The following is a 57,671-nucleotide window of genomic DNA, read 5'->3' on the forward strand; positions in this document are numbered from 1 at the left end:
ACCTTTTAGTGTGAAAAATAGCTCAGGAACTTTGATTGTTGTTAATGATGGAACTACAGTAACAAATGAAAGGGTAACTAAATGATTACGGAAGGAATTGTAATCAGTTTAATTGCTGGATATTATGATGTAATGACGCCAAACGGTCTAGTGCGAACTAGGGCGCGTGGCGTTTTTCGCAAAAGACAAGAAAAGCCACAAGTTGGCGATTTGGTAAAAGTCCAACTTGATGAACATGGGACCAATTACTTGATTGAGGTTTTTGAAAGGAAAAATCGAATTGGTCGGCCGGCTGTTTCTAACGTAAGTCATGTTTTGCTTGTTATTTCCGCAGTTGAACCAGATTTTAGTGTAAATCTTTTAGATAGATTTTTAACTTTTTTTGAATGGCAAAAAGTACCAGTGACAATTTACCTTTCAAAATCTGATTTAGCTACTAAAGAGCAACTTGAAGCTATAAAAAGTGCTTTATCTTATTATGAAGAAATCGGCTACAGTGTCTTTAGTAATAAGAAAAAATTAGAAAAAGCATTGTTATCCTTGATTAAGGACAACGAGATTTGGACTTTAGCAGGGCAATCAGGGGCTGGAAAATCAACTTTGCTAAACTTCTTGAAAGAAGATGCAGGCCAAGATACGGGAGAGATTTCTAAGAGCTTGAATCGAGGTAAACATACAACACGAAGTGTACAATTATTTACTTATTCTGGAGGATTTATTGCTGATACTCCCGGATTTTCAGCAATTGATTTAGGCCCAATTAAAATTAAAGAACTACAAAATTATTTTGTTGAGTTGAATAAGGCAAGTAAGTTTTGTAAATTTAGAGGGTGTCAACATATTCATGAACCCAAATGTGAGGTAAAAGAGTTACTCTCTAAAAATAAGATTGCCCAATTTAGATATGATGATTATTTAGCACTTCGAACAGAAATTGAGGAGCAAAGGCTACCAGAATATCTAAAATAAGAAGTTAAAAATATAGAAAATGAAGGAAAAAATATGATTATTGCACCATCAATTTTAAATGCAGATAATTTAAATCTTGGAAGAGATATTAAAAAAGCTACACAAGCTGGAATTACAAGATTCCACATTGATATTATGGATGGACACTTTGTTCCTAATTTGTCATATGGTCCACAGCTTGTACAAGATTTTAAGCGTGAATTTCCTTTAGTTGAAGCTGAAATTCATTTAATGAGTGATAATTTAGAAACAATGATTCCTGCTTTTACACAAGCTGGAGCTGACTTGCTAGAATTTCATTTTGAGGCAAGTAAAAAAGTAGAGTATTGGTTAGATTATTTGGCAAGTAACGGTGTAAAAACTGGGCTTGTTTTAAACCCAGAAACAGATGTAAATGTTTTAAAACCTTACTTAAAGGAGTTAAAACAAGTATTACTAATGAGCGTACATCCTGGCTTTGGAGGGCAAAAATATATTCCAGAAACTGCTGATAAAATTGCCCAACTTAAACAATTAATGAAGGATGCTAATGTAAATATTCCAATTGAAGTTGACGGCGGAATTAACGATAAAACTGCGCCATTAGCTGAAAAAGCTGGGGCAAACGTCTTGGTTTGCGGCTCTTACATTTTTAAAAATGGAGATATTGCTGGGCAAATTAGAAAATTAGAAGGAATTTTAAATGAAGGGCATTAGTTTATTGGGAGGACCTCTTGAGCTAATACCTGAGGGCTTTTTTGAAGAACAAAAAAATAACAATCAACTTTTGTTAGGTGTTGATCGTGGAAGTTTATTTCTAGTTGAAAAAGGTCTTATTCCAGATTTGGCAATTGGCGACTTTGATTCTTTAAAAAAAGAAGAACTTGTAAAAATTGAAAAAGTAGTCAAAGACATCCGCTATTCTAATCCTGTAAAAGATTTAACTGATTCAGAATTAATGATAAAAAGTGCTTTTGAAAATTATCATCTGACTAGTCTAGAAGTTTATGGAGCTACAGGTGGAAGATTAGATCATTTCTTGGTAAATTTATTTACTTTTTTAAAGCCCGAATTCCAAGTATATGCTCCTAAAGTGACCTTAATCGATCGGCAAAATATAATTAAATTCTTTTTACCTGGTAAGCACTATATTAAGCCTGTAGAAGGTTATAAATATTTGGGGATAGTTAATTTAACAGATGTTGAAAATCTTTCAATACAAGGCGCTAAATATCCTTTAAAAGACTATAATTCTACTTATCCGATATCGTTTGCATCTAATGAGTTTGTTGCTGGCAAAACAGTAGAAATTTATTTTGAAAAAGGAACGGTTGCCGTGATTTATAGTAAAGATCTTGACCGTTTTGCAAATATATAGTCATAAAACAAAAAAGACCAAGGAATTCCTTGGTCTTTTTCGCATAATTAAGCTTAATTATCAAAATTATTAAACGCGAGTAACTTTACCAGACTTCAAAGCCTTAGTTGATACCCAAACGCGCTTTGGCTTACCGTCAACAAGAATGCGCACTTTTTGAAGGTTTGGCTTCCAAGCTCTACGGGTAGAGTTCAAAGCTTTAGAACGCTTGTTGCCGAAAGTAGTCTTTTTGCCAGTAACAAAATCTTTTGCCATTTGCTAAACCTCCTTTACTTGTTATAAGTAACACTTTAATAATATAGCAAAGCTGGGCTATAATTGCAATAGGAAATCAATTTTTTCTATTTTTATAATCTGTACTAATTTGATTATTGTATTTACTATGATAAAATACATTCGTATTACCCAATTTGAGAACGGAGGAAAATAATATGGCAGTTAAAATTAAGACCAAGCATGGCCTAATTGATGTTACTAATGGTGTAATTGCAACCGTTGTTGGCTCTGCTGCAACTGCTAATTATGGTGTCGTCGGAATGGCTTCTAAAAATGCTATTCGTGATGGAGTTAATGAAATTTTGAATCGTGCCAACTATAAGCGTGGCGTCGTTGTCAAATCGGTTGATAATCGAATTACTGTCGATGTCTATATAATTGTCGGTTATGGCCTCAAAATTTCAGAGGTAAGCCGTAATGTACAAGACAGTGTTAAATATAATTTGGAACAACAACTTGGCATTCAAACCAAATCTGTAAACGTGATTGTCCAAGGCGTCAAGGTTCTTGATGAATAAACGCTTACCGGAGGAGTTAAATTGGTATTAACTGTAATCGAAAGTAAACAATTTAGAGATATGGTGAGAGTTGCTACTCACCGTATGGGTAAAAATAAAGAATACGTCAACAACTTAAATGTTTTCCCAGTCCCTGATGGCGATACTGGTACTAACATGAATTTGACAATGGAGAGTGGTGCTCGCGCTGTTAGTGAATGTCAAAGTACAAGTGTTGGTGAATTAGTTGAAGCTTTAGCTAAAGGAATGTTGATGGGAGCCCGTGGAAATAGTGGAGTTATTACTTCTCAATTATTCCGTGGTATGTACAAAGCTACTGTTGGCAAAGAAGCCTTAAATGCTCAAGAATTAGCTGATGCTTTTTCTAATGGTGTTGCTACAGCTTATAAGGCAGTTATGAAACCTGTTGAAGGAACTATTTTAACTGTTGCTCGTGTTGCTGCTGAGGATGGTAAGAATGCAGCTAATGATAGTGATGATGTTGAAGTAGTTATGAAGGCGATTGTTGAAGGAGCCAAACGCGCTTTAAAGACTACCCCAGATTTATTACCTGTTTTAAAAGAAGTAGGAGTTGTAGATTCTGGTGGACAAGGGTTGCTCTTTATTTACGAAGGCTTTTTAGAAGGTTTACTTGGGGAAAACTTCTCTGATGTATACACTCCAGATATTGATGAAATGGATCAAATGATGAGTGCAACTCATGAACAATCACAAAGTAAACTTTCTACTAAGGACATTAAAAATGGCTATTGTACTGAAATAATGGTTGATTTAACTAAAGATGTTCCAGGAAAGAAGCCATTTAATTTAGAAGAATTTAGAAAGCACCTCTCAACTTTAGGTGATTCACTTTTAGCTGTTTCTGATGATACAATCGCTAAAGTCCATGTTCATACTGAACATCCAGGCGAGGTATTTACTTATGGACAACAATTTGGTGAGCTGGGCAAAATTAAGATTGATAATATGAGAATTCAACATGAAACGATTGTTGATGAAGCTGCAAAAGAAGAGGAAAAAGTTGATTTTGCTGTAATTGCAGTTTGTTCAGGTAACGGAGTGCGTCAATTATTTGAAAGTGGTGGTGTAAACCGAATTATCTCCGGTGGACAGACTATGAACCCTTCTACTCAAGACATTATTGATACAATTAAGAAGTCTGGAGCAAGCAAGGCAATTATTTTGCCAAATAATGGAAATATTATTATGGCAGCTAAACAAGCAGCAGAAGTGTGCGATATTCCTGTGGGTATTGTTCAAACCAAGACTATCTCTCAAGGATTAACAGCTATGTTGGCCTTCAACCCTGATGCTAGTGTTGAAGAAAATGTCGAAGCAATGAATGAAGAAGCAAGTATGGTTGTTTCTGGTGAAGTAACACGCGCTATTCGTGATACTAATATTAATAATGTTGAAATCCATAAAGATGACTTCATGGGGATTATTGATGGTAATATCGAAATTGATAAGCCAGATTTAATTGAAGCAACTTGCGCAATGATTGAAAAGATGCTCGATGAAGATAGTGAAATCGTAACAATTATTTACGGACGTGATAGTAATAAAAAGCAAGCTGAGCAAGTTCAAGCTAAACTTGAAGAAGACCACGATGATTTGGAATTTGAAATTCATGATGGTGGTCAACCAGTTTACTCATTCTTAGTTTCAGTAGAATAGAAAGATGTTAAATAACTTATTTGAACCAGTCACTAAACTAAAAGGGGTCGGGCCAAAAACGGCCGCAGCGTTAGAAAGTTTGTCAATTTATAGTGTTTATGACTTACTTTTCTATTTTCCATATCGTTATGACGATTTAGAGATGATTCCACTAGATCAATTAAATGATGGTCAAAAGGTACTTTTGAAAGGAATAGTCGCCACTGAGCCCTTTGTTAGCCGATTTGGTTACAAAAAAAGTCGTTTAAGCTTTAAACTCAGAATTGACCATGATATTATCATGGTCAATTTTTTTAACCAACCTTGGTTAAAAAATCAGTTAGAAGTTGGAAAAGAAGTGGCAGTTTATGGTAAATATAATCTCGCCAAGCAAAGCTTATCTGGCTTTAAATTTGTAGCTGCAAAGAATGAAGAATCAAGTCTTAGTCCCGTTTATCCGGTTAATCGGCACATTAAGCAAAAGAAATTAGTTGAATTAATTAAATTAGCATTGGCTCAAAAGAATGAATTAATGGATATTGTTCCGGAAAATATTCGGCAGAAGTATCGCTTAATGAATGATCAAGAACTAGTTGAAAAAATGCATGAGCCAAAGAGTCCTAATGAGGCAAAATTAGCCAAAAGAAGTGCTATTTTTAGAGAATTTTTTATTTTTCAAATTCAATTAGCTCTTTTAACAATGAGACCACAGGGGCGATTAGGAACAGCGAAAAAATATGATTTAAATGAAATAAAGAAATTGACCGCTACACTGCCTTTTGAGTTGAGTGATGACCAAAAGAAGGTTGTTAATGAAATTTTTGCTGATTTACATCGGGAAAAACAAATGCGAAGACTCTTGCAGGGGGATGTTGGTAGTGGAAAAACTGTAGTAGCTGTTTTCGCTATTTATGCAGCAATAACAGCTGGTTATCAAGCAGCGTTAATGGTGCCAACTGAAATTTTAGCAAACCAGCATTTTGGAAAAATTGCCGAATTATTGCGGCCATTTGGAGTGAGGATAGCTTTGTTAACCTCAAGCACAAAAGCGATGGAAAAACGTGAAATTTATCGTGAGTTAGCGGATGGAACTTTAAACGTCGTAATTGGAACTCACGCTTTAATTCAGCCAAGTTTAAAATTTAAAAATCTTGGTTTGGTTATTATTGACGAACAACATCGCTTTGGTGTTAACCAGCGTCAAAAATTAATGATTAAAGGTGAAAATCCTGACTTATTGGCAATGACGGCGACACCAATTCCACGAACACTCGCTTTAACAGCTTATGGAGAAATGGATGTATCTGAAATTCGCCACTTACCAGCTGGAAGAAAACCAATTGTTTCAGAATGGGTTACTAGTACACATCTTGACCAAGTGTTAGCGAAAATAAAAGAACAATTGAGTCAAGGATTTCAAATTTATGTAGTGACGCCCTTAATTGAAGAATCTGAAAATATTGATTTAAAAAATGCCAAAGAGCTTTGTTTAAAGTTACAGTCTTACTTCAATCATGAAAAAGTTGTTTTACTTCATGGTCAAATGAGTGGTGAAGATAAAGACCAAATTATGACAGATTTTTCAGAAGGAAATATAGATATCTTAGTGGCAACCAGTGTTATTGAGGTCGGAGTAGATGTCCCTAATGCAAATATGATGGTGATTTTTGATGCAGATCGTTTTGGCTTAAGTCAATTGCATCAGTTACGTGGTCGAATTGGACGTGGGCGGACTGAAAGTTTTTGTTATTTTGTAGCTGATCCAAAAACAGACATCGGAAAGAAAAGAATGGAAATAATTTCGTCGACAAGTAATGGATTTAAGCTATCAGAAGAAGATTTAAAGCTACGTGGACAGGGCGATTTATTTGGAAAAGCGCAATCCGGAATTCCTGAATTTAGGTTAGGAGATTTAGTAAATGACTATAATACAATGGTTGTTGCCCAAAATGTGGCAAGGCAACTTGTAAAGGCTGATCCAGATTTAATGGAAAATTCAGCTTTAAAAGAAGTAGTAGATTATAGCCAAAAGGTTAAAGAAATAGATTAGGTGATATTATGAGAAGAATTGCAATTGATGCGATGGGTGGAGAACATGCACCTGAGGCAATTATTGAAGCTGTTTTACAAGCAAAGTCTCAACTACCAAATACCCAATTCCTTTTATTTGGTGATGAAGATAAAATCAAAAAGTTGTTGTCAGATAATTCAAATGATAAGCAAATTGAAGTTATTGCGACAAGTGAAGTTATTCAAGATGAAGATGAACCGGTTAGAGCTATTAGGCGAAAAAAAGATTCATCTCTAGTTGTAGCAGCAAGATATGTTAAAGAAGGTAAAGCTGATGGATTAGTGTCATTGGGTAATACTGGTGCTTTACTAGCTGCTGGAATTTTTATTGTTGGTCGTATTAAAGGCGTGGAACGACCTGGTTTGATGCCAACTTTGCCGGTTAAAAATTCTGATCTAGGATTTAATATGATTGATGTTGGTGCAAATGCTCAAGCTAAACCAGAATATATTCTTAAGTGGGCTGAAATGGCAAACTTTTATGCTGAGAAGGTGCGTGGCATTAAGAACCCTAAGATTGCGCTTTTAAACAATGGTGCAGAATATGATAAGGGTGATGATATTCATAAAGAAGCTTATCAATTGCTTAAGGAAAGTGATTTGAACTTTATTGGTAATATCGAAGGCAATGAATTATTAGACGGAAAAGCAGATATTGTTGCAACTGATGGATTTACAGGTAATGCTGTTCTTAAAAATATCGAAGGAACTTCAAGTGTAATTATTCACCTTATTAAAGATGCCTTGGTAAGTGGAAGTTTAATGACTAAGCTTGGCGCTTTGCTAATAAAAGGCGCTTTAAAAGGTGTAGCTAAAAAATTTGATACTGCTAAGTATGGTGGGGCCGTTTTATTGGGATTAAATGCTCCAGTAGTAAAGACTCACGGTAGAAGCGATAAAAGAGCAATTTATTACACCTTGTTACAGATTGATAAAATGATTGAGGAAGACTTAATTAAGCTTTTTGTAGAAGACTTCTCAAAGCAAGATTAATAGACTTTTATTTAAGCTTGGCTTAAACTGTTTATAAAAATATGTTGGAGGTATCTTATGAACGAAACTGAAATTTTTAACAAAGTTGCTGAATTACTAGCAGAACATTTTGATATTGAAGCAGATAAAGTGACAAATGAATTAAACTTTAAAAAGGACTTAGATGGAGATTCAATTAACTTCTTAGAATTTGTTATGGATCTTGAAGACGCTTTTGGTGCAGAAATTTCTGATGAAGATGCTGCAAAGTTAGAAACAGTTGGACAAGCTGTTGACTATATTAAGAGTCATCAATAAGAAAATAACTAGAGAACCTTGCAAGATTTTAAGATTTTGTTTATAATTAGAAAACAAATTAAGAAAACTAATCGGCTTTTAATTTTTTAGTCGAGCTAGATGGAGGGATGACCTTTGGAGAAGCAAAGCGATCTGCTATTAGACGTACAACACTTGCATACTGCCTATCGTTTGCAAGGTAAGTTCTATGATGCAGCTGATGATGTTAGCTTTACTTTAAAGCGTAATGAGATTTTAGCCGTAGTAGGTGAATCTGGTTGCGGTAAAAGTACTATTGCTTCAAGCATTATTGGTTTGTACGACCATAAGAATACTAAGGTTACTGGAGATATTTTATATAACGAACTTAACTTAGTAGGTTTAAATGAATCACTTTTCAATAAGATTCGTGGTAATAATATTGGTATGATTTTCCAGGATCCGTTGGCAAGTTTAAACCCTTTAATGCGTGTTGGTGACCAAGTTGCAGAAACTTTGTACTATCATACTGATATGGATGAAAGTGCAAGAAAAAAGCGCGTTATTGAATTGTTTAACCAAGTTGGGATGCCACGTCCTGAAGAAATGTATCGGATGTATCCACATGAATTATCAGGTGGTTTGCGTCAACGTGTAGTTATTGCTATGGCTATCGCATGTAAACCTGAAGTAATTATTGCTGATGAACCTACTACAGCATTAGATGTAACTATTCAAGCTCAAATCTTAGACTTACTTGAAGATATCCAAAAAGAATCTCAATCAGGTATTATTTTGATTACGCACGATTTAGGGGTAGTTGCTGAAACTGCTGATGAAGTAGCAGTTATGTATGCTGGCCAAATTGTAGAAAAAGCAGACGTAAAAACTATTTTTGAAAATCCAAAGCATCCATATACAAGATCATTACTTCACTCTATGCCGCAAAGTGATGACCAAGACGAAGATTTGCATGTTATTCAAGGCACTGTGCCTTCACTTAAGAACATGCCAAGAACTGGTGACCGTTTTGCTTCAAGAATTCCTTGGATTCCAGAAAGTGAACATGAAGAAAATCCAGTATTACATGAAGTGGAACCTGGCCATTGGGTTAGATGTACTTGTTGGAAGAATTTCCACTTCCAAGATGACCAAGAAGCAAGAGGGGAATAAGATATGGGAAAAGAAATTATTCAAATCAAAGATCTTAAAGTCCATTATCCAATTCGTTCTGGCTTTTGGAACAGAATTACAGACTATGTAAAAGCGGTCGATGGAGTTAACTTTTCAATTAATGAAGGCGAAACTTACGGATTAATTGGCGAATCAGGATCTGGTAAGTCAACTACTGGTAAGTCAATTGTCGGAGTTGAAAAAGTTACAAGTGGTGAAATTTTATATAAAGGCGTTGATGTTACTAAGCCAGCCAACCGTAAAAAGCTTAATTATAACAAAGATGTCCAAATGATTTTCCAAGATTCAATGTCTAGTTTGAATCCAAGAAAACGAATTGAAGATATTATTGCTGAACCAATTAGAAACTTTGAAAATTTAACTACTGACGAAGAAAGAAAAAGAGTTCAAGAACTTCTTGATATCGTTGGTATGCCAAGTGATGCTATTTATAAGTATCCTCATGAATTTTCAGGTGGTCAAAGACAAAGAATTGGTGTTGCACGTGCTGTAGCAACCAATCCTAAGCTTATTGTTGCCGATGAACCAACTAGTGCACTTGATTTATCAGTTCAAGCACAAGTTTTAAACTTCATGAAGAATATTCAACAACAATATAACATTGCTTACTTGTTTATTTCTCATGACCTAGGTGTGGTTAAGCACATGTCAGAGAATTTGGCAATTATGCACCGTGGTCGGTTGGTAGAATTAGGTTCTCGTGAAGAAATTTATAAGAACCCAATGCATATTTATACTCGTCGTTTATTATCAGCAATTCCGCAAGTTGATGTTGAACATCGTGCAGAAAATAAAAAACACCGTCAGGCTGTTGAAAAGGAATTCCAAGAAGATCAAGCTAGATGGTATGACAAAGATGGTAGAGTATTTCCATTGCGTGAAGTGAGTCGAAATCACTTTGTAGCTTTACCAGAAGAAGAAATTCATAAGATTGAAAGGGAGGGTGAATAAGATGTGGAAGACAATTTTACGTAGATTTCTTATCATGATTCCCCAAATTTTCTTACTTAGTGTGTTGGTCTTCTTCTTAGCAAAGATGATGCCTGGGGATCCATTTACAGGTGCCATTAACCCTAATACAGACCCTAAAGAAATTGCTCGTTTGAAGCAACAACTTGGTCTTAATGATGCTCCATGGGTTCAATATACTCGATGGGTTGGGAACTTATTCCATGGTGATTTAGGAACAAGTTACATCCAACACGTTCCAGTTGCATCACTTATTTGGGATCGGGCAATTAATACTTTTTGGCTATCCTTGTTTACTGTAATTTTAACTTATTTGATTGCTATTCCTTTAGGGATTAGTGCAGGACGTAACCAAGATAAGTGGCAAGACCAAAGTATTCAAATCTTTAACTACTTTACTTTTGCAATACCGGGCTTTGTGTTCTACTTGCTTGGATTGTATCTATTTGGTTTCGTTTTAAATTGGTTCCCAATTAGTGGATCAGTTGGATCAGATGCAAATGGTGCTTTCGGAGTCTTTTTGAGTCGAATTTATCACTTGATTCTACCAGGTACTTTAGTTGCCTTGATCAGTACTACAAGTATTGTTCAATACCTTAGAACGGGTATTGTTGACAATAAAGTTGAAGATTATGTAAGAACAGCTCGTTCAAAGGGTGTCCCTGAAAAAGTTGTTTTCAACAAGCATATTTTACGGAACTCACTTTTGCCGATTGCTGCATTCTTTGGTAATACAATTACTAGTTTGCTTAGTGGATCAATTATTTTGGAAACAGTGTTCTCATATCCTGGTATGGGTAAGTTGTTCCTTGATTCAATTAGTCAACGTGATTACACGACATTGACAGCTCTAATTTTGCTCTATGGTATCTTGACCCTAGTTGGGAATTTGCTTTCTGACATTATTATGAGTATTGTTGATCCAAGAATTAGAATTCAATAGGAGGGAGTAGAAATATGGCTAAAGATAAATCAACAAAGAAAGAAAAAACTGCAGCTAAAGTTTCTTTACCTCCTTCAGGATTTAAAGTTGTTTGGCGTGAAATAAAGAAAGATAAAGTGGCAATGGGTGCTTTGATTATTATCATTGCAGTCTTGTTATTTACTTTCGTAGGATCACTATTTTTAAATAAATCACAAGTTACAGAAGTTAATATTGCTGATGCATATTATAGCTGGGGTGAAGCAGGTCACATCTTTGGTACTGATGATGGTGGGAGAGATATCCTGCAATTATTGATGATGGGTGGCCGTAATTCAATTATGATAGGGCTATCTGTTACCCTTATTATTGAAGTGGTTGGATTAGTTATTGGTTTAATTTCAGGTTATTTTGGTGGTACTATTGATAATATCATTATGAGAATAGTTGACTTTATCCAAATTTTGCCACAGATGCCAATCTTGATTGTTTTTGCAGCAACTATTCCAAACTATAATGCTGTTACATTGGTTTTAATGATTTCATTATTTGGTTGGACTTCATCAACTAGATACTATAGATCATTTGTTTTATCTCAAAGAGATCGTGAATACGTTCTTGCTTCAAAAACATCGGGTTCTTCGAATTTACAAATCATGTTCCGTGAAGTATTGCCAAATATCAGTTCAATGATTATTATTGATGTTATTTTAATGGTTGCCGGTAATATTGGGATTGAAACAGGACTTTCATTCATTGGTTACGGATTACCAACTACCACTCCTTCTTTAGGTACATTAATTGGGTATGCAAATGATCCAGTTAATGTAACAACTAGACCTTGGTTATGGGTGCCAGCTACAATTTTGCTTTTAATTATTTCTTTGAGCATTAACTATGTTGGTCGTGCTTTACAAAGAGCCGGGGATGCTCGTCAGCGTGAAAATTAAGTTAATTTTATTAAAAAGGAATCGTAAGATTCCTTTTTATTTTGTAATAAAAAATCATAATTGCGAATTTAACTTTAATTTTTATCTTGCTTTTCATAAAATAAGTTGCGATTTTTAAGGCTTAATGCAAATTAATAGTAAAAAAATATAATTTTTGTTAGAATTTTAGTAAGTGGTTACATTGCTGATATTAAAGAATGTAATAGGTGAATATTTGCTTTATAAATTAAACATTAAAAATAAAATGAGATAAAAATGTTGCAATATTAAAATAACCATGCTAATATTAAAAACATCAAATCGGATATGAACCGACAAACAAATGGAGGGAATGTCATATGAGCAAAGTAAAGGTGTTAAGCTCAATCGGATTACTTACAGGGGTTGCTCTTACTTTAACCGCATGTGGTAGTAATTCAAATTCAAGTTCTAATTCTGCAAATTCAGTTTCTAAGTTTAAAAACGAAGTTCCAACTAAAACAGCTAAGAGTGGTGGTACTTTAAATTACGCAATCGAAACTGATTCCCCATTTACAGGAATTTTTAGTAATGAATTATCTACTAGTGCAATTGATAGTGAAGTAATGCAATATGGTGGAGAGAGTTTATTTGCAACTGATGATGAATATCGCTATACAAATGATGGTGCTGCAAGTATAAAAATTGATCAAAATGCTAAAACAGCTACAATTAAATTAAAAAATAATGTTAAATGGTCTGATGGCCAACCAGTTGTTGCAAAGGATATTGAATTTGCATATGAGATGCTTGCAAATAAGGATGCACAATCTCAAAATTATACTTCAAGCTTAGAAGATATTGTTGGGATGAAGGATTATCATGAAGGCAAAGCATCAACTATTTCAGGTATTGAAATGCCTGATGGTGAAAATGGTAAGACAGTAGTTATTCATTTTAATGAAATGAAACCTGGTATGACTCAATCCGGCAATGGCTATATTTGGGAAAACGCTGAACCTTATCACTATTTGAAAGATGTAAGTTTCAAGAAGTTGACTTCATCGGATAAAATTAGAAAGAAGCCATTATTCTTCGGTCCTTACAAATTAGCTAAAATTGTTCGTGGACAATCAGTTACTTGGGTTCCTAACAAGTATTACTGGCGTGGTACTCCAAAATTAAGTCAAATTACAGCTTCAGTTGTTTCACCAAATTCTGTTTCTCAATCTATTAAATCAAATAAGTTTGATGTAACTCAAGTAATTAATTCTCAATGGCAAAATATTAATTCAACTAAAAATGTTAACTTCATTGCTAAAGTTCCACTTCAATATACTTATCTTGGATTTAAAGTTGGTAAATACAATTCAACTCTTGGCAAGAATGTAATAGATAAAAACGCTAAGTTGAACAATAAGGCTTTGCGTCAAGCAATTGCTTATGGCATGAACGTTAACCAAGTTTATAAGCGTTATTCATCTGGATTAACTTTTAGAATTCCAACTTTGATTCCAAAACAATTTGGAGATTATTTTGATAAAGACGCTAAGGGCTATTCATTCAACCTTAAAAAGGGTGAAGAATTACTTGATAAGGCTGGATACAAAAAGCATGGTACTTATCGAGTTCAACCAAATGGTAAACCTTTAACTATTCGCTTAGCAGCAATGAGTGGTTCTTCTATTCAAGATGCAGTTATTCAAAATTACATTCAGCAATGGAAGAAGATGGGCTTACATGTTGTTTTAACTGGTGGACGCTTAATTGAATTTAATTCATTCTACGATAAGTTAAAAAATGATGCTCCTAATGTTGATATGTTTATCGGAGCTTGGAGTTTATCAAGTGAACCTTCACCAAATGATTTATACAGTGAAACAGCCCAATTTAACTACAGCAGATTTGTAACTAAGAAAAATAATGAATTGCTTAGTGAAATGGACTCACAAAAAGCCTTCAATCATAAATATCGTGTGAAGAAATTCCATGAGTGGCAACAATATATGAATGATCAAGCTTATGTAGTACCACTTACTAATTCATATTCAATTATGGCGATTAATGATAAATTAACTGGTTATAGCTTACAGCCATCTAAGAGTAATGGTAATGGCTTCCCTAACTGGTACTATGTTGCATATAAAAAATAAATTTAATATTTAAAAAAGGACCATCTCGGTCCTTTTTTGCGTACTGAAAAATAGGTATAATAAACCTTTAGAAAGGATTTTGAAATGGTAAGTACAAAATTTAAAAATTACTTATTTGAAGAATATGGAATTAAGTTTAAAAATGAAACACTTCTTGAGGAAGCTTTTACACATTCTTCATATGTAAATGAACATCCTAAAGAGTCAGTAGGTAATTATGAAAAATTAGAATTTTTAGGAGATGCTGTCCTTGAACTAGCAGTATCTGATTATCTTTACCGGCATTTTCCTAGTTTGAATGAGGGGCAACTAACGCGTTTACGTTCTAATATTGTTCGGACAGAAGGCTTTTCAGGTTTTGCGATTGAATGTGGATTTCCAGCCGAGATAAATTTAGGTCATGGTGAAGAAAAAACAGGTGCTAGAGAGCGAAAGACATTACTAGAAGACGTTTTTGAAGCCTTTAATGGTGCATTATTTTTGGATCAGGGAATGGATGCCGTTCAAAAATTCTTAAAATTAACTGTTTATCCATTGATTGATAGCGGTGAATTTACTGATTCAAGAGATTATAAGACAGATTTGCAAGAACTTTTACAAGTCAATGGTGCAATTAAGATTGAGTATCAAGTTCTTGAAGAATCAAAACTACCTTCTAATTTTAAAGTGGCATTACTTGTTGAAGGAAAGAAAATTTCTGAAGGTAGTGGCCACAATAAAAAGGCTGCTGAACAAGTTGCAGCTAAACTAGCATTAATAAAATATCAAGAGAAATAAGGTGAAAAGGTGCCATTAACTGAACTTACCCTAACAGGGTTTAAATCTTTTGCAGAAAAAACAAAAATCAAATTTGGCGATGGCATCACTGGCATCGTTGGTCCAAACGGTAGTGGGAAGAGTAACATTACTGAAGCAATTCGCTGGGTAATGGGTGAGTCAAGCGCTAAGTCTTTGCGTGGTAGTAACATGAAAGACGTAATTTTTGCGGGTAGCCAGTATAGGACGCCAATGAATCATGCTGAAGTCGAGCTTGTATTTGATAATAAGAATCGTGCTCTTAACTTTGATGCAGATCGTGTAACGGTTGCCCGGAGAATCTTACGTAATGGTGATAGCGAATACTTAATTAATAACCAAACTGTTCGCTTAAAAGATGTTCATGCTTTGTTTATGGACTCTGGAATTTCTCAAGATTCATTAGCAATTATTTCCCAAGGAAAAGTTGATGAAATTTTAAATTCTAGACCAGAAAATCGTCGAGCTATCTTTGAAGAAGCTGCTGGAGTTTTACGTTTTAAAGAGCAAAAGCAAGCAGCAACTAATCAACTAGCCAAAACTACAGATAATTTAATTAGAATTAATGACTTAGTTAATGAACTTGAAGGGCGAGTAGAACCTTTACACAAGCAAAGTAGTCTAGCTAAAGAATATAAATTTCAAAAATCTGGGTTAGATAAAGACTTAAAGACGCTGCTTGCTTTTGAATTACAAGATTTAGAGCTTAAGCGAACTGAATTGGCTAAAAAAGCTGAAAAGAGTCAAATTCTGCTTAATAAGCTTGATGAAGAAGTTAGTCAATCGCAAAATGATTTGGCTCAGAAGAAAAATCAATTAGCCAAAACAACCAAAGAAAAAGAAGCATTACAAGAGAGATTGCTTTCTTTAACTCAGGAGATTTCTAATTTAAATACTGATTTACAAGTTGCAGAACAATCAGATCAATATAATAATGCGACCAAGCATGAATATGAGAATCAGTTAAATGAACTAAAGAAGAATCTTGCGGTTTTAAGCGAAAAAGAAGTTGGTTTGCAAAAGGAAGTAGAGCAAGCTATCTCTCAAGAAACTGCTTTAACTGAAAAGCGTGATAGTTACGCAAAAAGTCTTCATTCTGATCCTGAAACTTTGAGTAAAGAATTAGAAAACTTGCGTAATGATTATATTCAAAGTTTGCAAGACCAAACAAGTAATAATAACGATTTAGTTTATGCAGAAAATGAGTTAAAGCGACTCAGTAATTCTACAATTCCAGAATTAAAGACGGCCGAAGCAGAACTGGAAAAAGCTGAAGCTGAATTAGCTCAGTTAAAAAAGCAAGGTCAAGATGCTAGTGCTAAAAAAAGTAACTTACAAGAACAAGTTCAAACTAAGAATGTTCTAATTAGTGATTTAACTGCCAAACAAAACTTAGCTAATCGCTCTTTACAGGAGATAAGTCAGAAATATCAAGCAGCTAAAGCTCAGAAAGAGGCCTTAGAAAATATTCAAAAACGACATGAAGGATATTATTATGGTGTTAGAAATATTTTAAATCATCTAGATCAATATCAAGGTGTTATTGGGGCAGTGGGTGAATTACTTGATTTCCCAGCTGAGTTAGAAGCTGCTTTAACAACTGCGTTAGGTGGCGGTGTTCAGGATTTAGTTACTGATACTAAGCAATCAGCTAGAAATGCCATTATGCAGCTTAAGCAAAGCCGAATGGGTAGAGCTACATTCCTTCCATTAGATGGCCTGCGCTTTTCTACAATTCCTTCATCAACTGTTACTACTTTGAAGTCAATGCCTGGTTTTATTGGAGTTGCTAGTGAACTAGTTAAAACTAAAGGCCAGGTTGATATATCAGCTGCAGTTAATTATTTGTTAGGCAATGTTATTGTAGCCGACACAATTGATAATGCCATGAAGATTAATGCTCGGGTTTATCGTTATCGAATTGTTACTTTAGATGGGGATGTTATTAGTCCAGGCGGTTCAATGTCAGGTGGGGCAAAGAATCAGAGAAATAATTCCCCACTTCAGACTGCTGGTGAGATTAATAAATTAACTAAAGTGGTTGCTGAGTTGATTGCTGAAGTAAAAACTGCTAAAGAACAAATCCTTTCTTTAGATGAAAAGCTTTCCAAAGAACAAAAACTTTTTGCAAGTTTAAATGATGAATTACAAGTTGCTATTCAAGACTTAAGTGCCTTGGCTGTAAGCTATCAAAATAAAGAAAGTGAAGTTAAGCGCCTTAAAGAGGCTCAACATATCTATCAAAATCGCGCTGACGAGCGAGCAGCTGAAATTAAACATTTAGAAGAAAAAATTGAAGAGAAAAAGCAAGCTCAAACTCAAATCAGTGAGCGTTTAGATAAGCAAAAGCAAGCAATGGCTGAAAAGAAGGCACAAATTGATGATTTTGATAATTTAAATAAAGATGTTCAGGCTAAGCTTGCTGAAATTAATCCTAAATTAGCGGTACTTCACAATCAAAAGACTAATTTAAAGGCTAAGTTAGCTGATTTATCAACTCAAAAGGAAACAAGTGCTTCACAAGTAAAACTTTTAGAAAGCAAGTTAGTTGATTTGACTTCTAATAAAGAATTAACTGCTGAACAAAAAACAAAAAAAGCTCAAAAAATCACTGAATTAACTCATGAAAAGCAAGAACTTGAAGCTAAATTAAAGAAAATCAGTAGTCACTTAGGCCAACTAGATGCTCAAATTAGTCAATTAGATGCTAGCTTTACCCGTAATTATGACTTGAGAAAAGATGCAGCAACTGAGCAGGAGAGCTATTCTGTGGATCTGGCTCAAGTTAAGACGAAGATGAAGCAGCATCTTGATAAATTACGTGATGAATATGCTTTAACTTATGAAATGGCTTTGAATCAAGCTGAAATTGAGAATACACCAGAAAATCAAGCTAAACTTGCTAAAAGTGTTAAGTTACATCAAATGAGTTTAGATGATATTGGACCAGTTAACTTGTCTTCAATCGAAGAATATGAAGAAGTTAAGAGCCGTTATGATTTCTTGACAGGCCAGCAAGATGACTTACTTAAGGCTAAAGAAGATATTGAAAAATCAATGTCTAACCTTGATGAAGAAGTTAAAAAGCGTTTTAGTCAAGCCTTTAAAGAAATTGCTAAAAGCTTTAGTCAAATCTTCCCAGTTGTCTTTGGCGGAGGAAATGCTAAGTTAGTTTTAACCGACAGTGATAACTTATTAGAAACTGGGATTGAAATTATTGCGCAACCACCTGGTAAAAAACTTCAAAAATTAAGTTTACTGTCTGGTGGGGAAAGAGCTTTAACGGCAATTACTTTACTTTTTGCAATTTTACAAGTAAATCCAGTACCATTTTGTATCCTTGATGAAGTTGAGGCTGCTCTTGATGATGCAAATGTAACAAGATTTGCCAAGTTTTTACATCATTATGATATGCATACACAATTTATTGTGATTACCCACCGACGCGGAACGATGGAAAAAGCTGATCAGCTGTATGGTGTAGTTATGCAAGAGTCAGGAGTATCGCAAGTTCTTTCTGTATCATTAAAAGAAATTAAAGATAATGATGAGGTGAGTTAATGGGATTATTTGACAAAATTAAAAAGACATTATTTGGAAATAATGAGGAAAAAGCTAAGCAGGCTCCTTCTAAGCCAGAAGAGGAAAAGGCGGAAGTTGCTGAAGAAACTAATGAAGTAAAACTAGAAGAAAATAAAGTGGCAGAAGTTGAGACTGATGCTAAGTCTGCTGAAGCTGAAAATGAAAGTTCAGCTTCTGAAGAGGTAAAAAACGAACCTGAAGTAAGTTCTAGTAAAGAAGCTCAAACTAGTCTTGAAGAGGTTGCTGAATCAAAGCCAGAATCTGAACCAGTAGATACTGCTGCTAGTCAAGAAGTTGAAGATAGTAGCCCAGAAGAAGAAAAAGGCGAAGAAATAGAACCTGAAACAGAATCTAGCGAAAGTAAGAAGCAAGAACTTTATGACAATGGCTTAAAGAAAACAAATCAAGGCTTTGGTGCTAGGCTTAATGCCTTCTTTGCCCAATTTAGAAGTGTTGATGAAAATTTCTTTGATGAATTAGAAGATTTGCTAATTGAATCTGATGTTGGCTTTGAAACTAGTGAAGAATTAATTGATCAACTAAAAGACGAAGCTAAATTACAAAATGCGAAGAGTCACGATGAACTCAAAAAATTAATTGTTCAAAAACTTGTTGAAATTTATGATCAAAATGGGGATGCAGACGCTGAAAAATTAACTTATAACGAAGGAAAGACTAATGTTTATCTTTTCGTTGGAGTTAATGGCGCTGGTAAAACAACAACCATTGGTAAGTTAGCTCAAAGATTCAAGCAAGAAGGCAAAAAGGTTGTGTTAGTTGCAGCTGATACCTTTAGAGCTGGTGCTGTTGAACAACTTAAAGAATGGGGCAAACGGACTGAAACTGAAGTTGTAACAGGCCCTGTTCAAGCTGATCCAGCAAGTGTAGTTTATGATGGTGTCAAACATGGCTTAGAAGAGGATGCTGATTATGTTTTAGTTGATACTGCTGGCCGGCTTCAAAATAAACAAAACTTGATGAAAGAACTTGAAAAAATTGAGCGGACAATTAAAAAGTTAGTTCCAGATCAACCTTGCGAAACCTTATTAGTATTAGATGGTTCAACTGGACAAAATGCATTACTTCAAGCCAAAGACTTTGACAAGACAACCAAGCTTACTGGACTTGTTTTAACTAAGCTAGATGGCTCATCAAAGGGTGGGGTAATTTTAGCAATCAGAAATGAAATGAAATTACCTGTTAAGTTAGTTGGTCTTGGTGAAAAAGCTGAAGATTTGGCTGATTTTGATGCAGCTAGTTATGCTGTTGGTTTATTTCACGGCATTGTATAAGGAGAAAAAAATGAAAGAATTAAGCGCATGTACAACTATTTTAGTTGGTAAAAAAGCATCAATTGATGGTTCAACTATGATTGCTAGAAATGATGATACCTTTTTACCAATTACTCCACAAAAATTTGTGGTAAAGCCTGCTGTTAAGGGTGAAAAAGGGCGTCATATTAAGTCTTGGCTTAACAAGTTCGAAATGGATTTACCAGATTGGGCTTACAGAACTCAAGCTGTGCCAAATGTAGACTACAAGAACTTGGGTTACTATGAAGAAAGTGGCATTAACGAAAAGAATGTTGCAATGTCATGTACTGAATCAACTTATGGTAACGAAAGAACTTTAGCTTTTGATCCATTGGTAGTTGATGGTCTTGACGAAGATTGTATGCAAAATGTAGTTGCTCCTTACATTGATTCAGCTCGCGATGGTGTTAAGTTATTGGGTGAATTGATTAAGAAGTATGGTTCTGCTGCTGGAAACTCAGTTTTGTTTGGTGACAAGGATGAAGTTTGGTACATGGAAATTGTTACTGGTCACCACTGGGTAGCTCAAAGAATTCCCGATGATTGTTATGCAGTTGCTGCAAACCGAGTTTCAATTGAACAAGTTGACTTTAATGATTCTGATAACTTTATGTGGAGTGAAGGAATCCAAGAATTCGTTGAAAAGCACCACTTGAATGTTGATCGAGAAGGTTTTAACTTCCGTCACATTTTTGGTACTTACAATGAAAAAGATCGTCACTACAACACTAGTCGTGTTTGGTATGCTCAAAGATACTTCAATCCAAGTATTGAACAAGATCCAGAAGATGGTGATTTACCATTTATCCGTAAAGCAGAAAAATTAATTAATCCTGATGATATTACTTTTGTTTTAGGTAGTCACTATCAAGAAACTCCATTTGATCCATATGGCAAGGGTACTGATGAAGAAAAGCATCGCTACCGTCCAATTGGTTTAAACAGAACTCAAAATGCTCACATCTTGCAAATTAGAAATGACTTGCCAGAAGATAAGGCGGCTATTTACTGGTTATGTATTGGTGGCCCAACCTTTACACCATTTATTCCATTCTTTGCCAATATGAATGATACTGAAGAAAGTTTTAAGAATACTAGCTTAACTTTCAATCAAAAAGATGCCTGGTGGTTCTACAAGGCAGTAGCGGCAACTGTTGAAAGTCACTACCCACAATTTGTTCAATTTGATACTGATTATCTAATTGAAATGCGTCGTTACTTTAGAGCAAGAATTGAAGAAGTTGTTGCTAAGGCTGGCGATTTGAAGGGTGAAGAACTAACAGAATTCTTGACTAAAGAAAATCAAGAAACTGTTCGTTATACTCGTGAACAAACTGAAAAGTTATGGGGCAAGATGTTAACTGAAAGTATTAATATGAGTAAGTTAACCTTCAACATGGATAAAAACCTATAATTAATAGAAGGCGTAGACAAGCTTGAAAGCTTGATCTTACGCCTTTTTTGTTTTTGTAAAAATGCTATTAATTGTAATTTTGTTGCGCAAATGTTGCACGTGATAATTCAATTGTAAAAAATTATCTATGAAAAAATAGCTGAATCAAATTATGCCACTTGCTCCCTTTAACTTGATAATCTTTTACAGCTTGGGTAACTTCAACGCAGCCAATATATTTTCCTGCTTCGTTATGTAAGCTATAAAAAGAAATGTTAATTGGCATTTTATTTTTGGTGATATTGATTGAAAGAGACTTTCTTTTGCCATTGTGCATTTGCTTAAGCACGGCTTTAACAGCTTTTTGTGAATGACCAGGATGTATTTCAAAAACAGATTTTCCAATATCTGCTTCGGTCCTTGGAAAAATTCTGTTTGTATTCATTGAAGACCAGACGACGATATCATTTTCGTCTAAAACATCGAATTCTTGGGGAATTTTCCTAAAAATTGCATTTAATTGGTCAAGAGATAAATGGCCACCAATTAGCTTAATATCTTTATCCATATCAGTTTCTTCTTCCATTTATTAACTACTTTTATTTTAGCATTATATTTATTCATGGATTTTCTTTATGATAATCAATTTGAAAGCTTTCTTAGTGAAAGTTTAGTATAATTTAAGTAGGAGATACAAGGCCTTACTAAAGGGGAAGTAGGGAAGATTATGAAAATTAATCAATATCAAATTGGTCATTTAGTCAACATGCTTTTACTTGCTCTTTTGATATTGCGAGTTTCACAAGTCAACTTGACTATAGCAATTTTGTTTGTGCTTTTCTCAATTATCCCTAGCTACTATTTATTAGGTCAAGCAGCTAAAAAGAAAATGTATCTAGTATATCTACAAATGCTTTGGGATATTATCCTATTTTCAGGATTATATTTCTTTATTAAGTAAGTCATTATGAATTAAGCTACACCATGGAGTGTAGCTTTTTGTTTTGGTATACTATAAATTGGTGAAGTAAATGGAACTGATAAAAAACGAAGAGTTGGCTGACTTATATTCATTTTACGGCCAACTATTAACGAAAGGGCAACAGGCCTATTTTGAAGATTATTATTATGATGATTTATCATTAGGTGAAATTGCTGATAATCATGGTGTTTCTCGGCAAGCTGTTTATGATAACTTACGTAGATCAAGTAAAAGCTTGGAAAACTATGAAAAAAAGCTTCACCTTAAGCGTGACTACTTGCAAATGGATCAATTAGCTAGTGTGGCTTTAAAGCAGCTAGCTAGTGATCCTGAAGCAAGCCGCGATAACTTAACTAAGTTAATAAAATTAATTAGAGGAGAATAATTAGATGGCTTTTGAAAATTTAAGTGAACGAATTCAAAAAGCATTAAAAAATTTAACCGGTAAGGGTAAGGTTAGTGAAGCTGACATTAACGCCGCAAGTCGTGAAATTCGCCTTGCCTTACTTGAAGCTGACGTTAATTTTAAAGTTGTCAAAGACTTCATTAAAAAGATTAAGGAAAGAGCTCTAGGCCAAGAAGTTCAAGGTAGTTTAACTCCCGGTCAACAGATTATCAAGATTGTTAATGACGAATTAACTAAGATGATGGGGGAAGAAGCTGCTAAGTTAAATAAGGCTCCCCATATTCCTACAATTATCATGATGGTTGGTTTACAAGGTACTGGTAAAACCACGACCGTTGGTAAATTGGCCAAGTATTTAATGGATACTGAAAAAGCGCGGCCTTTATTAATTGCTGGTGATATTTATCGTCCAGCTGCAATTGATCAGTTAAAGCAAATTGGTGATCAATTATCTGTCCCTGTCTTTAGCGAAGATGAAAAAGATGTTGCTAAGATTGTGGCAGATGGTTTAGCTCAAGCAAAAGAAGCTAAGAATGATTATGTTTTGATCGATACCGCTGGTCGACTTGAAATTGATGAAGCTTTAATGGAAGAATTAGAGCGTGTTAAGGCAGTTGCCAAGCCTGATAATATCGTCTTAGTTGTTGATGCAATGACTGGTCAAGTTGGTGCACAAGTTGCAGAAACTTTTGACAAGCGCCTTGATGTTACTGGGGTTATTTTAACTAAGCTCGATGGTGATACTCGTGGTGGTGCTGCACTTTCAATTAGAGCGGTTACTGGCAAACCAATTCTCTTTACTGGTCAAGGTGAAAAATTATCTGAACTTGAAGGATTTTACCCAGATAGAATGGCATCAAGAATTTTGGGTATGGGGGATGTTTTAACCTTAATTGAAAAGGCCCAAAGAGATTATGATGCTAAAGAAGCTGAAAAAGTTGCCCAAAAGATGCGGGAAAACACCTTTGACTTTAACGATTTCATTGATCAATTAGAGCAAGTTCAAAAGATGGGGCCACTTGATCAAATTATGAAGATGTTACCAGGGATGGCTAATAATCCGCAATTAAAGAATTTTTCTATTGATGAAAAGCAAATTGCACACACAAAGGCCATTGTTTACTCAATGACTGAAGCAGAACGCCAGGATCCTGATTTGCTTAATCCATCAAGAAGACGCAGAATTGCAGCAGGTTCTGGTCGTCCAATTATGGAAGTTAACCGTATGATTAAGCAATTTAAGCAATCAAAAGAAATGATGCAAAAGATTACTAGTGGTAATACCAAGGCTTTGGCAGGACTTCCAGGAATGGATTCACCAATGGCTCAAGCTGCAATGCGCCGTATGGGTAAGCAATTCAAGAAGGGCAAGAAGAAGCGCCTTAAACACATTAAACGATTTAAATCATAAAAAATAAAGCTGTTAAGGAAAAATGCTTTACACCTCGTATTTTGTTTGGTATATTATATATCGTTAATTAATTAGGAGGAATTCAAATTATGGCAGTTAAAATTCGTATGCGTCGTATGGGTTCTAAGAGAAAGCCTTTCTACCGTATCGTAGTTGCTGACTCAAGAGCTCCACGTGATGGTCGTTTTATTGAAGAAGTAGGTTACTACAACCCAGTTTCACAACCTAAGGAATTAAAGCTTGACGAAGAAAAAGTTTTCGCATGGCTTCAAAAGGGTGCACAACCATCAGACACTGTTAGATCACTTCTTTCAGGTGCTGGCTTGATGCAAAAGTTGCACGACGCAAAATACAACAAGTAATTAGATTTACTTAGAAAGTTTGAAGTGAAAGCTTCAAACTTTTTTTATTAGCTAGAATGAGGATTTTTTAATGCAGTTTTATGATGTTGCCCAAGTTTTAACAAGTCATGGACTTAAAGGTGAAGTAAAGGTAAAGGTAATTACTGATTTTCCTGAGCAACGCTTTTGCGAAGGGGTTAAGCTTTTTATAAAAGATGATATGCGTCAATTAACCGTAGAAAGTGGACGACCATTTAAGCAATTTTGGCTGGTTACTTTTAAAGAAATTAAAGATATTAATGAAGCTGAAAGTTTATTTGGTAAAACTTTGGTAATTAGTGAAGAAGACCAAGATCAGTTACCTGAAGGTCATTATTATTATCACCAGATTATTGGTTTATCGGTAGTAGATAATGAAACCGACGAATTGATTGGTAAAGTAACTGATATTGAAGCCCCAGGTGCTAATGATATTTGGCAAGTAACTCCTAAAGTGGGTAAACCATTTTGGCTTCCATATGTTTCAAGTTTTGTAAAGAGTGTTAATTTGGACAAAGGAGAGGTAAGAGTAGAATTGATGGAGGGATTACGCGATGAAGATTAATGTATTGACGCTTTTCCCAGATATGTTTACTCCATTACAGGTCTCTATGCTTGGCCGTGCTCTTGAAGATAAAAAATGGGATTTAAATTTAGTAAATTTCCGTGATTTTACAACTGATGTTCATCACCATGTTGACGATACACCGTATGGTGGTGGCGCTGGGATGGTTTTGCAAATTATGCCAATAAAAAAAGCCCTTGATTCGCTTGAAAAAAAGGGAAAAGTTATTATTACTGCTCCACAAGGGAAAACTTTTAATCAAAAGATGGCTAAACGTTGGGCGGATGAAGAGCAAGATTTGACATTTATTTGTGGACATTATGAAGGCTTTGATCAAAGAGTCTATGAGATGGCTGATGAAGTTGTCTCAATTGGTGATTATGTTTTAACTGGTGGCGAATTACCAACTATGAGTATGATTGATGCAACTGTCCGCCTTTTGCCTGGAGTCTTGGGAAATTCTGCATCTGCAGTTGAAGAGAGCTTTTCTCATGGATTGCTTGAATATCCACAGTATACTCGTCCTGCCGAATTTGAAGGAATGAAAGTACCAGAAGTATTAATGAGTGGAAATCATGGGAAAATTGCTGAATGGCGTTTAAAGGAAGCATTACGAAATACTCTTTTAAGGCGACCAGATTTATTAGAAAATCGAGAATTTACACCAGAAGAAAGCAAATTATTAACTGAAATTAAGTTAGAACTTGAAAATAAAAACTAGACTTGTTAAACTATTCTGAGTGGTGTTTGTATCCACGTAATTAAGTTATGGGTATTCCGCTGGCAAGAGTATTGTTGAAGAATATCGTAGAAGGAGAAGATATATTATGGATCCATTAATTCAAGAATTGACTAAGGAACAACTTCGTGATGATATCCCAGCATTCCGCGCAGGTGACACTGTTCGTGTTCACGTACGTGTTGTTGAAGGTACTCACGAACGTATCCAACTTTTCGAAGGTGTTGTAATTAAGAAGAAGGGCGTTGGCATCAGCGCAACTTACACTGTTCGTAAGATTTCTTCAGGTATCGGCGTTGAACGTACTTTCCCAGTTAACGACCCACGTGTTGCTAAGGTAGAAGTTGTACGTCATGGTCGTGTACGTCGTGCTAAGCTTTACTACTTACGTAACTTACACGGTAAGGCAGCAAGAATTCGTGAAGTTCGTCGTTAATCTCACGTTAAAAAAGGCAGCTCGAAAGAGCTGTCTTTTTTGTTATTGAAAATTTTATTTGTACTTCTTACTATAGTGAATTACCTTTTATTAAAGTAATTGGTAAAACATAATTTGAATCAGAAAGTTCTTCATGATTTATTCTTTTTATTAAAAGATCTACTAATAAGTTGGCAATTTCTTCTATTGGCTGGGCAATTGTTGAAAGATCTGGATTAAGCTGCCGCATAATTGAAGTACCATCATAACCTATGACTTTGATATTTTCACAATCCTTGAAATGATTAAAACGACTATATTGCCAGAATAAGTTAGCTGAAAAATCATCAGTAAAAAAGGCACCGTCGATTTTTTGTTGGCTGAGTAATTTTTGAAATGCCATCTTTTTTAAGTTAGCAGATTCATAGAAATTCATTGGCACTAAAATCTCTTTTAGGCCATATTCGTTAATAGCATCTTGATAGCCTTTAAGACGTAAATCAGTTGGATTGTTAGAACCCTTGATATTACCGAAGAAGGCTATTTTTTTACAGCCAGAATTGATTAAACTCTTAGTAGCAACCCAACCACCTTGATAGTTATCGGAACTGACAACTGGTACATCTGGACCGAGATTACGGTCAAATGAAACAATTGGCAGGCCTGTTTCTTGATATTCAGTAATATCTAAATTATGAGTGCCAGATATAATTCCATCCACTTGATTAGCTTTTAACATATTAAGGTATTCTCGTTCTTTATGGCTGGAATCTTGGACAGCATTACAAAGTATTAGTTTATAATCTTTTCGATTAAGCAATTCTTCAATCCGACTAACTAATTCAGCAAAAAATGGATTAGTTAAACTAGGAACAATTGCACCGATTAGGCGAGTTTTTTTCCCTTGTAGAGAGCGGGCTAGGGAATTTGGTTGGTAGTTTAATTGCTTCATTGCTGAAAAAACTTTTTTTCGAGTTTTTTCGCTAATATAGCCATAATTATTAATAACTCTTGAAACCGTAGTTGGTGATACTTGAGCTAGCTTAGCAACATCAGTTAATTTAACAGACATTAGATATCTGCCATTTCCCAGTATTGGCCTTTAAATTTGATATTTTTGTCTATTAAGAGCTTATTACTTCCTTCTTTAGGGAAGAAACGTGCAGTTAATACGTGCTCACCGCCATTAATGAATATTTCAATTAGTGAGTGATCTACAAAAATATCTAAGTCTAACGCTGAGTTTTCTAATAGTTTAATTGCTCTCTTTGTTCCATATTTTTCATTTACTGTAAAGCCACTATTTTCACGATCAAGAATTAGTTCGCCTTTTGCTGTATCAATGTGTAATTTCAAACTCTCGCCATTTTCTTCGTTTGCAGCAATATGTAAAGTGGTTTTTTGGTTTTCTGCAACTTTGAGCTTAAGTTCATATTGATTTTTAGTTTCTAATTTTCCAGTGAAAGGCACTTCTTCTTGGCGCAAATCTTTGATAGCAGATACAGGTTTTTGAATTAGCTGGCCATCCTTGAGGCTTAATTCCTTTACTTGGCTGTAACATCCTGACCAATTTTCAATATCAGTTGGATAAGTTAAATCAGGTAATCCAACCCAGCTCAAAGCATAAACTTTACCATCAGGAGCATTAAAAGGCTGAGTTGCATAAACATCAAAACCATCATCTAAATTTTTTATAGAATTTTTACTATCAAATTGGGCAGATTTAAAGTCAAACTTATCACCAACTAAAACCATATTTGGATAAATGTTTTCATATTTGACTATTGATTTATCTAGTCCTTGTGGGCAAAAGATTAAAACTGGCTTTTCATCAATAAAAACCAGGTTAGGGCATTCAATCATGTAGCCCATTTCTTCAGTAGTAAAGTCGACATATCCTAGATCATGCCAAGGACCTTTAACATCGTCTGCTTCAAAAAGTGCGATTTTTCCAGTTTTAGTTGCCTTATCTTGGGCACCTAAAATACAGTAATATTTACCACCATGTTCAAGAATTTGCGGATCACGGAAATGATCTGTAGTGTGTTGTGGTTGCTCAATTAATGAAGTTGGCAGTTTTTCAATATTATTACTTTTATCCATAAAAGCGCCCATTTGGTGAGGGTGTCTAATCCATTCAGCGTCTCGGGCATTACCTGTGTACATTAAGAATAACTTGTCATCAATAACTTTTGCTGAACCAGAGTATGCGCCATGACTATCTAAGTCTGTATCTGGGTAGATAGCTGTTCCTAAATCATTCCAATGAACTAAATCCTGTGATACACAGTGATCCCAAGATTTTAAGCCGTGAACGGGCCCAAAAGGATATGACTGATAAAAAACATGCCATTCATTATTAAAGTAAGAAAATCCATTTGGGTCATTCAATAATCCACTTTTTGGTCGTATATGATAATGTAATTGATAAGGTGAGTTACCTGCTTGTGTTTGTAATTTAAGTAAAGTCTTAGCTGACCACTTTTCATAAGGTAAGTAACGTTTCTCAGTTGACCACTCCATAATTATTCTCCTTGTTTATCTAATTTATACCCTTATTTTACATTACTATCCCCAGCAAATGTCAAGCGCTTAGCAATTAATAAATGCTAATTTATCAATAATGTAAACCTTTTCGGAAAGCTTTTACATTTTTCAATGATAAAATTTATGTTAAACGATTGACATAAAAAATAATCTAAAGTATCATAGTATCTGTAAGGGCTTTCAAATATTTATTTTTTAGAAACGAGGACGTGTAAACATGGCAATGGATTACAAGAAGGTTGCTTCTGAAGTTGTTGCTGCGGTTGGTAAAGACAATCTAGTAGCAGCAGCACACTGTGCGACCCGTTTAAGACTAGTTTTAAAAGATTTTGATGCAATTGATCAAGCAGCACTTGATAACAATGCAGACGTTAAAGGTACATTTAAGACTAATGGCCAATATCAAATTATTATTGGACCAGGGGATGTAAACTTTGTTTATGATGAATTAGTAAAATTAACTGGCGTGCAAGAAGCTTCCACTGAAGAATTGAAGAAAATTGCAGATAATGGCAAACCATTTAACCCAGTTATGGCATTTATTAAGTTATTGTCAGACATTTTCGTACCAATTATTCCTGCTTTAGTAGCAGGTGGTTTGTTAATGGCTTTGAATAACTTCTTAACACAACCTGGTTTGTTTGGACCTAAGTCAATTATCCAAATGAACACTGCTGTTAAAGGATTTTCAGATATTATTCAATTAATGTCTGCAGCACCATTTATCTTCTTACCAATTTTAGTTGCTATTTCTGCTTCTAAGAGATTTGGTGCTAACCAATTCCTTGGTGCCGCAATTGGGATGATTATGACATCTCCTGATTTAGGTGCTACTGCAAAGTACTGGAATATCCTTGGTTACCACGTAATGCAAACTAACTACAAGTACCAAGTTGTTCCTGTATTAGTAGCAATTTGGGTATTATCAATTCTTGAAAAGAGATTCCACAAGATCTTACCACAAGCAGTTGACTTTACCTTTACTCCACTTCTTTCTGTAATGATCACTGGATTCTTAACATTTACTGTTATTGGACCTGTTTTCAAAGAAGTATCAGACTTATTAACTCAAGGTATTGTTTGGTTATACAACACTACTAGCTTTATTGGTATGGGTGTCTTTGGTTTGACTTATTCAGCAATTGTTACTACCGGTCTTCACCAAAGCTTCCCAGCAATTGAAACTCAACTTGTAACAGAATTTGCTAAGAATCATGTCGGTTCAGGTGACTTCATTTTCGTTGTAGCATCAATGGCTAACGTAGCTCAAGGTGCTGCTACTCTTGCAATTTACTTCTTAACTAAGAATAAGAAGATGAAAGGTTTGGCTTCATCAGCAAGTGTTTCAGCATTCTTAGGTATTACTGAACCTGCATTATTTGGGGTAAACCTTAAGTACAAATTCCCATTCTTCTGTGCATTAATTGGTTCAGGTGTTGCAGCAATGGTTGCAGGTTTAACTAAGGTTATCGCAGCATCAATGGGTGCAGCAGGTTTCATTGGCTTCTTGTCAATTTACCCAAGTTCAATTCCATTTTACGTAATGTGTGAACTTCTTAGTTTTGCAGTTGCATTTGCATTAACATTTATGTACGGTAAAAAGAACTTAAAAGAAGAAGCAGTTAATATGTCAACAGTTTCTGCAATTCAATCAACTGAAAAGCAAACTGAAGTTGAACAAAATGTTAAAAAGCAACTTTCATTAAGTGATGAGGTTATTGCTAGTCCTGTAAACGGCAAAGAAGTAAGCTTGACTAGTGTTCATGACCAAGTTTTCTCAGCCAAGTTAATGGGTGATGGTGCAGCAGTTATTCCAGCTGATGGTAATATTTACTCACCAGTTGATGGGGAAGTTACTGTTGCTTATGAAACTAAGCATGCTTATGGACTTAAATCAGATGACGGTGCTGAAATTTTAATTCACATTGGTATCGATACAGTTAACTTAAAGGGCGAACACTTTGAAAGCTTTGTAAAACAAGGCCAAAGAGTAAAGAAAGGTGACAAGCTTGGCACAGTTGATTTAGCTGCTGTCAAAGAAGCAGGTTATGATACAACTGTAATGGTTATTGTAACTAACACCAATGATTATGCTTCTGTTGACAGAGTTCAAAACGATGAAGTTAAAGCGGGAGATAATTTAGTCGCTGTTACAGCTCACTAAAAGTTAATAATAAAGTAAAAAAGATGAAATCTAGTATAAAATCTAGGTTTCATCTTTTTTGTTGTTAAGAAAAAGAATGGCAGCTCAAAGCAGCCATTCTTTTATTTTTAATAATCTCTGTTTAATGCGACAACTTTACCACAAATCTTAAAATTAGTATCTGGTAAAAGTTCATCAGGATACATTTCCTTATTGTAAGCCTTTAAGCGCAAACGCTTAGATTTATGGTCACGAACTAATTCTTTTAAGGTAGTGCCGTTATTTTCAGTATAAGCTATTACTAAATCACCTTGTGCAGCAACATTTTGATGACGGACAATTACTAAGTCATCTGGATAGATTCCGCGTTCAATCATACTCATACCATCAACCCGCAACATGTATAATGGATCACGCTTGTCAAAACGTTCAGGACGTTCTACATAATATTCTGCACCACTATCATCTGCTAAGGCTGTATCAGGATCACCTGCAGCAACAGTTCCAAGATATGGAATACCAGGATCGACTCCCAAGGCATTTAAACCTTCTTGAGTAATTTCAAGAGCACGAGGCTTACTTGGATCTTTGTATAAATAGCCAGTTTTTACTAGGCGATTGAGATGGCCATGAACTGTAGAAGTGGAAGATAAATTGACTGCTTCACAAATTTCACGTACAGTTGGTGGAAATCCTCGATCTTCAACTGTGTCATAAATAAATTCAAGAATCTTGAATTGGTTTGAATCTTCTTTTAATGTCATAATTTTGTCTCCGTATCTGTTCTTAACCCTTATTATAGCAGATTCGGTCTGTTTAAGCAAACGCTTGTTCCTGAAAAAAAGCCTTTTTTTATTGCCTATAATAAGGTAAACTTAATATTGTTGTGAGGTGAATAACCTATGGATAAAAAAGAAGAAGAACGTGTTCGTAATCGAATTAACGAACTTTATCATAAAAAGCAAACTGAAGGCTTGACCCCTGAAGAACAGGCGGAGAGAGAAGAGCTACATAAAAAGTTTATTGCTAATTTTAGAGCTGGGTTCAAACAACAAATTGAAAATCTAGTTTTAATTGACAAAAATGGCAAGGAAATCACTTCAGAAAAGGCGAAACGCGCACAACGCCGCAAAGGCTTAAGAAAAGACTAATACGGAGGTAAAAAAGAATGAATTTAGGTTTAGCAATTATTTTAATCATCGCTGCTTTATTAATCGGCCTAGTTGGAGGCTTTTATGGAGCACGTGCATACATGAAAAAGTATTTCCAAGAAAATCCACCAATTAATCAAGATATGATTGTTGCTATGATGTCACAAATGGGACAAAAACCATCTGCTAAGAAGGTTAACCAAGTGATGAACATGATGAAGCATCAACAAAAGAATTAATATTTGTAAAGCTTAATTGATTATTGGAAGCAGGATTTTCCCTGCTTCTTTTTTTCTTATTATGATTAAAAAATAAAGAGGAGGAATTTATGGATATTTTCATAAAATTAAGCTGGTTTTTCAAAAAATATAAAAAACGTTACTTTTTGGGTATTTTATTTTTAATTTTAACCTCCTTTGCTAATTTGATACCACCACTAGCTTTAGGGAGAATGGCTGAATTACTTAATCAGGGAAAAATAAGTTGGCTTGATTTCTTTATTAATGTTTTAGGAATAATTGTTGCTGCGCTTTTCTTATATATGTTTCGATTGGGATGGCGAAGCCAATTATGGGGTGGAGCGCAAATTTTAGCTCGTGATTTAACTACAAAATTATATTGGCATTTTTTAAAGATGGATCGGACATTCTATCAGCGCCATCGGACAGGCGATTTAATGGCTCACGCAACTAACGATATAACAGCTATTCAATTTGTAGCTGGAGATGGAGTTTTAGCCTTGGTTGATGCCGTATTTACTGGTGGAACGACTTTGATTGCCATGATGATTTTTGTTGATTGGCGCTTGACCTTGATTGCTATGATTCCGATGCCTCTTCTTGCATTAATGGCTCGTTTTTTAGGTACAAAACTTCATGAAGCATATCGACATAGTCAAGAAGCATTTAGTCAGTTAAATAACAAGACTCAAGAATCAATTACTGGAATTAAGGTTTTGAAGACATTTGGTCAGGCCCAAGAAGATATTGCGGCTTTTGATAAGATGACATATGATACCATTCGCATTAATAAGCGGGTTTTTAAGATTGATTCGTTATATGATCCACTAACAACTTTAATTATTGGCTTTACTTACATAATTACAATTATTGTGGGTGGTCAAATGGTCCAAACTAATGAAATTAATATTGGGCAACTTGTATCATTTGTAGCTTATATTGCTAGTTTAGAGTGGCCAATGTTTGCTATTGGCTACTTGTTCAACTTGATTGAAAGAGGAAGTGCGAGTTATAAGCGGGTTATGAGCTTACTGAGTGAAAAATCCTTAATTAAAGATCAAGTTGATCATACTGTTGATAAAATAACTGGCAATCTAGAAGTGAATATTGATAAATTCAAATATCCAGATGAAAAGAATAGATTAGCTTTACAGAAAATTAATTTTAACTTGAAACCTGGGCAAACCTTGGGATTGGTTGGTAAGGTTGGTGCTGGTAAATCGACAATAATTGAATTACTAATGAGAGATTTTGACAATTATCAAGGGCAAATAAAGTTAGCAGGAAAAAATATCAAAGATATAGCTCTGGATTCGTATTTGGGTGAAATCTCTTATGTCCCTCAAGACAATTTTCTATTTTCAGTTTCGATTGCAGATAATATTCGTTTCGCTGAGCCAGAAGCTTCACTTGATCAAATTAGACAAGCTGCTCAAGAAGCAGCATTAGACACTGATATCATGCTTTTCCCAAATAAATATGACACTTTAGTTGGAGAAAATGGGGTTTCTCTCTCTGGTGGTCAAAAGCAGAGACTAGCGATTGCGAGGGCACTGATTAAAGATAGTCAAATTTTGATTTTAGATGATGCCTTGTCAGCTGTTGATGCAAAGACTGAAAAGAGTATTTTAAATAATTTACAAAAATGTCGAAAAGACAAAACTACTATTATTGCTGCTCATCGCTTAAGCAGTGTAATGAAAGCAGATCTTATTTTAGTTTTAAAAGATGGTCAAGTTATTGAACGAGGGACCCATGATCAATTATTAGCAGAAAATGGTTGGTATAAGGAAATGTGGGATAGACAAGAACTTGAGAAGAAAGTAGGTGAAGGAATTGAATAAGGAGTATGAATCTATTTGGTCTAAAGCGATTACTTTTAAAGAGCAAAAACAAATATTTAAACGTATTTTTAAGTTTGTTTTACTATATAAAAGAGAATTTATTGCTTCTTTATTTGGAGCCTTATTAGTAAGTGTAATTAATATTCTTTTGCCAAGATTTTTACAATATTATTTAGATCACTTTTTGGCTCATAAGAGTGCAACATGGCAGATTATTTATGGTGTAGCAGCGATTTACCTTCTGGGGTTAATATGCAAGGCCTTACTTCAATTCTTTTATGAATATTATTATTCTTTAGCAGGTGAAAAAACTTTAGAAAAAGTTCGTCGAGTTCTATATCAAAAGTTACATCAATTGGGAATGCATTATTTTGATGAAACTCCTGCAGGTTCAATATTATCCAGAGTTACAAATGACACAATGACTTTGAGTACATTTTTGTCGATGTTTTCAGCTGTTATGATTGGAATTATTTCAATGATTACTGCTTTTGTAGCGATGTATTATACAGATAAGATTGCTGGATTAATTATTTTAGCTTTTTTGCCGGTTCTACTTCTAATTATGTGGCTATATTCTTATTATAATTCTCGTTTATATCGAGAATACCGCGAACGAAATAGTCTAATGAATACCAAACTAAATGAAACAATTACTGGCATTAACGTTATTCAACAATTTCGTCAAGAAAAAAGAATTCAAACTAAGTTTGAAGATATAGCAAATGCTCAATTAAAAACGAGAATGAAATTAGTAAAGATGAATGCTTTACTCCTTTCTCCACTTACTAGTTTGCTATATAATGTTGCGATTGCCATAAGTTTAATTTATTTCGGTTTTCCTACAAGAAGCGTTTTTGTAGCTGCAGGTGTTATTTATGCTTTCTCAAACTACATTCAGAGCTTTTTTAATCCAATTAGCTCAATGATGGATTCTTTGACATCATTTACTGATGGAATTGTGGCGGGTAAACGTATATTTAAAATTTTAGATGAAGATGAATTGGAGCCACAGCAAAAGGTTGATCCAAAAGCTAAGATTGAATTAGGAAAAATTGAGTTTAAGCATGTCTCGTTTTCGTATGATGGGAAAAATGATGTTTTGCATGATATTTCTTTTACATTAGAGCCAGGGCAAACCTTAGGAATAGTTGGTCATACCGGTAGTGGTAAAAGTTCTATCATAAATATTATGATGCGATTTTATGAATTTCATTCTGGAGAAATATTACTCGATGGACATGATATTCGAAGCTTTAGTCCTGAAGAATTACGAAAGAAATTAGGATTAGTATTACAAGAGCCGTTTATGTTTTATGGGGATATTAAAAGTAATATTCGCTTATACAATCAAGAAATTAGTGATAAAGCTGTTATTCAAGCAGCTAAGCAAGTTCAAGCTGATGGCTTTATTGAGCAATTACCTGACAAGTATGATAGCAAGGTAATTGAAGGTGGAAGTGAATTCTCAAGTGGACAACGGCAACTAATATCATTTGCGAGAACTTTGGTAACTAATCCTAAAATATTGGTTCTAGACGAAGCGACAGCTAATGTTGATACTGAAACAGAAACGCTAATTCAAAAGGGCTTGAAGCAATTGCGGCAAGGACGAACTACTTTAGCTATTGCTCATCGACTTTCAACGATTAAAGATGCAGATAAAATTATTGTGCTTGATAAAGGTAGAATTGTTGAAATGGGCAATCATGAAGAATTATTGAATCAAAAAGGATATTATTATGATTTATATCGTTTACAACAAGATCGAGGATAGAAAAAAAGTGCCATTAGGCACTTTTTTATTTGGGGATATATTTAAAATCTGGATTTTGGTCGTAGTCAAGTTTTGCCCATGCATCTTCTAATTGTTTATACAAGATAGGGGTAGTTTCTTTATCGATTTTGGATTTACGCTCAATTGTTATAGGATTACCAATCACAACTTCAAGTGGCTTTCGCTTAAGAAAGTCTTTAAAGGTAAGAGGACCTTGATAAACAACTGGTAAAAGTGGCTTGCCGGACATTTTTGCAATCACAAATGCTCCACTTTTTAATTCAGCAGAATGGCGAGTTCCGGAAGGGAAAATCATCAATGAATCGTGATTTTTGCGTAAGCCTTTGACCGGAATAGTTAAGGCAGAAGGTCCGGGATTTTTCCTATCTACAGGGAAAGCACCAGCATGACGTAAAATAAAAGATAAAACTGGATTTTTAAACAGTTCTTTTTTTGCCATAAACATATATGTCATAGGACTAGTTGCAAGTGCAAATAAAATTGGTTCCCACCATGTACGATGAGGAGCAACTAAGATATATGTTCCTTCTGGTAATCTTTCCTTATTGTGAACGTGCAAGTGTCCATTTAAAACCCAGACGATAAAACGGGCTATCGGCCGAATGATTTTGTAAAACATAAATTACCTCCAATATTGTAGACTTATTATATCAAATAAGATGAAAAGGACAAAAAGCAAATCATGAAACTTAAAAACGGTGAAAAAATTGATCATATTTATAGTGATCAAATTCAAATAATTCAGGATAAAGAAGCCTTCAGTTTTTCTTTGGATACAATTTTATTAGCTGCTGGTTGTTTAGATTACATTAAGGATCGGGATCAAATTGTTGAATTTTGTGCTGGGAATTGTGCTGCTAGTATTTATTTAGCTCATCGCAGTGAGGCACATTTCAAAACTATTGAAATTCAAGAACATGCATATGATCAAGGCAAAAGGTCAATTGAGCTTAACCACTTAGAAAATAGAGTTGAACCTTTTTTAGGGGATGTAAATGATGCCGTTAAATTTGTTGGTAGACAAAATAATATGGTTTTAGTTAATCCGCCATACTTTAAGGTGGCGCCTGGGCATGTTGTTAATCCAAATGAGAAAAAGGCGATAGCTAGACATGAGATTTTAGTTGATTTAGAGCACATTATTTTGCAGGCTAGTCAAGTATTAAAGAATAAAGGTCGACTGGTGATGGTCCATCGTCCAGAACGGCTAGGCGAAATTTGCTATTTTTGTCAAAAATATAATTTACCGGTCAAAAAAATCCAACCATACTCTTCTAGTGCAGAAAAAGAAAGTAACCTCATTGTTATTACCGCAAGTAAAAATGGAGCAAGTGATGGATTGATTTTAAAAAGTCCAATAATAACTCAAACAAGTGATGGACATTATAATCCGGAAATTAATCAATATTTGTTGGCTCAAGAGGCGGACGTAAAGAAGAATTATTATTTTTATGTCTTATTATGTAACGACAATACCCTATATGGCGGTTTTACAACTGATTTGCAGCAGCGCTTAAATGCTCATAATAGTGGCAAAGGTGCTAAATATACTAAAAGCAGACGACCAGTAAAAATGATTTATCATGAGTGTTTTAATGACAAACAGCAAGCTTTAAAGCGAGAGTATTGGTTTAAACATCACTCAAGAAGTTGGAAAGAACAATTTTTAAAAGATCATAATGTGACAATATAATCTTTTAAAATGTTGTAGTTGAAATTTAAATATAGCTTTGATAAACTTATTAAGTATGCGTAAGTGCATATAAAATTAACAAAACACACATCAAGGGCGATTGATATATGGTGCCGAATGGTCAAGTATCGAGTTGATCCCTTGAGAGGTATTAAACCATAGGAGGATTTTTTATGTCAGTTGTAACAATGAAGCAATTGCTTGAAGCCGGTGTACACTTTGGTCACCAAACTAGAAGATGGGATCCAAAGATGAAGCCATACATCTTTACTCAAAGAAATGGTATTTACATCATCGACTTACAAAAGACTATCAAGATGTTAGATGATGCTTACAACTACGTTAAGGCTGTAGCACAAAATGATGGTGTATTCTTATTCGTAGGTACTAAGAAGCAAGCACAAGAAGCTATTAAGGAAGAAGCTACTCGTGCAGGCCAATACTACGTAAACCAACGTTGGTTAGGTGGTACTTTAACTAACTGGACTACTATTCAAAGTCGTGTTAAGCGTTTGAAGCAATTGAAAGCTATGTCAGAAGATGGTACTTTCGACTTATTACCAAAGAAGGAAGTTGCACTTTTGACTAAGGAAATGGACAAATTACAAAGATTCTTAGGCGGTATCGAAGATATGCCTAGAATTCCTGATGTAATGTTTGTTGTTGACCCTAAGAAGGAAAAGATTGCGGTTCACGAAGCAAACAAGCTTGGTATCCCAGTTGTTGCCATGGTTGACACTAATACTGATCCTACTCCAATTGACGTAATCATTCCAGCTAACGATGACGCAATTCGTGCTATTCGTTTAATTGCCGGTGCTATGGCTGACGCTGTAATTGAAGGCAAGCAAGGCGAAGACGATGAAAACGTTGAACAAGAAATGGCTGACAAGGCTGCAGAATCTAATGACGAAAAGTCAATGGAAGAAGTAGCTAACGAAGCTGACGAAGATTAATTTTTACTTTTAGTTCCAATTAGGAGGAATTATTAATGGCAAAAATTACTGCTGCACAAGTTAAGGAATTACGTGAACGTACCGGTGCTGGTATGATGGACTCCAAGAAGGCTTTAGTTGAAGCTGAAGGAGACATGGAAAGAGCAATCGACATTTTAAGAGAAAATGGTGTTGCTAAAGCTGCTAAGAAGAGTGGTAGAATTGCTGCTGAAGGTTTAGCAGAATTTGCATTTGAAGGTAATACTGCTGCACTTGTTGAAGTTAACTCAGAAACTGACTTTGTTGCATCAAACGACAAGTTCATCAACTTAGTTAACGACATTACTAAAGCTGTATTAGCTGCAAAGCCTAAGAACATGGAAGAAGCTTTAAATGCTCCATTAGCTGATGGAACTATTGAAAGTGCAACTACTAACCTTACAGCCGTAATCGGTGAAAAGATTACTTTCAGAAGATTTAAGCTTATCAACAAGAGCGATGATGAAGTATTTGGTGCTTACAAGCACAATGGTGGTGCTATCGTTGCATTAGTAACCTTAAAGGGTGGTAACGAAGAAGCAGCTAAGAATATTGCTATGCACGTTGCTGCAATTAACCCAGAATACTTAAATAAGGATTCTGTTCCTGCTGACGAATTAGAACGTCAAAAGGCAGTATTCACTAAGGAAACTGAAAATGAAGGCAAGCCTGCTAACATCGTTCCTAGAATTGTTGAAGGTCGTGTAAACAAGTACTTAAGCGAAATTTGCTTAGTAGATCAACCTTACGTTAAGGATTCTGACATGACTGTTGAAGCTTACGCTAAGTCACAAAATGCTACTGTAGTTAACTTCGAACGTTTCGAAGTTGGTGAAGGTATCGAAAAGAAGCAAGAAGACTTTGCTGCTGAAGTACGTGAACAAATGAAGTAATCTTCAAAAAAGAAGCACAAAGTGCTTCTTTTTTTTGCTTAAAATTATTCATATATAAGCTAAACAACAAAACATTATCAACTTAAGTATGGTAAAATGTTAAGAGCAAAACACTAGGAGGTTATTATGAGTCAAGTTAAGTATAAACGAATCATTTTAAAAGTTAGTGGTGAAGCTTTAGCCGGACCAAAAGGTGTAGGTATTGATCCAATCGTTATTAGCCACTTAGCAAAAGAAATTAAATCAATCCATGATTTAGGTGTTGAAATCGGTGTTGTCTGTGGTGGTGGTAATATGTGGCGTGGTGAAACTGGTGCCAAGCTAGGAATGGAAAGATCACAAGCAGATTACATGGGAATGCTTGCAACTATTATGAATGGTTTAGCTTTACAAGATGGTTTGGAACATGTCGGAGTTCCTACCAGAGTTCAAACATCAATTGAAATGAGACAAGTTGCTGAACCATACATTAGAAGAAGAGCAGTTCGTCACTTAGAAAAAGGTCGTGTTGTAATTTTTGGTGGTGGTACTGGTAACCCTTATTTCTCAACTGATACTACAGCTGCTCTACGTGCAGCAGAAATCGATGCTGATGTGATTTTGATGGCTAAAAATGGCGTTGATGGCGTATATTCAGCTGATCCGAAAATTGATCCTAGTGCAACAAAATATGATGAGTTAACTCAATTAGAAGTAATTTCAAAGAACTTGAAAGTTATGGATAGAACTGCAAGTTCATTATCAATGGATACTGATATTCCATTAATCGTCTTCAATGTAAATACTGAAGGTAACATTAAGAAAGTTATCGAAGGTGAAAATATTGGTACTGTAATTAGAGGTGGAAAATAATGACAAATGATGTAATTGCTAAAGCAAAAGAAAACATGAATAAGTCTATTGCTGTTTATCAAAAAGAATTAGGAAATATTCGTGCAGGTGTAGCTAATGCAAGTTTGTTAGAAGGCGTAAAGGTTGATTATTATGGTGTGCCTACTCCATTAACTCAAATGTCTAGTGTGACTATTCCAGAAGCTCGCGTTCTTTTAGTAACTCCATATGATAAATCTAGTTTAGACAATATTGAGCATGCACTTTTAGCAAGTGACCTAGGACTTACACCTGCAAATGATGGTAATGTAATTCGCTTAGTGATTCCACAACTAACCGGTGAACGTCGTGAAGAAATTGCCAAACAAGTTGGTAAGCAAGCTGAACAAGCTAAGATTGCTATTAGAAATGTTCGTCGTGAAGCTATGGATAGCTTGAAAAAACAAGAAAAAAATGGCGACATTACTGAAGATGAACAAAAGCGTTTAGAAAAAGACGTTCAAAAAGTTACAGATGATGCTACTAAGCGTGTCGACCAACTTGCTGACGAAAAGCGTAAGGAAATTACTAAGGGCTAATCAATGACAAAAGAAAAAGAGTTAAATCATCTTGCCATTATTATGGATGGCAATGGTCGCTGGGCTCAAAAACGCCATCTCCCTAGAGTAATGGGACATAAACAGGGTATGCAAAATATCGAAAAAATTGCCTTGGCAGCAAATAAAATGGGCGTAAAGGTTTTGACACTTTACGCTTTTTCTACAGAAAATTGGGGACGACCAACAGATGAAGTTAGTTATCTTATGAAGTTGCCAATTACTTTTTTTGATAAGTTTATGCCTAAATTGATGGAAAATAATGTAAAAGTTAATATAATGGGATTTTTAGATGAATTACCAGAAAAAACTTTAGCAGTAACAAAAAAGGCTATGGCGGATACTAAAAATAATACTGGTATGATTTTAAATTTTGCCTTTAATTATGGATCAAGAAGAGAAATAACTTCAGCTATCAAAAAAATTGCTGAAAAAGTTAAAAACGAGAGTATAAATCTTGAAGATATTAACGATGAATTAGTTAATCAGGAATTATTGACAGCTGATTTACCTTATCCTGATCCCGATTTGATTTTAAGAACATCAGGTGAACAGAGAATTTCTAATTTCTTGTTATGGCAATTAGCATATTCAGAATTAGCTTTTACAGATAAATATTGGCCTGACTTTAATGAAGAAGATTTGAAAAAAGTAATTATGGATTTCCAAATGCGTGATCGTCGCTTTGGTAAATTATAAAGAGAGAGTATATGAAACAACGTACAATTACGGCAGTGATTGCCTTAATTTTATTTATACCAATTGTTGTTGCAGGCGGTTATTGGATTGACTGGTTGGCAGCAGCATTAGCAGCAGTTGGAATTAGCGAAGTCTTTTTGATGAAGAAACAAATTCTTTTATCGATTGACTTCTTATTGGCACTGCTTGCAACTTTGACGTGGACTGTTCCTAAGACATTTTTTAATGTCTTTCCAAAAGGAGTTACTAGACCTGGTATTTACTTTACAGTAGTTATGTTACTTTTAACTTGGACTGTATTATCTAAGAACAAAACTAGTTTTGATGATGTTGGGGTCTACACATTAGCTTCGCTATATATTGGAACCGGTTTTCATTATTTAGCAGCAATTCGAAATATTGACCATGTTTCGCTATTAGGTTTAGCGCTACTAGGCTATGTATTTGTGGTAGTATGGTCAACTGATATTGGCGCTTATATGATTGGGAAAAAGTTCGGAAAACATAAATTATGGCCAGTGATTAGCCCTAATAAAACCTGGGAAGGTTCTTTAGGGGCTGTTATTTGCGCAATAATTTTTTCTGCAATTTATATTAATTTAGTTCCATTAGTGAGAGATTACACTTATCTTATTTGGACTAGTGCCTTTTTATCAATAGTTGGTCAAATGGGAGATTTAGTAGAATCTGCTTATAAACGTTATTACGGAGTAAAAGATTCAGGAAAAATATTGCCAGGTCATGGCGGTATTTTAGATCGTTTTGACAGTATGTTATTTGTTTTACCTGTAATTGCTCTATTTTTTATTAAGGGATAAGTATGACTACAGTTTTAATTTTTCTAGTCATTTTTGGACTATTAGTATTTGTGCATGAATTTGGACACTTTTTTGTTGCTAAAAAAAGTGGTGTTTTAGTGCGCGAGTTTTCTATTGGAATGGGCCCCAAATTATTCCAAACAAGAAGAAAAAAGACCAGTTATACCATTCGCTGGCTTCCATTAGGCGGCTATGTTCGCTTAGCTGGAAAAGATGATATTAGTACAATTGATCCAGGGACAAATGTTATTTTGGTTTTGGATGAAAAGGGTAAAGTCGTTAGAATAGATGCCTCAGAATCAGACATTTTAATTTCTGGCATTCCAGTGCAAGTTACAAAGGCTGATTTGGTAAAAGAACTGACCATTCAGGGTTATGAAAATGGTGACGAGAGCAAAGAGTGCACTTATTCTGTAGATCATGACGCCACAATTATTGATAATACTGGGACTGAATTATCAATAGCACCCGAAGATACTCAATTTCAGAATGCTAAAATTTGGCAAAAAATTAGTACAAATATCGCTGGTCCATTAATGAATATTATTTTGGGTTTTGTGATTTTTATTATTTGGTCAATCTCAACAGTTGGCCCCTCGACAACAACTATTGCTAGAACATTAGAACATTCGCCAGCAAGTACTGTTTTAAAGAAAAACGATCAGATAATTGCTGTAAATGGAAAAAAAGTAGCTAGTTTTGAAGATTTTAGTGAAAAAGTAGCTGAAAATAAAAGCAAAAAAATGCAGGTAACAGTTAAGCGAGCAAGTGGAATTAAAACTTTTTCTCTTACTCCTAAGCTTGTTAAACGTAATAGCGAAAAAGTATATCAAATTGGTATATTTGCTAAATCTGATGAACGTTTTTCTGTTAAGTTAGCAAGAGGTTGGAATATGGCTGTAAATACAACTGGCTTGATTTTTAAAGCGGTTGGTAATTTAATTAGCCATTTCAGCTTAAACAAGTTATCTGGACCGGTAGGGATTTATTCACAAACTAGTCAAGTAAGTAAGTTTGGACTTTCAGCAGTTGTAGTTTTTTTAGCTATGATTTCAATTAATTTGGGAATTATGAATTTACTTCCAATCCCAGGATTGGATGGTGGTAAGCTCTTATTAAACTTAGTTGAGCTGATTCGTGGAAAGCCTATTCCTGAAGAACATGAAACTGCAGTGGAAATTGCAGGAGTTGTATTTTTATTAATTTTGATTATATTAGTAACAGGTAACGACATTTATCGCTACTTTATTAAATAAATTATTTAGGGAGTTAATTATGCGACAATCGAATTTTTTTATGCCAACTTTAAAGGAAGCTCCTGCTGATGCAGTAGCAGCAAGTCATAAAATAATGATTAGAGGTGGATATATACGTCAGGTAACCGCTGGTGTATATTCATACTTGCCTTTAGGCTATCGTGTGTTACGTAAAGCTGAAAGAATCATTGAAGAAGAAATGGATCGGATTAATGTTCCCGAAATGATTATGCCTCATTTATTGCCTGCTACATTGTGGCAAGAATCTGGCCGTTACTATAAATATGGTGATGAAATGTTTAAGCTAAAAGATCGTCATGGTCGTGATAGTCTTTTAGGCCCAACTCATGAAGAAACATTTACTGAAATCATTGCTAAAAACTTAAAGAGTTACAAGCAAATGCCACTTGCTCTTTACCAAATTCAAACTAAGTTCCGTGATGAAAATCGTCCAAGATTTGGGTTATTGCGTGGTCGTGAATTTGTAATGCTTGATGGTTATAGCTTTGCAGCTACTAGAGAACAATTAGATAAGCAATTTGATGATCAAAAGGCAGCTTACAAGCGTATTTTCAAACGTGCAGGTGTTACTGTTCACCCTGTTATTGCTGACTCTGGTACAATGGGTGGTAAAAACTCAACAGAATTTCAAGCTCCAGCAGCAATTGGTGAAGATACTATTGCTACTAATGAAAAAGGTACCTACGCAGCAAACCTTGAAATGGCAAAGAGTACTGATACCTTTAAACAAGAGCCTGAAGAATTGAAGACAATGGAAAAAGTTGCTACTCCAGGTTGCGAAACTATTGATCAATTAACTGAATTTTTGCATGTACCTGCTACTAGAATTGTGAAGAGTATTTTGTACATGGCTGATGACCAAAAGATTTTAGTTTTGATTCGTGCTGATAAGCAAATTAACGAAGTAAAATTGGGCCATTTATTAGATGCCAATGAAGTTCGTGAAGCAACTGCTGAAGAATTGGTTAATGTTACTGGTAGCGAAAAAGGCGGCGTAGGTCCAGTTAAGGCTGATTGGGCCGACAAGGTTATCGCTGATGAAACAGTTAAGGGCTTATATAATGTTGTTGTTGGCGCAAATGAAACTGGCTATCAATTCCAAAACGCCAATTTAGACCGTGACTTTAAAGTTGATGAATTTTCAGACATCAGAACTGCAAATGAAGGTGAACCAGATCCAGTTGATCATTTACCACTTCAATTTACTACTTCAATTGAAGTTGGACACATCTTTAAGTTAGGTACTTACTATACTGAAACTATGGGTGCTGATTTCCTCGATCAAAATGGTAAAGCACAACCTGTAATTATGGGTTCATACGGTATTGGCGTAACAAGAATGTTATCTGCAGCAGTTGAACAAAACTTGACGGAACACGGTGTTGCATGGCCAAAGGAAATTGCACCATTTACTCTTCATTTAATTCAAATGAAGATGAATGATGAAGACCAAACTAAATTAGCTGAGAGTTTAGAAACTAAATTCTCAGAGAAGTATGATGTGTTATATGATGACCGAAAAGAACGTGCCGGTGTTAAGTTTGCAGATGCGGACTTAGTTGGTGCACCTATTAGAATTACTATTGGTAAAAAGGCTGCTGATGGAATCGTCGAAGTTAAGCGTCCTACTGATGACAAAGCAGTAGAAATATCAGTTGACGATCTTGAAGCTTTTGTAGCAAAAGAATTGGATTAAGGTAAAATTTGTGGCAGATTCAAATAAACTTTTCTTAAGATTTTTGAAGCAGATTAAGTTTCCAAACTCTTTTAGTGATAATGATTTACTCGTAAAGGGGAAAATCGAAAACGTGGATGTTTACGGAAAAAAGCGTAAGTGGGATATCCACGTTTTTTTTGATACACCACTTAAGTTTGATACTTATGAAGCATTAGTTAAGCTCGCAGAGCAGGAATTTAGTCCGTTCATTGATGTTAATATTATGATTTCAACGGCTGATGGTTCAGATAATTATTTGCCTGAATACTGGTCATACGTTGTAAGTCAAACTGAAAACATGTCAGCAATGGCTCGTGAATGTTTATCTAGCAAAAAGCCAGTTAAAGTTGCAAGTGATTGGATAATTGAGGTTGAGACGCCAATGCTTGCAAATGCAATCTCACAATCTGACTTGGATAATTTGAGTTTTGATTTGCGTAAATATGGTTTCTTCAATATAAAATTGAAGTTACAAGTTAAAAATGCTAATGAAGATGCAAATTTGGCTAGTTTAGAACAATTAGAGCAGTTACAAGCAGAACATGAAAAAAGCATGAATGAGGCTTTTAAAAATATTCCAGCCAAGCCAAAAAGAGTGGTACAAAGCAGCACTCGTCAAACACGAGAAAAGAACTTTGGTAAGGCGGATATTCCAGCTAGCGAAGTAATTGGAATGAAAGAAATTGAAGATGGGATGAGAAATATTGCCATCGAAGGAAATATCTTCAATATTGATTCTCATGAATTAAAGTCAGGTGCCTTTATTTTTTCAGGAGAAATTACTGACTATTCAGATTCTATTGCCTTCAAAAAATTTGTTAAAGATAAAGAACAAATTGAAATGCTCAAAGGTATCAAACCGGGAGTTTGGGCAAGAATGTCTGGTAGTGCATTAGATGACCAATATGTGCATGATGTTGTTTTCAATATTAATAATTTTAAAATTGTTGAACATGTTGGTCGTACAGAAAAGTATCAAGAAGAACCTAAGCGTGTAGAATTACATTTGCATACTATCATGAGCCAGCTTGATGCAACAAATACTGCAACAGATTTTATCTCTACAGCAAAAAAATTTGGCCAAAAAGCAATCGCAATTACTGATCATGGAGATGTTCAGTCATTCCCTGAAGCCTATAGCGCTGGTAAAAAGCAAAAGATGAAGATTTTGTACGGCTTAGAAGCTAATATGGTTGATGATCATGCTTTATTAGTTTTAAATCCAGCTTCTATGACTTATGAAAATCGTGAATTTGTTATTTTTGACGTTGAAACAACGGGGCTTTCATCTGTGTACGACACAATAATTGAAATTGGAGCCGTAAAAATGAAAGATGGTGAAGTGATTGAAAGATTTGATGAATTTATAAATCCTCATCATCCGTTAAGTGAAACCACAATTAACTTAACTTCAATTACTGATGAGATGGTTTCAAAAGCAGATGATGAAGCAGAAGTTATAAAGAGATTTCAAGAGTTTTACGGAGATCGTCCACTTTGTGGTCATAATGTTCAATTTGACGTAGGGTTTGTTAATGCTGCACTGAGAAGAAGCGGCTTGAAAGAGATTACACAGCCAGTCGTTGACACACTTGAAGTCTCTCGATTACTTCATCCTGAGCAAACAAAGCATACTCTTGATTCACTTTGTAAAAAGTATAATGTGGTTCTTGAACACCATCACCGAGCAAATCAAGATGCGGAAGCAACTGGTTATTTGATGTTTAAATTATTAGATGCATTTAATGACAAGTTTGAGCAAGATGATTTAGGAAAAATGAATGATTATGCTAAGTTTGGCCAAGTATATAAACGTGCTAAACCAACTCATATGACTGTTTTAGCCCTGACACAAAAAGGGTTAAAAAATATGTATAAGTTAGTTTCCTTGGCCAGCACTCAGTATTTTTATCGTGAGCCTAGAACCCCTATATCAGAATTAAGAAAGTATCGTGAAGGTCTTCTCTTTGGTAGTGGTTGCTGGAAGGGTGATGTATTTATCACCATGATGCAAAAAGGCTATGATGAAGCAAGAGAAAAGGCTAGATTTTATGACTTCTTGGAAGTTCAACCGCCAGCTGCATATTCACAATTAATAGCTGATGAATTAATCAAAGACGAAGAGCAATTGGAGGAAATTCTAAAGAATATCTATAAATTAGGTCAAGAATTAAATATACCTGTTGTAGCAACGGGTGATTGTCACTACCTAAATCCTGAGGATAAAATTTATCGAGAGATTTTAATTGCAGCGCAAAGATCAAATCCTAATCGTAATAAGCCTCAACCCAAGCTTCACTTTTATTCAACTCAAGAAATGCTAGATGCATTTAACTTTATGGGTGAAGATGTAGCTAAAGAAATTGTAATTGATAACACTAATAAGATTGCAGATGAAATTGAAGAAATTGCTCCGGTAAAAAGTGGACTTTATCCACCACATATTAAGGATGCAGATCAGCAAATGACTGATTTGACTTATAACAAGGCATATGAACTTTATGGTAAGCCACTGCCTAAAATTGTTAAGGATCGGATAGAATTAGAATTAAATTCAATTATCTCTAATGGATATGCCGTTATTTATCTAATTTCTCAAAAATTGGTGGCCAAATCTAATAAAGATGGATATTTGGTTGGATCACGTGGATCCGTGGGGTCTAGTTTGGTTGCAACAATGTCAGGAATTACTGAAGTAAATCCATTAGCGCCACATTATCGATGTCCTAAATGTAAATATTCACACTTCTTTGAAAATGGGGAATACGGTTCAGGATTTGACTTGCCAGATAAAAAATGTCCAGAATGTGGTACTGAATTAGTTAAAGATGGCCAAGATATCCCATTTGCTACTTTCTTAGGTTTCCATGGTGATAAGGTTCCAGATATTGATTTGAACTTTTCAGGAGACTATCAACCTGTTGCCCATAATTATATTAGGGTTATGTTTGGTCCAGCTAACTCCTTTAGAGCGGGTACGATTTCGACTGTTGCTGATAAAACTGCATATGGATATGCTAAGCACTTTGAAGAAGAGCGTAATTTAAATTTGCGTTCTGCTGAGTTGGATCGCTTGGCTACTGGTACTTCAGGTGTTAAGAGAACGACGGGACAGCACCCAGCTGGTATTGTTGTAGTTCCAGATGATATGGATATTTATGATTTTACACCAGTACAATATCCAGCAGATGATTTGAATGCAGCATGGTTAACAACTCACTTTGATTTCCACTCAATTCACGATAACATCTTGAAATTTGATATTCTTGGTCATGATGATCCAACTATGATTAGAATGCTGCAAGACTTGAGTGGTGTCGATCCAATGACCATACCACCAGATGATCCAGGGGTTATGTCATTATTTTCAGGTACTGATATCTTAGGAGTTACTCCTGAGCAAATCGCTTCAAAGACTGGAACTCTTGGTGTACCAGAATTCGGGACTAAGTTTGTTCGCGGAATGCTTGAAGAAACAAACCCAACAACTTTTTCTGAGTTATTGCAAATTTCTGGTTTATCACATGGTACTGATGTATGGCTTGGAAATGCAGAAGACTTGGTCAATAATGGAACTTGTAAATTAAAGAATGTTATTGGTTGTCGTGATAACATCATGATGGACTTGATTCACTGGGGAGTTAAGCCAGAAGTAGCCTTTTCAACAATGGAATCTGTCCGTCACGGTCGAGGAATTAGTGATGATGACATGGCTGTTTTGAAAAAGAACAATAATATTCCTGATTGGTATATTCCATCATGTTTAAAGATTAAGTATATGTTCCCTAAAGCGCACGCTACAGCATATATTTTAATGGCTTTGAGAATTGCCTGGTTCAAGGTTTATTATCCAGTAATTTATTACACGTCATATTTCTCAGTTAGGGCTGATCTATTTGACTTAGTAGCCATGAGTCATGGTAAAAATTCCGTTAAAGCAGCTATTAAAAAGATTCAAGATCAGGGAAATGATGCAAGTGCTAAAGACAAGTCATTATTAACTGTTTTGGAAATTGCTAATGAATGTCTAGAACGTGGAATAAAAATAAAAATGGTTGATGTTAACGAATCTGAAGCCCTTAACTTCAAGATTGTTGATGATCATACAATTTTGGCACCATTTAATGCAGTTCCTGGTTTAGGGGATAACGCAGCAAAACAGATTGTTGCAGCAAGAGCTGAACAAAAATTCTTGTCTAAAGAAGATTTAAGAACAAGAGGTAAAGTTTCACAAACTATAATGGATTACTTAGAAGTCAATGGTGTGCTTGAAGGAATGCCAGATCAAAATCAATTGTCTCTATTTTAATTTTTAATAATTTGTGATATAATATCTAACGTAGTTCGAATAGCCAATTCGAGTGAGCAGAAATGCTCACTCTTTTTAGTACGGAGGAAGATTTTTTGACAAAAATCGTTGATCTTGTAACGAATTTAGTTAGCCCCATAGCTGAGAAGCGTGGGGACGAATTAGTTGATGTTGAATACGTGAAGGAACAAAATCAATATTATTTACGTATTTATGTTGATCGTGGAGAAAGTGGAATTGATATTGAAGAAATTGCCGCTTTAAGTGAAATGGTTTCTGAAGAACTAGATAAGTTAAATCCTGATCCTTTCACTGAACCTTACATGTTGGAGTTGTCTTCACCAGGTTTGGAGAGACCAATTAAAAATGAACGTGATTGGGAAAAAGCAGTGAATAAGTATATCCACGTAGCTTGCTATCAAAAGATTGATGGACAAAAGGCTTTTGACGGCACTTTATTAAGCAAAGATGATGATAAAATCACTTTGAAAATCAAGATTAAAACTCGGACTAAAGAGTTGGAAATCCCTGTTGGGGCAATTGCAAATGCTCGATTTGCAATTGAATTTTAGAAAGGGCTGATTAAAACTTATGACTAAAGAAATGTTAGAAGCTTTTGCCACTTTAGAAAATGAAAAGGGTATTAAGCAAGAAATTATTGTTGATGCGATTAAAGCCGCTCTTGTAGCAGCATACAAAAAGAATTACAATCAAGCCCAAAATGTTGAAGTTGACTTTGACGAAAGAAAAGGTAACTTCAAAGTTATGGCTATCAAGACCGTTGTTGATGAAGTTCAAGATGCTCGCTTAGAAGTTAGCTTAAAAGAGGCCTTAGAAATTAATAAAGCTTATGAAGTAGGCGATGAAATTAAGTTTGAAGTAACTCCAAAAGATTTTGGGAGAATTTCAGCTCAAACAGCAAAACAAGTAATTATGCAACGTCTTCGTGAAGCTGAAAGAAATCACATTGTAAGTGAATATTCACAATACCAAGATGAACTTGTAACTGGTGTTGTAGAACGTCATGATAATCGTTTTGTTTATGTGATGATAGACAAAGTTGAGGCTGTTATGCCACGTGGCGACCAAATGCCAAATGAAGTATATAACCCACAAGATAAGATTAGAGTCTTGGTAACAAAAGTGGGTAATGATACTAAGGGTGCTCAAATTGTTGTTTCAAGAACAGCTCCAGATATGGTTAAGCGTTTGTTTGAGCAGGAAGTTCCTGAAGTGTATGATGGTACTGTTCAAATCGTATCTGTAGCTCGTGAAGCCGGTGATAGAACTAAAATTGCAGTTAAATCAGATGATCCTAATATTGACCCAGTTGGTACTTGTGTTGGGCCTAAGGGAGCACGTGTTCAAAATGTCGTTAATGAATTAGGTGGAGAAAACATTGATATTGTAAAATATGAAGATGATCCAGCTGATTTCATTGCCAATGCTCTTAATCCGGCTGAAGTAATTGCAGCTCAATTTGGTGAAGATGAAGATGAAAAGAGTGCCTTGGTTATTGTCCCTGACTACCAATTATCTTTGGCAATCGGTAAGAAGGGTCAGAATGTCCGTCTTGCAGCCCGTTTAACTGGTTATAAGATTGATATTCGTCCTGAATCACAAGTTGAATTTGTTGATGAAGATAATGGAAACGATGAAAATGTTGGTGATGAAAATCCAACAAATAATGAAGAATAGGTGATTTTTTTGAAAAAGAGAAAAGTCCCAATGAGAAAAGATTTGTTGACGAATACAATGCAACCAAAAAAAGATTTGGTAAGAATTGTTATCAACAAAGAAAATGAAGTTTCAGTTGATCCAACTGGCAAAAAGCCGGGACGTGGAGCCTATGTTTCATTAGAACCTGATAAAATAACTGAAGCTCAAAAAAGTAAAATTTTAGACCGAAGCTTAGGTACTAAAATTGATGATAGTTTTTATCAAGAACTTTTTGAATATGTAGATCATCAAAAGGCAAGAAAAGAATTATTTGGTGATAAATAAGTGCATAATCGTAAAAAGATAATAAATTTTTTAGGACTAATTCAAAGAGCCGGGAAAATAGTTTCTGGCACAGATTTGGTAGTCTCATCGATAAAGACTGGCAAGGTTAAGCTGGTAATTATAGCTAGTGATCTTTCTAAGGCAACACGCCAAGAAATCGAAGCTTTAGCCCAAAAGAAAGGCTTGCCAATTATTGATGAGTTTTCAGAGCTTGAAATATCTCAAGCAATTGGGAAAACTAGAAAAGTTTTAGCAGTTAGTGATTTGGGATTCAGTAAAGCAATACAAAAGAAATTAAATGAAGGAGTGTGATCTGATGGCTAAGCAGAGAATATATGAAATAGCAAAGCAATTAGGTTTGGATAATAAGGTCTTGGTTGATAAGGCTAAAGAATTAGGCTTTAATATTAAAAACCATATGTCATCACTTTCAGATGCAGAAGTGAATGAGTTGAAAAATAAGGTGAAGCCTTCCACTCCAGCTAAGAGTAAAAATGATGAAAAGAAAGAAAATAAAATTAAGCTTTCTGTTTCTTCAATTAGAAGACCAGCTTCACAAGCTAAGAAGCATGCTAAGCACCAACATAGTGATCAAGCTAAAAAGCGTGGTAATGATTCTTCAAATAAACGTCGTTCTAATCGTCGTGAAAACGATCAAAAACAAAATAATAAGCCAACAAAGGTCAATAAAGCTAGAGACCTATTAGCAGAACTTCAACAAAAACAACGTGCTGAAGAGAGAACTTTAGCTAAGGAGTCTGAAAAGGCACGTAAAATTTGGCATGAAGAAAAGAATAAGACGTCAAATCAAAATACAGAAAAACAAAATTCTCAAAAGAAAGATACAAACGAAGTGACAAATCAACCAGAAGAAAAGAAAACTAAAAAGGTATTAGGACCTAAAATTCTTAAACCATCTCCTGCTAGAAATCGTCCTAAGACCGAAGAAAATAAGCAAAACCAAAATCAAAAATCAAAACCAAAAAGAAAGCCAACTATGAATCGGACACCACAAATTCCGGTAATGCCAGAAGAAAGTGTAAAACCTGATTCACGTAGAAATGGCAACGGACATGGCAGAAATACTGGAAAGCCTGGCCGAAAAGGACGTGATAATAATAACTTTGAACATCGTAATGAACATTCAGACAAGATGGAGAGAAGAAAGCGTAAAAACAAGCATAATAATCACGTCGAAGAAGTTAGAAAACCAAAGACTGTGCGCAAAGAGCGTCCATTACCTGAAGTTCTTGTATTTGAAGAAGGTATGAATGCTCAAGATTTAGGTAAGCTTTTACATAGAGAACCAGCTGAAATCGTTAAGAAGCTCTTTATGCTTGGTGTTATGACTAACCAAAATCAATCACTTGATAAAGATACTATTGAACTTTTGGCTGCAGAATATGGTATTGAATCACAAGAAAAAGTTCATGAAGATATTTCTGATATTGATAATCTTTACCAAAAAGAAGTTGAAGCTTCTAAAGAATCTAAGCATCAAGAAAGTAGACCACCAGTTGTAACTATTATGGGTCACGTTGACCATGGTAAAACAACTTTACTTGATAGATTACGTCACACTAATGTGTCAGAACATGAAGCTGGTGGTATTACTCAAAAAATCGGTGCATACCAAGTTCGTGTTGATGACCGTTTGATTACTTTCCTTGATACGCCTGGTCACGCTGCCTTTTCAAATATGCGTGCTCGTGGTGCTGAAGTAACTGATATTGTTGTTTTGGTAGTAGCTGCTGATGACGGTGTAATGCCACAGACTATCGAAGCAATTGACCATGCCAAAAGTGCGGGAGTGCCAATTATTGTTGCCATTAACAAGATGGATGCTCCAGGTGCTAACCCAAGCCACGTTACTGAACAGTTGATGAAGTATAACTTAATTCCTGAAGATTATGGTGGCGACACAATTTTTGTTAAAATTTCTGCCAAAACAGGTGATAATGTTGAAGAATTATTACAAATGATTCTTTTACAAGCAGATGTTCTTGAACTCAAGGCAGATCCACATCAAAAGGCAATTGGTACTGTTGTTGAAGCTAGATTATCACGTGGTCGTGGTCCTGTAGCTGACATTTTAGTTCAACAAGGTACTCTTGAAGTTGGTGATCCTATTGTTGTCGGAAATACATTTGGACGTGTCCGTGTTATGACTAACGATAAGGGTAGAAGAGTTAAAAAAGCTACACCATCAATGCCTGTTGAAATCACTGGTTTAAATGATGTTCCTGAATCAGCTGATAAGTTTGTGGTCTTTGAAGATGAAAAGACAGCTCGTTCAGTTGGTGAACAACGTGCCCAAAATGCCTTGCAAAAGCAACGTGAAAAAGTACAACATGTTACTCTCGATAACTTGTTTGATACAATGAAGCGTGGAAATATGAAGGAAGTTGGCATTGTATTAAAGGCTGACGTACAAGGTTCAGTTGAAGCACTTTCTCAATCACTTGAAAAGATTGATGTTGAAGGAGTACGAGTAAACATTATTCACTCCGGTGTAGGTGCAATTAACGATTCAGATGTTACTTTGGCAAGTGCTTCAAACGCCTTCATTATTGGATTTAATGTTCGTCCAACTGCAACAGCAAAATCACAAGCTGAAAGTGATGAAGTTGATATTCGCTCATACAGCGTTATCTACAAGGCAATTGACGATGTAGAAGCTGCCATGAAGGGTATGCTTGAACCAACTTACGAAGAAAAGGTAACTGGTAACTTAACAATTCGTGAAACTTGGAAAGTTTCTAAGGTTGGTACAATTGCTGGTGCATTTGTTGATTCAGGTTATATCCATAGAGACAGCGGTATTCGCGTTATCCGTAATGGTGTTGTCATCTATGATGGCCAAGTTGCTTCTCTTAAGAGATTCAAAGATGATGTCAAGGAAGTTAAACAAGGTTTCGATTGTGGTTTGACTATTGAAAACTACAATGACCTTAAGATTGATGACGAACTTGAAGCATATGAAATGCAAGAAGTTAAGCCTAAGTAAGGAGAATTAACATGAAACACAGAATTGGTCGGGTTGAAGGAGAAATTTTGCGTGAATTGTCGAAAATTTTGCAAAAAAAGATTCGCGACCCACGTTTGAGTGACGTAACCTTAACTGCTGTTGAATGTACTAATGATTTCTCTTATGCTACAGTTTATTATTCTTTATTGACAGAAGAAGGAAATAAAGAAAAAGAAGTAGCCGAAGGTTTAGAAAAAGCAAAAGGATTAATGCGACACTTATTAGGACAAGAATTAACTGTTTATAAAGTGCCTGAATTAATTTTTAAGAGAGATACTTCGGTACAATACGGTAGTAAAATTGATAAATTAATTGCTCAATTAAAAAAGCAAGAAAATGATAGATAAAAAGCGCCTTAGGGCGCTTTTATTGTAGGTGAAAGTATGATAAATGGAATTTTAGTAATTAATAAAAGTAAGGGAATGACTAGTGGGGATGTCGTTTATAAATTAAGAAAAATTTTGAAAACGAGAAAGGTTGGCCACGCCGGTACATTAGATCCAGAAGTAGAGGGCGTTTTACCAATTGCGATTGGACAAGCAACAAAATTAATCGAACTAATGCATGAAAGACCTAAATCATATACTGGGAGAGGTTTGTTTGGCTTTTCTACTGATAGCTATGATACAGATGGAAAAGTTTTAAAGAGAAAAGATGTAACGGAAAAGATCTCTTTTGACAAGATTCAAGAGGGGATGGACAGTTTTTTAGGAAAAATTGATCAAGTCCCGCCAATTTATTCTGCAGTAAAAGTAAATGGAAAACGACTTTATGAATATGCACGAGAAGGAATTCCAGTAACTAGACCTGTCAGAAGTGTTGAAATCTTTAAATATCAACTAATAGAACCTGTTACTTATCAAGACGGGCAAGAAGAGTTTGGCTTCGATATTGAATGTTCAAAAGGAACCTATGTTAGAAGTTTAGTAAATGACTTGGGGGAAAAGCTTGGCTATCCAGCAGTTATGACCCACTTACAAAGAACCAGCAGTTCAGGTTTTGATTTAAAACAGGCAATAAGATTAGAAGAATTAGAAAAAAATCCTGAATTAGCTGTTAAGTATATTTTGCCAATTGATTCATTTTTTGCAGATTATGAAACAATCGATATGAGTGAAGGAATTTGGCAAAAAGTTAAAAATGGGAATGCGATTTCATTAAGAAATGATGCAAAAAAAGTTGCTTTACGCTACAATAAAAAAGTCAAAGCAATTTATGAATTGAAATCGCATACATACAGACCGTATTTAATGCTTTTACAAAATGAATAGTAATAGAAGGAATAAATTTTGGAAATAATTCATCTTAGTTATCCTATTACAAAAGAATTAACTCATACCCATGTGGTTTTAGCTTTAGGCTTTTTTGATGGGGTACACATTGGTCATCAAAAATTAATTAAGCGCGCACAAGAAGTGGCGAAGAAAAAACAATTGCCCTTAATGGTACTAACTTTTGATCGTCATCCTAAAGAAATTTATTTAGGAAGAACTGACTTTGAATATTTGGATAACCTTTCAGAAAAAGCAAAAAAGATGGAAAAACTAGGGGTAGATTATTTAGCTGTTGCTCCATTTACTGAGGGCTTTAGCAAGTTAAGTCCTCAAGAATTTGTAGATCAAGTTATTATAAAATTAAAAGCCGACACTGTTGTTGCAGGATTCGACTATACTTATGGGCCTAAAGATATTGCTAATATGGAAAATTTGCCATACTTTGCTAAAAATAGATTTGAAATTGTTATTTTGCCTGAACAAACTAGTGGTGGAAGCAAAATTGGTTCAACAGCAATTCGGCAAGCCATTCGAGATGGAAACTTAGAATTGGCCACTAATTTATTGGGAAGTCATTATATTATGTCAGGTATTGTAGGACATGGTTTACGAAATGGTCACAAACTTGGCTTCCCTACAATTAACTTAATTCTGAATGGCCGGAAAGTTATACCTAAAATTGGAGTTTATGCTACAAGGACTTTAGTCCATGGTAAGTGGTATGATTCAATGACTAGTGTAGGTTATAATGTAACAATTCAAGCTAGCAAAAAAATTTATATAGAATCATATTTATTTGATTTTAATGAAGATATTTACGATGAAGAGATAAGTATCGAGTGGTATCACTATACCAGAGGCGAAATTAAATTTGCCAGTTTAGATGAGCTGAAAAAGCAACTGATTAAAGACGAAAAAGAAATTCGTAATTATTTCGATAATATGAAGAACTAGAAAACTAGTTCTTTTTTTATGCAAAAAATTAGCAAATAGCTTGCATTAGTGCTAATTTATTAGTATATTATTCATGTTAGCACCTGAGAGTTATGAGTGCTAATTAAGAGGTCGAGAATATGTTAACCGAACGTCAAGAGCTTATTTTGAAAACAATCATTAAGGACTTCACGCAGACGCATGAGCCCGTAGGCTCCAAAACTGTGATGAGTCAACTGCCAATGAAGGTTTCTAGTGCGACCATTAGAAATGAAATGGCGGTATTAGAAGAACAAGGGCTTATTGAGAAAACCCATTCTTCAAGTGGTCGTATTCCATCAAGTGATGGTTATCGCTACTACCTTGATCATCTAGTTGAACCATTGCAACTACCTGAGTCTATTTATAATCAGATTGTTTGTCAGTTAGATCGTCCATTCCATCAAGTGAATGAGATTGTGCAAGAAGCAGCTAAAATTTTATCAGATTTGACAAATTATACTGCCTTTGCAGAAGGACCTGAATCCCGTCATGTTCTAATAACAGGTTTTAGGATAGTTCCTTTATCTAATCGGCAAGTAATGGCAATCTTGGTTACAAATAATGGAAATGTTCAAAGCCAAGTATATTCTTTGCCAAGATTTACTAATGGTGAAGAAATAGAAAAGGCTGTTCGTTTAAT

Annotated in this window: 55 protein-coding genes (2 of these 55 cut by a window edge); 49 read left to right on the plus strand and 6 right to left on the minus strand. The window is 35.0% G+C overall.

What is annotated here, in order from left to right; translation table 11 throughout:
* The 4 genes in view from pknB to FC45_RS00325 are tightly spaced (at most 33 nt apart) and all read left to right on the plus strand, a layout consistent with a single transcriptional unit that may run on beyond the window.
* Positions 1-85: the 3' end of a Stk1 family PASTA domain-containing Ser/Thr kinase gene (gene pknB, locus FC45_RS00310; protein WP_006587915.1), read on the plus strand. The gene continues 1,913 nt to the left of window position 1, outside the view; the window shows 85 of its 1,998 coding nt (coding positions 1,914-1,998); its start codon lies beyond the left edge, outside the window; the stop codon is at positions 83-85.
* The gene (rsgA, locus tag FC45_RS00315) at positions 82-969 is read left to right on the plus strand and encodes a ribosome small subunit-dependent GTPase A (RefSeq protein ID WP_006584913.1); all 888 of its coding nucleotides are present in this window, start codon (positions 82-84) and stop codon (positions 967-969) included. Before pknB ends, rsgA begins: the two co-directional genes overlap by 4 nt.
* A gap of 33 nt (positions 970-1,002) precedes the next feature.
* The gene (gene rpe / locus FC45_RS00320; RefSeq protein WP_006584912.1) at positions 1,003-1,665 is read left to right on the plus strand and encodes a ribulose-phosphate 3-epimerase; all 663 of its coding nucleotides are present in this window, start codon (positions 1,003-1,005) and stop codon (positions 1,663-1,665) included.
* On the plus strand, positions 1,652-2,326 hold the full coding sequence (locus FC45_RS00325; RefSeq protein WP_006584911.1) for a thiamine diphosphokinase: 675 nt from the start codon (positions 1,652-1,654) through the stop codon (positions 2,324-2,326). Before rpe ends, FC45_RS00325 begins: the two co-directional genes overlap by 14 nt.
* Before the next feature lie 69 nt (positions 2,327-2,395).
* Here FC45_RS00325 and rpmB read toward each other — a convergent pair whose 3' ends face one another.
* Positions 2,396-2,581 carry a 50S ribosomal protein L28 gene (gene rpmB / locus FC45_RS00330; RefSeq protein WP_006584910.1) on the minus strand — a complete coding sequence of 62 codons (186 nt, stop codon included), beginning with the start codon at positions 2,579-2,581 and terminating at the stop codon, positions 2,396-2,398.
* Between the two features lie 176 nt (positions 2,582-2,757).
* Between rpmB and FC45_RS00335 the strand changes: the two genes are divergently transcribed.
* From FC45_RS00335 to FC45_RS00400, 14 genes are all read left to right on the plus strand, one after another.
* Positions 2,758-3,120, plus strand: a complete 363-nt coding sequence (locus FC45_RS00335) for an Asp23/Gls24 family envelope stress response protein (RefSeq protein WP_006584909.1) — start codon at positions 2,758-2,760, stop codon at positions 3,118-3,120.
* A 21-nt stretch (positions 3,121-3,141) separates the two neighbouring features.
* A complete protein-coding gene (locus FC45_RS00340; RefSeq protein ID WP_006584908.1) occupies positions 3,142-4,797 on the plus strand; it encodes a DAK2 domain-containing protein in 1,656 nt (551 codons plus the stop codon).
* A gap of 4 nt (positions 4,798-4,801) precedes the next feature.
* Entirely contained in the window at positions 4,802-6,826 is a 2,025-nt protein-coding gene (recG, locus tag FC45_RS00345) for an ATP-dependent DNA helicase RecG (protein WP_006584907.1), read from the plus strand.
* A gap of 8 nt (positions 6,827-6,834) precedes the next feature.
* The gene (gene plsX, locus FC45_RS00350; RefSeq protein ID WP_006584906.1) at positions 6,835-7,839 is read left to right on the plus strand and encodes a phosphate acyltransferase PlsX; all 1,005 of its coding nucleotides are present in this window, start codon (positions 6,835-6,837) and stop codon (positions 7,837-7,839) included.
* Positions 7,840-7,896: 57 nt separating this feature from the next.
* Positions 7,897-8,136, plus strand: a complete 240-nt coding sequence (gene acpP, locus FC45_RS00355; protein WP_006584905.1) for an acyl carrier protein — start codon at positions 7,897-7,899, stop codon at positions 8,134-8,136.
* 114 nt (positions 8,137-8,250) lie between these two features.
* Positions 8,251-9,267, plus strand: coding sequence for an ABC transporter ATP-binding protein (locus FC45_RS00360; protein WP_006584904.1), 1,017 nt, complete (start codon positions 8,251-8,253; stop codon positions 9,265-9,267).
* 3 nt (positions 9,268-9,270) lie between these two features.
* Positions 9,271-10,239 (plus strand): ABC transporter ATP-binding protein, encoded by a 969-nt coding sequence (locus tag FC45_RS00365; protein WP_006584903.1) that lies wholly within the window; start codon positions 9,271-9,273, stop codon positions 10,237-10,239.
* 1 nt (position 10,240) lies between these two features.
* Positions 10,241-11,200 carry an oligopeptide ABC transporter permease gene (opp4B, locus tag FC45_RS00370; RefSeq protein ID WP_006584902.1) on the plus strand — a complete coding sequence of 320 codons (960 nt, stop codon included), beginning with the start codon at positions 10,241-10,243 and terminating at the stop codon, positions 11,198-11,200.
* A gap of 14 nt (positions 11,201-11,214) precedes the next feature.
* Complete coding sequence (locus tag FC45_RS00375) at positions 11,215-12,129, plus strand: ABC transporter permease (RefSeq protein ID WP_006584901.1); 915 nt, start codon at positions 11,215-11,217, stop codon at positions 12,127-12,129.
* A gap of 338 nt (positions 12,130-12,467) precedes the next feature.
* The gene (locus tag FC45_RS00380) at positions 12,468-14,240 is read left to right on the plus strand and encodes an oligopeptide ABC transporter substrate-binding protein (protein ID WP_057706278.1); all 1,773 of its coding nucleotides are present in this window, start codon (positions 12,468-12,470) and stop codon (positions 14,238-14,240) included.
* An 84-nt stretch (positions 14,241-14,324) separates the two neighbouring features.
* Positions 14,325-15,017 carry a ribonuclease III gene (gene rnc, locus FC45_RS00385; protein WP_006587912.1) on the plus strand — a complete coding sequence of 231 codons (693 nt, stop codon included), beginning with the start codon at positions 14,325-14,327 and terminating at the stop codon, positions 15,015-15,017.
* Between the two features lie 9 nt (positions 15,018-15,026).
* Entirely contained in the window at positions 15,027-18,596 is a 3,570-nt protein-coding gene (gene smc, locus FC45_RS00390) for a chromosome segregation protein SMC (RefSeq protein WP_006587911.1), read from the plus strand.
* Complete coding sequence (ftsY, locus tag FC45_RS00395; RefSeq protein WP_057706280.1) at positions 18,596-19,909, plus strand: signal recognition particle-docking protein FtsY; 1,314 nt, start codon at positions 18,596-18,598, stop codon at positions 19,907-19,909. The genes smc and ftsY overlap by 1 nt, the downstream gene beginning before the upstream one ends.
* Before the next feature lie 10 nt (positions 19,910-19,919).
* Complete coding sequence (locus FC45_RS00400) at positions 19,920-21,344, plus strand: C69 family dipeptidase (protein ID WP_006587909.1); 1,425 nt, start codon at positions 19,920-19,922, stop codon at positions 21,342-21,344.
* A 121-nt stretch (positions 21,345-21,465) separates the two neighbouring features.
* On the opposite strand, the gene FC45_RS00405 is transcribed toward FC45_RS00400, so the two are convergent.
* A complete protein-coding gene (locus FC45_RS00405) occupies positions 21,466-21,909 on the minus strand; it encodes a PAS domain-containing protein (protein ID WP_006584898.1) in 444 nt (147 codons plus the stop codon).
* Between the two features lie 141 nt (positions 21,910-22,050).
* Between FC45_RS00405 and FC45_RS00410 the strand changes: the two genes are divergently transcribed.
* The 7 genes from FC45_RS00410 to rplS all read left to right on the plus strand — a co-directional run bounded on the left by FC45_RS00410 (position 22,051) and on the right by rplS (position 26,242).
* The gene (locus FC45_RS00410) at positions 22,051-22,284 is read left to right on the plus strand and encodes a hypothetical protein (RefSeq protein ID WP_006584897.1); all 234 of its coding nucleotides are present in this window, start codon (positions 22,051-22,053) and stop codon (positions 22,282-22,284) included.
* Between the two features lie 70 nt (positions 22,285-22,354).
* The gene (gene ylxM, locus FC45_RS00415; RefSeq protein ID WP_006584896.1) at positions 22,355-22,690 is read left to right on the plus strand and encodes a YlxM family DNA-binding protein; all 336 of its coding nucleotides are present in this window, start codon (positions 22,355-22,357) and stop codon (positions 22,688-22,690) included.
* Positions 22,691-22,694: 4 nt separating this feature from the next.
* Positions 22,695-24,122, plus strand: a complete 1,428-nt coding sequence (gene ffh, locus FC45_RS00420) for a signal recognition particle protein (protein WP_006584895.1) — start codon at positions 22,695-22,697, stop codon at positions 24,120-24,122.
* 89 nt (positions 24,123-24,211) lie between these two features.
* Entirely contained in the window at positions 24,212-24,484 is a 273-nt protein-coding gene (rpsP, locus tag FC45_RS00425; RefSeq protein WP_006584894.1) for a 30S ribosomal protein S16, read from the plus strand.
* 70 nt (positions 24,485-24,554) lie between these two features.
* Positions 24,555-25,067, plus strand: a complete 513-nt coding sequence (gene rimM, locus FC45_RS00430; RefSeq protein ID WP_006584893.1) for a ribosome maturation factor RimM — start codon at positions 24,555-24,557, stop codon at positions 25,065-25,067.
* Complete coding sequence (gene trmD, locus FC45_RS00435) at positions 25,057-25,788, plus strand: tRNA (guanosine(37)-N1)-methyltransferase TrmD (protein ID WP_006587908.1); 732 nt, start codon at positions 25,057-25,059, stop codon at positions 25,786-25,788. Before rimM ends, trmD begins: the two co-directional genes overlap by 11 nt.
* A gap of 106 nt (positions 25,789-25,894) precedes the next feature.
* Positions 25,895-26,242 (plus strand): 50S ribosomal protein L19, encoded by a 348-nt coding sequence (rplS, locus tag FC45_RS00440; RefSeq protein ID WP_006584892.1) that lies wholly within the window; start codon positions 25,895-25,897, stop codon positions 26,240-26,242.
* A gap of 70 nt (positions 26,243-26,312) precedes the next feature.
* Here the strand turns inward: rplS and FC45_RS00445 are convergent, their stop codons facing one another.
* Together FC45_RS00445 and FC45_RS00450 are read right to left on the minus strand one after the other, a co-directional pair.
* On the minus strand, positions 26,313-27,293 hold the full coding sequence (locus FC45_RS00445; protein ID WP_006587907.1) for a LacI family DNA-binding transcriptional regulator: 981 nt from the start codon (positions 27,291-27,293) through the stop codon (positions 26,313-26,315).
* The gene (locus tag FC45_RS00450; RefSeq protein ID WP_006587906.1) at positions 27,293-28,744 is read right to left on the minus strand and encodes a sucrose-6-phosphate hydrolase; all 1,452 of its coding nucleotides are present in this window, start codon (positions 28,742-28,744) and stop codon (positions 27,293-27,295) included. The genes FC45_RS00445 and FC45_RS00450 overlap by 1 nt, the downstream gene beginning before the upstream one ends.
* A gap of 247 nt (positions 28,745-28,991) precedes the next feature.
* On the opposite strand from FC45_RS00450, the gene FC45_RS00455 reads away from it, so the two are divergent.
* The gene (locus FC45_RS00455; protein WP_006584891.1) at positions 28,992-30,932 is read left to right on the plus strand and encodes a sucrose-specific PTS transporter subunit IIBC; all 1,941 of its coding nucleotides are present in this window, start codon (positions 28,992-28,994) and stop codon (positions 30,930-30,932) included.
* 107 nt (positions 30,933-31,039) lie between these two features.
* On the opposite strand, the gene lexA is transcribed toward FC45_RS00455, so the two are convergent.
* Entirely contained in the window at positions 31,040-31,675 is a 636-nt protein-coding gene (gene lexA, locus FC45_RS00460; RefSeq protein ID WP_006584890.1) for a transcriptional repressor LexA, read from the minus strand.
* 138 nt (positions 31,676-31,813) lie between these two features.
* On the opposite strand from lexA, the gene FC45_RS00465 reads away from it, so the two are divergent.
* From FC45_RS00465 to FC45_RS00480, 4 genes are all read left to right on the plus strand, one after another.
* Positions 31,814-32,062: a DUF896 domain-containing protein gene (locus tag FC45_RS00465; RefSeq protein ID WP_006584889.1), complete on the plus strand. Its 249-nt coding sequence runs from the start codon at positions 31,814-31,816 to the stop codon at positions 32,060-32,062.
* Between the two features lie 17 nt (positions 32,063-32,079).
* Positions 32,080-32,301: a YneF family protein gene (locus FC45_RS00470; RefSeq protein WP_006584888.1), complete on the plus strand. Its 222-nt coding sequence runs from the start codon at positions 32,080-32,082 to the stop codon at positions 32,299-32,301.
* Positions 32,302-32,390: 89 nt separating this feature from the next.
* Complete coding sequence (locus FC45_RS00475; protein ID WP_006584887.1) at positions 32,391-34,145, plus strand: ABC transporter ATP-binding protein; 1,755 nt, start codon at positions 32,391-32,393, stop codon at positions 34,143-34,145.
* Complete coding sequence (locus FC45_RS00480) at positions 34,129-35,922, plus strand: ABC transporter ATP-binding protein (RefSeq protein WP_006588394.1); 1,794 nt, start codon at positions 34,129-34,131, stop codon at positions 35,920-35,922. The genes FC45_RS00475 and FC45_RS00480 overlap by 17 nt, the downstream gene beginning before the upstream one ends.
* Before the next feature lie 25 nt (positions 35,923-35,947).
* Here the strand turns inward: FC45_RS00480 and FC45_RS00485 are convergent, their stop codons facing one another.
* Positions 35,948-36,562: a lysophospholipid acyltransferase family protein gene (locus tag FC45_RS00485; protein WP_006584885.1), complete on the minus strand. Its 615-nt coding sequence runs from the start codon at positions 36,560-36,562 to the stop codon at positions 35,948-35,950.
* Between the two features lie 63 nt (positions 36,563-36,625).
* Here FC45_RS00485 and FC45_RS00490 point away from each other — a divergent pair, with 63 nt between their 5' ends.
* The 19 genes from FC45_RS00490 to hrcA all read left to right on the plus strand — a co-directional run.
* Positions 36,626-37,636, plus strand: coding sequence for a GIY-YIG nuclease family protein (locus FC45_RS00490; RefSeq protein ID WP_006584884.1), 1,011 nt, complete (start codon positions 36,626-36,628; stop codon positions 37,634-37,636).
* Positions 37,637-37,809: 173 nt separating this feature from the next.
* Complete coding sequence (gene rpsB / locus FC45_RS00495; protein WP_057706282.1) at positions 37,810-38,592, plus strand: 30S ribosomal protein S2; 783 nt, start codon at positions 37,810-37,812, stop codon at positions 38,590-38,592.
* Positions 38,593-38,627: 35 nt separating this feature from the next.
* Positions 38,628-39,503: a translation elongation factor Ts gene (tsf, locus tag FC45_RS00500; RefSeq protein ID WP_006584882.1), complete on the plus strand. Its 876-nt coding sequence runs from the start codon at positions 38,628-38,630 to the stop codon at positions 39,501-39,503.
* A 126-nt stretch (positions 39,504-39,629) separates the two neighbouring features.
* Positions 39,630-40,355: a UMP kinase gene (gene pyrH / locus FC45_RS00505; protein ID WP_006587904.1), complete on the plus strand. Its 726-nt coding sequence runs from the start codon at positions 39,630-39,632 to the stop codon at positions 40,353-40,355.
* Entirely contained in the window at positions 40,355-40,912 is a 558-nt protein-coding gene (gene frr, locus FC45_RS00510; protein WP_006584881.1) for a ribosome recycling factor, read from the plus strand. Before pyrH ends, frr begins: the two co-directional genes overlap by 1 nt.
* A 3-nt stretch (positions 40,913-40,915) precedes the next feature.
* Complete coding sequence (locus FC45_RS00515) at positions 40,916-41,629, plus strand: isoprenyl transferase (RefSeq protein ID WP_006587903.1); 714 nt, start codon at positions 40,916-40,918, stop codon at positions 41,627-41,629.
* An 11-nt stretch (positions 41,630-41,640) separates the two neighbouring features.
* Positions 41,641-42,447, plus strand: a complete 807-nt coding sequence (locus FC45_RS00520) for a phosphatidate cytidylyltransferase (RefSeq protein WP_006584880.1) — start codon at positions 41,641-41,643, stop codon at positions 42,445-42,447.
* 2 nt (positions 42,448-42,449) lie between these two features.
* Entirely contained in the window at positions 42,450-43,703 is a 1,254-nt protein-coding gene (gene rseP, locus FC45_RS00525; RefSeq protein ID WP_006588393.1) for an RIP metalloprotease RseP, read from the plus strand.
* 19 nt (positions 43,704-43,722) lie between these two features.
* The gene (locus FC45_RS00530) at positions 43,723-45,420 is read left to right on the plus strand and encodes a proline--tRNA ligase (protein ID WP_057706284.1); all 1,698 of its coding nucleotides are present in this window, start codon (positions 43,723-43,725) and stop codon (positions 45,418-45,420) included.
* A gap of 10 nt (positions 45,421-45,430) precedes the next feature.
* Entirely contained in the window at positions 45,431-49,750 is a 4,320-nt protein-coding gene (locus tag FC45_RS00535; protein ID WP_006588392.1) for a PolC-type DNA polymerase III, read from the plus strand.
* Positions 49,751-49,845: 95 nt separating this feature from the next.
* Positions 49,846-50,322: a ribosome maturation factor RimP gene (rimP, locus tag FC45_RS00540; protein ID WP_006584877.1), complete on the plus strand. Its 477-nt coding sequence runs from the start codon at positions 49,846-49,848 to the stop codon at positions 50,320-50,322.
* A gap of 19 nt (positions 50,323-50,341) precedes the next feature.
* Entirely contained in the window at positions 50,342-51,448 is a 1,107-nt protein-coding gene (gene nusA / locus FC45_RS00545) for a transcription termination factor NusA (RefSeq protein WP_006584876.1), read from the plus strand.
* A gap of 9 nt (positions 51,449-51,457) precedes the next feature.
* Entirely contained in the window at positions 51,458-51,754 is a 297-nt protein-coding gene (gene rnpM / locus FC45_RS00550; protein WP_075362519.1) for an RNase P modulator RnpM, read from the plus strand.
* A complete protein-coding gene (locus FC45_RS00555; protein WP_006584873.1) occupies positions 51,755-52,066 on the plus strand; it encodes a L7Ae/L30e/S12e/Gadd45 family ribosomal protein in 312 nt (103 codons plus the stop codon).
* Positions 52,067-52,070: 4 nt separating this feature from the next.
* On the plus strand, positions 52,071-54,761 hold the full coding sequence (gene infB / locus FC45_RS00560) for a translation initiation factor IF-2 (RefSeq protein WP_057706285.1): 2,691 nt from the start codon (positions 52,071-52,073) through the stop codon (positions 54,759-54,761).
* 11 nt (positions 54,762-54,772) lie between these two features.
* The gene (locus tag FC45_RS00565; RefSeq protein ID WP_006587899.1) at positions 54,773-55,129 is read left to right on the plus strand and encodes a ribosome-binding factor A; all 357 of its coding nucleotides are present in this window, start codon (positions 54,773-54,775) and stop codon (positions 55,127-55,129) included.
* 36 nt (positions 55,130-55,165) lie between these two features.
* A complete protein-coding gene (truB, locus tag FC45_RS00570; protein ID WP_006584871.1) occupies positions 55,166-56,053 on the plus strand; it encodes a tRNA pseudouridine(55) synthase TruB in 888 nt (295 codons plus the stop codon).
* A gap of 18 nt (positions 56,054-56,071) precedes the next feature.
* Positions 56,072-57,010, plus strand: coding sequence for a riboflavin biosynthesis protein RibF (gene ribF, locus FC45_RS00575; protein ID WP_006584870.1), 939 nt, complete (start codon positions 56,072-56,074; stop codon positions 57,008-57,010).
* Positions 57,011-57,129: 119 nt separating this feature from the next.
* A protein-coding gene (hrcA, locus tag FC45_RS00580; RefSeq protein WP_006587898.1) for a heat-inducible transcriptional repressor HrcA crosses the window boundary here: on the plus strand, positions 57,130-57,671 show its 5' portion. Its footprint extends 502 nt past the window's final position; 542 of the gene's 1,044 nt are visible here — the first part of the coding sequence; the start codon lies at positions 57,130-57,132; its stop codon lies beyond the right edge, outside the window.

The sequence above is a fragment of the Lactobacillus jensenii DSM 20557 genome (genome assembly GCF_001436455.1).
Classification (GTDB): Bacteria; Bacillota; Bacilli; order Lactobacillales; family Lactobacillaceae; genus Lactobacillus; species Lactobacillus jensenii.

Bases quoted from the DNA above. Each gene is read 5' to 3' on its own strand.
- rsgA (WP_006584913.1), top strand. From the start codon at position 82: ATGATTACGGAAGGAATTGTAATCAGTTTAATTGCTGGATATTATGAT.
- rpe (WP_006584912.1), top strand. From the start codon at position 1,003: ATGATTATTGCACCATCAATTTTAAATGCAGATAATTTAAATCTTGGA.
- FC45_RS00325 (WP_006584911.1), top strand. From the start codon at position 1,652: ATGAAGGGCATTAGTTTATTGGGAGGACCTCTTGAGCTAATACCTGAG.
- rpmB (WP_006584910.1), bottom strand. From the start codon at position 2,581: ATGGCAAAAGATTTTGTTACTGGCAAAAAGACTACTTTCGGCAACAAG.
- FC45_RS00335 (WP_006584909.1), top strand. From the start codon at position 2,758: ATGGCAGTTAAAATTAAGACCAAGCATGGCCTAATTGATGTTACTAAT.
- recG (WP_006584907.1), top strand. From the start codon at position 4,802: ATGTTAAATAACTTATTTGAACCAGTCACTAAACTAAAAGGGGTCGGG.
- plsX (WP_006584906.1), top strand. From the start codon at position 6,835: ATGAGAAGAATTGCAATTGATGCGATGGGTGGAGAACATGCACCTGAG.
- acpP (WP_006584905.1), top strand. From the start codon at position 7,897: ATGAACGAAACTGAAATTTTTAACAAAGTTGCTGAATTACTAGCAGAA.
- FC45_RS00365 (WP_006584903.1), top strand. From the start codon at position 9,271: ATGGGAAAAGAAATTATTCAAATCAAAGATCTTAAAGTCCATTATCCA.
- opp4B (WP_006584902.1), top strand. From the start codon at position 10,241: ATGTGGAAGACAATTTTACGTAGATTTCTTATCATGATTCCCCAAATT.
- FC45_RS00375 (WP_006584901.1), top strand. From the start codon at position 11,215: ATGGCTAAAGATAAATCAACAAAGAAAGAAAAAACTGCAGCTAAAGTT.
- FC45_RS00380 (WP_057706278.1), top strand. From the start codon at position 12,468: ATGAGCAAAGTAAAGGTGTTAAGCTCAATCGGATTACTTACAGGGGTT.
- rnc (WP_006587912.1), top strand. From the start codon at position 14,325: ATGGTAAGTACAAAATTTAAAAATTACTTATTTGAAGAATATGGAATT.
- ftsY (WP_057706280.1), top strand. From the start codon at position 18,596: ATGGGATTATTTGACAAAATTAAAAAGACATTATTTGGAAATAATGAG.
- FC45_RS00400 (WP_006587909.1), top strand. From the start codon at position 19,920: ATGAAAGAATTAAGCGCATGTACAACTATTTTAGTTGGTAAAAAAGCA.
- FC45_RS00405 (WP_006584898.1), bottom strand. From the start codon at position 21,909: ATGGAAGAAGAAACTGATATGGATAAAGATATTAAGCTAATTGGTGGC.
- FC45_RS00410 (WP_006584897.1), top strand. From the start codon at position 22,051: ATGAAAATTAATCAATATCAAATTGGTCATTTAGTCAACATGCTTTTA.
- ylxM (WP_006584896.1), top strand. From the start codon at position 22,355: ATGGAACTGATAAAAAACGAAGAGTTGGCTGACTTATATTCATTTTAC.
- ffh (WP_006584895.1), top strand. From the start codon at position 22,695: ATGGCTTTTGAAAATTTAAGTGAACGAATTCAAAAAGCATTAAAAAAT.
- rpsP (WP_006584894.1), top strand. From the start codon at position 24,212: ATGGCAGTTAAAATTCGTATGCGTCGTATGGGTTCTAAGAGAAAGCCT.
- rimM (WP_006584893.1), top strand. From the start codon at position 24,555: ATGCAGTTTTATGATGTTGCCCAAGTTTTAACAAGTCATGGACTTAAA.
- trmD (WP_006587908.1), top strand. From the start codon at position 25,057: ATGAAGATTAATGTATTGACGCTTTTCCCAGATATGTTTACTCCATTA.
- rplS (WP_006584892.1), top strand. From the start codon at position 25,895: ATGGATCCATTAATTCAAGAATTGACTAAGGAACAACTTCGTGATGAT.
- FC45_RS00445 (WP_006587907.1), bottom strand. From the start codon at position 27,293: ATGTCTGTTAAATTAACTGATGTTGCTAAGCTAGCTCAAGTATCACCA.
- FC45_RS00450 (WP_006587906.1), bottom strand. From the start codon at position 28,744: ATGGAGTGGTCAACTGAGAAACGTTACTTACCTTATGAAAAGTGGTCA.
- FC45_RS00455 (WP_006584891.1), top strand. From the start codon at position 28,992: ATGGATTACAAGAAGGTTGCTTCTGAAGTTGTTGCTGCGGTTGGTAAA.
- lexA (WP_006584890.1), bottom strand. From the start codon at position 31,675: ATGACATTAAAAGAAGATTCAAACCAATTCAAGATTCTTGAATTTATT.
- FC45_RS00465 (WP_006584889.1), top strand. From the start codon at position 31,814: ATGGATAAAAAAGAAGAAGAACGTGTTCGTAATCGAATTAACGAACTT.
- FC45_RS00470 (WP_006584888.1), top strand. From the start codon at position 32,080: ATGAATTTAGGTTTAGCAATTATTTTAATCATCGCTGCTTTATTAATC.
- FC45_RS00475 (WP_006584887.1), top strand. From the start codon at position 32,391: ATGGATATTTTCATAAAATTAAGCTGGTTTTTCAAAAAATATAAAAAA.
- FC45_RS00485 (WP_006584885.1), bottom strand. From the start codon at position 36,562: ATGTTTTACAAAATCATTCGGCCGATAGCCCGTTTTATCGTCTGGGTT.
- FC45_RS00490 (WP_006584884.1), top strand. From the start codon at position 36,626: ATGAAACTTAAAAACGGTGAAAAAATTGATCATATTTATAGTGATCAA.
- rpsB (WP_057706282.1), top strand. From the start codon at position 37,810: ATGTCAGTTGTAACAATGAAGCAATTGCTTGAAGCCGGTGTACACTTT.
- tsf (WP_006584882.1), top strand. From the start codon at position 38,628: ATGGCAAAAATTACTGCTGCACAAGTTAAGGAATTACGTGAACGTACC.
- pyrH (WP_006587904.1), top strand. From the start codon at position 39,630: ATGAGTCAAGTTAAGTATAAACGAATCATTTTAAAAGTTAGTGGTGAA.
- frr (WP_006584881.1), top strand. From the start codon at position 40,355: ATGACAAATGATGTAATTGCTAAAGCAAAAGAAAACATGAATAAGTCT.
- FC45_RS00515 (WP_006587903.1), top strand. From the start codon at position 40,916: ATGACAAAAGAAAAAGAGTTAAATCATCTTGCCATTATTATGGATGGC.
- FC45_RS00520 (WP_006584880.1), top strand. From the start codon at position 41,641: ATGAAACAACGTACAATTACGGCAGTGATTGCCTTAATTTTATTTATA.
- rseP (WP_006588393.1), top strand. From the start codon at position 42,450: ATGACTACAGTTTTAATTTTTCTAGTCATTTTTGGACTATTAGTATTT.
- FC45_RS00530 (WP_057706284.1), top strand. From the start codon at position 43,723: ATGCGACAATCGAATTTTTTTATGCCAACTTTAAAGGAAGCTCCTGCT.
- nusA (WP_006584876.1), top strand. From the start codon at position 50,342: ATGACTAAAGAAATGTTAGAAGCTTTTGCCACTTTAGAAAATGAAAAG.
- infB (WP_057706285.1), top strand. From the start codon at position 52,071: ATGGCTAAGCAGAGAATATATGAAATAGCAAAGCAATTAGGTTTGGAT.
- FC45_RS00565 (WP_006587899.1), top strand. From the start codon at position 54,773: ATGAAACACAGAATTGGTCGGGTTGAAGGAGAAATTTTGCGTGAATTG.
- truB (WP_006584871.1), top strand. From the start codon at position 55,166: ATGATAAATGGAATTTTAGTAATTAATAAAAGTAAGGGAATGACTAGT.